At 61.1% G+C, this 56636-nt stretch carries 58 protein-coding genes and 1 pseudogene (2 of these 59 running past the window's edge); 38 read left to right on the top strand and 21 right to left on the bottom strand.

All coding sequences use genetic code 11. The annotated features are described in order from the left end of the window. Positions 1 to 372: the end of an MFS transporter gene (locus tag OIM99_RS15060; RefSeq protein ID WP_311851240.1), read on the top strand. Its footprint begins 906 nt before the window's first position; the window shows 372 of its 1278 coding nt (coding positions 907-1278); the start codon falls outside the window, past its left edge; it ends in the stop codon at positions 370 to 372. Between the two features lie 66 nt (positions 373 to 438). Here the strand turns inward: OIM99_RS15060 and OIM99_RS15065 are convergent, their stop codons facing one another. Together OIM99_RS15065 and OIM99_RS15070 are read right to left on the bottom strand one after the other, a co-directional pair. After that, the gene (locus OIM99_RS15065; protein WP_311851241.1) at positions 439 to 861 is read right to left on the bottom strand and encodes an NUDIX domain-containing protein; all 423 of its coding nucleotides are present in this window, start codon (positions 859 to 861) and stop codon (positions 439 to 441) included. 9 nt (positions 862 to 870) lie between these two features. Continuing rightward, complete coding sequence (locus OIM99_RS15070) at positions 871 to 1506, bottom strand: TetR/AcrR family transcriptional regulator (RefSeq protein ID WP_311851242.1); 636 nt, start codon at positions 1504 to 1506, stop codon at positions 871 to 873. A 74-nt stretch (positions 1507 to 1580) separates the two neighbouring features. Here OIM99_RS15070 and OIM99_RS15075 point away from each other — a divergent pair, with 74 nt between their 5' ends. From OIM99_RS15075 to OIM99_RS15095, 5 genes are all read left to right on the top strand, one after another. Continuing rightward, positions 1581 to 2201 carry an NAD(P)H-dependent oxidoreductase gene (locus OIM99_RS15075; RefSeq protein ID WP_311851243.1) on the top strand — a complete coding sequence of 207 codons (621 nt, stop codon included), beginning with the start codon at positions 1581 to 1583 and terminating at the stop codon, positions 2199 to 2201. Positions 2202 to 2355: 154 nt separating this feature from the next. Next, positions 2356 to 3897: a helix-turn-helix transcriptional regulator gene (locus OIM99_RS15080; RefSeq protein ID WP_311851244.1), complete on the top strand. Its 1542-nt coding sequence runs from the start codon at positions 2356 to 2358 to the stop codon at positions 3895 to 3897. A 130-nt stretch (positions 3898 to 4027) separates the two neighbouring features. After that, complete coding sequence (locus tag OIM99_RS15085) at positions 4028 to 4894, top strand: sensor histidine kinase (RefSeq protein WP_311851245.1); 867 nt, start codon at positions 4028 to 4030, stop codon at positions 4892 to 4894. Between the two features lie 83 nt (positions 4895 to 4977). Beyond that, a complete protein-coding gene (locus OIM99_RS15090) occupies positions 4978 to 5181 on the top strand; it encodes a CsbD family protein (protein WP_311851246.1) in 204 nt (67 codons plus the stop codon). 94 nt (positions 5182 to 5275) lie between these two features. Continuing rightward, the gene (locus OIM99_RS15095) at positions 5276 to 5530 is read left to right on the top strand and encodes a GlsB/YeaQ/YmgE family stress response membrane protein (protein ID WP_311851247.1); all 255 of its coding nucleotides are present in this window, start codon (positions 5276 to 5278) and stop codon (positions 5528 to 5530) included. 74 nt (positions 5531 to 5604) lie between these two features. Here OIM99_RS15095 and OIM99_RS15100 read toward each other — a convergent pair whose 3' ends face one another. Together OIM99_RS15100 and OIM99_RS15105 are read right to left on the bottom strand one after the other, a co-directional pair. After that, positions 5605 to 5997 (bottom strand): PRC-barrel domain-containing protein, encoded by a 393-nt coding sequence (locus OIM99_RS15100; RefSeq protein WP_311851248.1) that lies wholly within the window; start codon positions 5995 to 5997, stop codon positions 5605 to 5607. Between the two features lie 114 nt (positions 5998 to 6111). After that, the gene (locus tag OIM99_RS15105) at positions 6112 to 7023 is read right to left on the bottom strand and encodes an SDR family oxidoreductase (RefSeq protein ID WP_311851249.1); all 912 of its coding nucleotides are present in this window, start codon (positions 7021 to 7023) and stop codon (positions 6112 to 6114) included. Positions 7024 to 7136: 113 nt separating this feature from the next. Here OIM99_RS15105 and OIM99_RS15110 point away from each other — a divergent pair, with 113 nt between their 5' ends. After that, positions 7137 to 8108 carry an AraC family transcriptional regulator gene (locus tag OIM99_RS15110; RefSeq protein ID WP_311851250.1) on the top strand — a complete coding sequence of 324 codons (972 nt, stop codon included), beginning with the start codon at positions 7137 to 7139 and terminating at the stop codon, positions 8106 to 8108. A gap of 110 nt (positions 8109 to 8218) precedes the next feature. Further along, entirely contained in the window at positions 8219 to 8656 is a 438-nt protein-coding gene (locus OIM99_RS15115) for an organic hydroperoxide resistance protein (protein ID WP_311851251.1), read from the top strand. An 8-nt stretch (positions 8657 to 8664) separates the two neighbouring features. Here the strand turns inward: OIM99_RS15115 and OIM99_RS15120 are convergent, their stop codons facing one another. Both OIM99_RS15120 and OIM99_RS15125 read right to left on the bottom strand, forming a co-directional pair. Further along, on the bottom strand, positions 8665 to 8994 hold the full coding sequence (locus OIM99_RS15120; RefSeq protein ID WP_311851252.1) for a TfoX/Sxy family protein: 330 nt from the start codon (positions 8992 to 8994) through the stop codon (positions 8665 to 8667). A gap of 72 nt (positions 8995 to 9066) precedes the next feature. After that, a complete protein-coding gene (locus tag OIM99_RS15125; RefSeq protein WP_311851253.1) occupies positions 9067 to 9423 on the bottom strand; it encodes a dihydrofolate reductase family protein in 357 nt (118 codons plus the stop codon). 65 nt (positions 9424 to 9488) lie between these two features. Here OIM99_RS15125 and OIM99_RS15130 point away from each other — a divergent pair. Continuing rightward, positions 9489 to 9809 (top strand): annotated as a pseudogene (locus OIM99_RS15130) (LysR substrate-binding domain-containing protein); the annotation flags it as partial. Positions 9810 to 9858: 49 nt separating this feature from the next. Here OIM99_RS15130 and OIM99_RS15135 read toward each other — a convergent pair. Further along, positions 9859 to 10317, bottom strand: coding sequence for a carboxymuconolactone decarboxylase family protein (locus tag OIM99_RS15135; protein ID WP_311851254.1), 459 nt, complete (start codon positions 10315 to 10317; stop codon positions 9859 to 9861). 113 nt (positions 10318 to 10430) lie between these two features. Between OIM99_RS15135 and OIM99_RS15140 the strand changes: the two genes are divergently transcribed. Next, on the top strand, positions 10431 to 11297 hold the full coding sequence (locus OIM99_RS15140; RefSeq protein ID WP_311851255.1) for a sigma-70 family RNA polymerase sigma factor: 867 nt from the start codon (positions 10431 to 10433) through the stop codon (positions 11295 to 11297). Positions 11298 to 11300: 3 nt separating this feature from the next. Here OIM99_RS15140 and OIM99_RS15145 read toward each other — a convergent pair whose 3' ends face one another. After that, positions 11301 to 12455, bottom strand: coding sequence for a GGDEF domain-containing protein (locus tag OIM99_RS15145; protein WP_311851256.1), 1155 nt, complete (start codon positions 12453 to 12455; stop codon positions 11301 to 11303). A 747-nt stretch (positions 12456 to 13202) separates the two neighbouring features. Between OIM99_RS15145 and OIM99_RS15150 the strand changes: the two genes are divergently transcribed. From OIM99_RS15150 to OIM99_RS15200, 11 genes are all read left to right on the top strand, one after another. Then, entirely contained in the window at positions 13203 to 14222 is a 1020-nt protein-coding gene (locus OIM99_RS15150) for a septal ring lytic transglycosylase RlpA family protein (protein WP_311851257.1), read from the top strand. 84 nt (positions 14223 to 14306) lie between these two features. After that, positions 14307 to 15512 carry a D-alanyl-D-alanine carboxypeptidase family protein gene (locus OIM99_RS15155; RefSeq protein WP_311851258.1) on the top strand — a complete coding sequence of 402 codons (1206 nt, stop codon included), beginning with the start codon at positions 14307 to 14309 and terminating at the stop codon, positions 15510 to 15512. Beyond that, positions 15512 to 16267, top strand: a complete 756-nt coding sequence (tmk, locus tag OIM99_RS15160) for a dTMP kinase (protein WP_311851259.1) — start codon at positions 15512 to 15514, stop codon at positions 16265 to 16267. Before OIM99_RS15155 ends, tmk begins: the two co-directional genes overlap by 1 nt. Further along, positions 16264 to 17358: a DNA polymerase III subunit delta' gene (locus tag OIM99_RS15165; RefSeq protein WP_311851260.1), complete on the top strand. Its 1095-nt coding sequence runs from the start codon at positions 16264 to 16266 to the stop codon at positions 17356 to 17358. The genes tmk and OIM99_RS15165 overlap by 4 nt, the downstream gene beginning before the upstream one ends. A gap of 27 nt (positions 17359 to 17385) precedes the next feature. Beyond that, positions 17386 to 18942: a methionine--tRNA ligase gene (gene metG, locus OIM99_RS15170; RefSeq protein ID WP_311851261.1), complete on the top strand. Its 1557-nt coding sequence runs from the start codon at positions 17386 to 17388 to the stop codon at positions 18940 to 18942. A gap of 4 nt (positions 18943 to 18946) precedes the next feature. Then, positions 18947 to 19747, top strand: a complete 801-nt coding sequence (locus OIM99_RS15175) for a TatD family hydrolase (RefSeq protein WP_311851262.1) — start codon at positions 18947 to 18949, stop codon at positions 19745 to 19747. Continuing rightward, positions 19744 to 20559, top strand: a complete 816-nt coding sequence (locus OIM99_RS15180; RefSeq protein WP_311851263.1) for an MBL fold metallo-hydrolase — start codon at positions 19744 to 19746, stop codon at positions 20557 to 20559. The genes OIM99_RS15175 and OIM99_RS15180 overlap by 4 nt, the downstream gene beginning before the upstream one ends. A 24-nt stretch (positions 20560 to 20583) precedes the next feature. Then, positions 20584 to 21384 carry a helix-turn-helix domain-containing protein gene (locus OIM99_RS15185; protein ID WP_311851264.1) on the top strand — a complete coding sequence of 267 codons (801 nt, stop codon included), beginning with the start codon at positions 20584 to 20586 and terminating at the stop codon, positions 21382 to 21384. 120 nt (positions 21385 to 21504) lie between these two features. Then, positions 21505 to 22539, top strand: coding sequence for an LLM class flavin-dependent oxidoreductase (locus tag OIM99_RS15190; protein WP_311851265.1), 1035 nt, complete (start codon positions 21505 to 21507; stop codon positions 22537 to 22539). A 14-nt stretch (positions 22540 to 22553) separates the two neighbouring features. Next, positions 22554 to 23294: a class II aldolase/adducin family protein gene (locus OIM99_RS15195; protein ID WP_311851266.1), complete on the top strand. Its 741-nt coding sequence runs from the start codon at positions 22554 to 22556 to the stop codon at positions 23292 to 23294. Positions 23295 to 23387: 93 nt separating this feature from the next. Next, complete coding sequence (locus tag OIM99_RS15200) at positions 23388 to 24305, top strand: tripartite tricarboxylate transporter substrate binding protein (protein WP_311851267.1); 918 nt, start codon at positions 23388 to 23390, stop codon at positions 24303 to 24305. Between the two features lie 12 nt (positions 24306 to 24317). Here the strand turns inward: OIM99_RS15200 and OIM99_RS15205 are convergent, their stop codons facing one another. The 3 genes from OIM99_RS15205 to OIM99_RS15215 form a co-directional block, all read right to left on the bottom strand. Beyond that, the gene (locus tag OIM99_RS15205; protein WP_311851268.1) at positions 24318 to 25424 is read right to left on the bottom strand and encodes an alpha-hydroxy acid oxidase; all 1107 of its coding nucleotides are present in this window, start codon (positions 25422 to 25424) and stop codon (positions 24318 to 24320) included. Then, positions 25424 to 26104, bottom strand: coding sequence for a Fe2+-dependent dioxygenase (locus OIM99_RS15210; RefSeq protein ID WP_311851269.1), 681 nt, complete (start codon positions 26102 to 26104; stop codon positions 25424 to 25426). The genes OIM99_RS15205 and OIM99_RS15210 overlap by 1 nt, the downstream gene beginning before the upstream one ends. 68 nt (positions 26105 to 26172) lie before the next feature. After that, a complete protein-coding gene (locus OIM99_RS15215) occupies positions 26173 to 28659 on the bottom strand; it encodes a TonB-dependent siderophore receptor (protein WP_311851270.1) in 2487 nt (828 codons plus the stop codon). A 455-nt stretch (positions 28660 to 29114) separates the two neighbouring features. On the opposite strand from OIM99_RS15215, the gene OIM99_RS15220 reads away from it, so the two are divergent. Further along, positions 29115 to 30140: a tripartite tricarboxylate transporter substrate-binding protein gene (locus OIM99_RS15220; protein WP_311851271.1), complete on the top strand. Its 1026-nt coding sequence runs from the start codon at positions 29115 to 29117 to the stop codon at positions 30138 to 30140. Here OIM99_RS15220 and OIM99_RS15225 read toward each other — a convergent pair. From OIM99_RS15225 to OIM99_RS15265, 9 genes are all read right to left on the bottom strand, one after another. Next, positions 30127 to 30573 carry a hypothetical protein gene (locus tag OIM99_RS15225; protein WP_311851272.1) on the bottom strand — a complete coding sequence of 149 codons (447 nt, stop codon included), beginning with the start codon at positions 30571 to 30573 and terminating at the stop codon, positions 30127 to 30129. The genes OIM99_RS15220 and OIM99_RS15225 overlap by 14 nt on opposite strands. A gap of 12 nt (positions 30574 to 30585) precedes the next feature. Beyond that, positions 30586 to 31257 (bottom strand): alpha/beta fold hydrolase, encoded by a 672-nt coding sequence (locus tag OIM99_RS15230; RefSeq protein ID WP_311851273.1) that lies wholly within the window; start codon positions 31255 to 31257, stop codon positions 30586 to 30588. Next, on the bottom strand, positions 31251 to 32606 hold the full coding sequence (locus tag OIM99_RS15235; protein ID WP_311851274.1) for a CoA transferase: 1356 nt from the start codon (positions 32604 to 32606) through the stop codon (positions 31251 to 31253). The genes OIM99_RS15230 and OIM99_RS15235 overlap by 7 nt, the downstream gene beginning before the upstream one ends. Before the next feature lie 54 nt (positions 32607 to 32660). Next, positions 32661 to 33719 carry a mandelate racemase/muconate lactonizing enzyme family protein gene (locus OIM99_RS15240; protein WP_311851275.1) on the bottom strand — a complete coding sequence of 353 codons (1059 nt, stop codon included), beginning with the start codon at positions 33717 to 33719 and terminating at the stop codon, positions 32661 to 32663. A 137-nt stretch (positions 33720 to 33856) separates the two neighbouring features. Further along, complete coding sequence (locus tag OIM99_RS15245) at positions 33857 to 34360, bottom strand: hypothetical protein (RefSeq protein WP_311851276.1); 504 nt, start codon at positions 34358 to 34360, stop codon at positions 33857 to 33859. A 2-nt stretch (positions 34361 to 34362) separates the two neighbouring features. Beyond that, the gene (locus OIM99_RS15250) at positions 34363 to 35814 is read right to left on the bottom strand and encodes a hypothetical protein (protein WP_311851277.1); all 1452 of its coding nucleotides are present in this window, start codon (positions 35812 to 35814) and stop codon (positions 34363 to 34365) included. A gap of 240 nt (positions 35815 to 36054) precedes the next feature. After that, positions 36055 to 36744 (bottom strand): GntR family transcriptional regulator, encoded by a 690-nt coding sequence (locus OIM99_RS15255; protein WP_311851278.1) that lies wholly within the window; start codon positions 36742 to 36744, stop codon positions 36055 to 36057. A gap of 167 nt (positions 36745 to 36911) precedes the next feature. Beyond that, complete coding sequence (locus OIM99_RS15260; RefSeq protein WP_311851279.1) at positions 36912 to 38648, bottom strand: thiamine pyrophosphate-requiring protein; 1737 nt, start codon at positions 38646 to 38648, stop codon at positions 36912 to 36914. A gap of 209 nt (positions 38649 to 38857) precedes the next feature. Next, a complete protein-coding gene (locus OIM99_RS15265) occupies positions 38858 to 39772 on the bottom strand; it encodes a LysR substrate-binding domain-containing protein (protein ID WP_311851280.1) in 915 nt (304 codons plus the stop codon). A gap of 118 nt (positions 39773 to 39890) precedes the next feature. Here OIM99_RS15265 and OIM99_RS15270 point away from each other — a divergent pair, with 118 nt between their 5' ends. The 7 genes from OIM99_RS15270 (at position 39891) to OIM99_RS15300 (ending at position 46598) form a co-directional block, all read left to right on the top strand. After that, positions 39891 to 40682, top strand: a complete 792-nt coding sequence (locus OIM99_RS15270; RefSeq protein WP_311851281.1) for an SDR family NAD(P)-dependent oxidoreductase — start codon at positions 39891 to 39893, stop codon at positions 40680 to 40682. A gap of 11 nt (positions 40683 to 40693) precedes the next feature. Further along, positions 40694 to 42127 (top strand): allantoinase AllB, encoded by a 1434-nt coding sequence (gene allB, locus OIM99_RS15275; RefSeq protein ID WP_311851282.1) that lies wholly within the window; start codon positions 40694 to 40696, stop codon positions 42125 to 42127. After that, on the top strand, positions 42124 to 42951 hold the full coding sequence (locus OIM99_RS15280; RefSeq protein WP_311851283.1) for an ABC transporter ATP-binding protein: 828 nt from the start codon (positions 42124 to 42126) through the stop codon (positions 42949 to 42951). The genes allB and OIM99_RS15280 overlap by 4 nt, the downstream gene beginning before the upstream one ends. Then, positions 42948 to 43721 carry an ABC transporter permease gene (locus tag OIM99_RS15285; protein WP_311851284.1) on the top strand — a complete coding sequence of 258 codons (774 nt, stop codon included), beginning with the start codon at positions 42948 to 42950 and terminating at the stop codon, positions 43719 to 43721. The genes OIM99_RS15280 and OIM99_RS15285 overlap by 4 nt, the downstream gene beginning before the upstream one ends. Positions 43722 to 43745: 24 nt before the next feature. Then, positions 43746 to 44774, top strand: a complete 1029-nt coding sequence (locus tag OIM99_RS15290; protein ID WP_311851285.1) for an ABC transporter substrate-binding protein — start codon at positions 43746 to 43748, stop codon at positions 44772 to 44774. A 59-nt stretch (positions 44775 to 44833) separates the two neighbouring features. Then, complete coding sequence (locus OIM99_RS15295) at positions 44834 to 45247, top strand: DUF3830 family protein (protein WP_311851286.1); 414 nt, start codon at positions 44834 to 44836, stop codon at positions 45245 to 45247. A gap of 175 nt (positions 45248 to 45422) precedes the next feature. Beyond that, entirely contained in the window at positions 45423 to 46598 is a 1176-nt protein-coding gene (locus OIM99_RS15300) for an ABC transporter substrate-binding protein (protein ID WP_311851287.1), read from the top strand. Positions 46599 to 46658: 60 nt separating this feature from the next. Here OIM99_RS15300 and OIM99_RS15305 read toward each other — a convergent pair whose 3' ends face one another. Next, complete coding sequence (locus OIM99_RS15305) at positions 46659 to 48128, bottom strand: aldehyde dehydrogenase family protein (protein WP_311851288.1); 1470 nt, start codon at positions 48126 to 48128, stop codon at positions 46659 to 46661. Between the two features lie 216 nt (positions 48129 to 48344). Here OIM99_RS15305 and OIM99_RS15310 point away from each other — a divergent pair, with 216 nt between their 5' ends. The 9 genes from OIM99_RS15310 to OIM99_RS15350 form a co-directional block, all read left to right on the top strand. After that, on the top strand, positions 48345 to 48740 hold the full coding sequence (locus tag OIM99_RS15310) for a RidA family protein (protein WP_311851289.1): 396 nt from the start codon (positions 48345 to 48347) through the stop codon (positions 48738 to 48740). A gap of 120 nt (positions 48741 to 48860) precedes the next feature. Continuing rightward, positions 48861 to 49766 (top strand): LysR family transcriptional regulator, encoded by a 906-nt coding sequence (locus tag OIM99_RS15315; RefSeq protein WP_311851290.1) that lies wholly within the window; start codon positions 48861 to 48863, stop codon positions 49764 to 49766. Positions 49767 to 49880: 114 nt separating this feature from the next. Next, positions 49881 to 50726: a creatininase family protein gene (locus OIM99_RS15320; protein ID WP_311851291.1), complete on the top strand. Its 846-nt coding sequence runs from the start codon at positions 49881 to 49883 to the stop codon at positions 50724 to 50726. Beyond that, positions 50723 to 52090: an FAD-binding oxidoreductase gene (locus OIM99_RS15325; protein ID WP_311851292.1), complete on the top strand. Its 1368-nt coding sequence runs from the start codon at positions 50723 to 50725 to the stop codon at positions 52088 to 52090. Before OIM99_RS15320 ends, OIM99_RS15325 begins: the two co-directional genes overlap by 4 nt. A 35-nt stretch (positions 52091 to 52125) precedes the next feature. After that, a complete protein-coding gene (locus tag OIM99_RS15330; RefSeq protein ID WP_311851293.1) occupies positions 52126 to 53106 on the top strand; it encodes an ABC transporter substrate-binding protein in 981 nt (326 codons plus the stop codon). A gap of 5 nt (positions 53107 to 53111) precedes the next feature. Then, positions 53112 to 53960, top strand: coding sequence for an ABC transporter permease (locus OIM99_RS15335; RefSeq protein ID WP_311851294.1), 849 nt, complete (start codon positions 53112 to 53114; stop codon positions 53958 to 53960). Next, positions 53957 to 54784: an ABC transporter ATP-binding protein gene (locus tag OIM99_RS15340; RefSeq protein WP_311851295.1), complete on the top strand. Its 828-nt coding sequence runs from the start codon at positions 53957 to 53959 to the stop codon at positions 54782 to 54784. The genes OIM99_RS15335 and OIM99_RS15340 overlap by 4 nt, the downstream gene beginning before the upstream one ends. A 10-nt stretch (positions 54785 to 54794) precedes the next feature. Beyond that, positions 54795 to 55808, top strand: coding sequence for a 2-oxoglutarate and iron-dependent oxygenase domain-containing protein (locus OIM99_RS15345; protein ID WP_311851296.1), 1014 nt, complete (start codon positions 54795 to 54797; stop codon positions 55806 to 55808). Between the two features lie 368 nt (positions 55809 to 56176). Then, positions 56177 to 56636 carry the beginning of an NAD(P)/FAD-dependent oxidoreductase gene (locus OIM99_RS15350; protein ID WP_311851297.1) on the top strand. 980 nt of this gene lie beyond the right edge of the window, so the window shows 460 of its 1440 coding nt (coding positions 1-460); its start codon is at positions 56177 to 56179; the stop codon falls past the right edge of the window.

The following is a 56636-nucleotide window of genomic DNA, read 5'->3' on the forward strand; positions in this document are numbered from 1 at the left end:
GGCGTCTTGGCCGATCGTCTCGGCCATCGCCGCGTGCTGCCCATCGGCTTCGCCATCGCACTGACCGGGATCGCACTGACGGTTACCAGCAGCCTCTGGACCATCATCGCCGGCATCGTGTTGCTGACGATTGGTTTCTTTTTCGCCCATTCGGTGGCCAGTTCCTGGATCGGCCGATTGGCGGCAACGGCCAAGGGCCATGCCTCCTCGCTCTATCTGCTCGCCTACTACCTCGGCTCCAGCATCGGCGGCACGATCGGAGGCACCTTCCTGTCGGCGGGAGGATGGCCGGCGCTGGCAGGCTTCGCCGGCATTTGCCTGCTGCTCGGCACCGCCGCCAGCCTGCGCCTTGCCACGACCGTCAAAGCTTGAAGGACGGGGCCTGTATCCTGCGCCTTCGGCGTGCGATGCGCGCGATGACTTTGGAGCGTGAATTCTTCAGTGCTCGTTTGTCTGGCGCGGCAGCCGCAGAACATGGTCGCGCGTCAGCGGTGCGAGGATAGGGATCTCGGGTGCCGATGGACTGAGCCAGATCAGCTCCTCAATCTCGGCGGCGGGCGCCACCTGATCATCGAGAAACAGCTCGAACAAATCGGCCCGCACCTTATGTCCAGGTTCGTTCGCCGCGTCGGCCTCGAAGCACCCGAGAAATTTCGCTTCGCCGGCCTCGACTGCCAACCCAAGTTCTTCCAAGAGCTCCCGCTGCAACGCGGTAAGGGATGTTTCGCCGCTTTCGATCTTTCCGCCGGCTTGCATGAACGCGGTCGTTCCACGCTTACGCACCAACAGGAAACGGCCTTGCCCGTCGCGAATGACGGCGGCCGCGATCCGCACGATCAGGGGAGCAGAATCAGAAGACATAAGCCCAACCTAACACTCGGATGTTCTCGGAGACCTGCTTCTCATCGCCATCGCGACGATGGTTGCAAACAACTCGTCCTTTGCTTGCGTCGGCGTAACCTCTTTCAACGCAGCCGCATAAGAAAGAGCTTCGGCCGCACCCAGCATGGCCCAGAGCGCGGCGGATGCAATGCCGTTGGCGCCGGCAAACGGCGCCAGGATCGTGCGGCACTTCTCGATGAAAGCGATATGATAATCGCGCTTGATCTTTTCGAGATCCGGCGAGCCGGCAAGCGCCGCCAGCACACCGGGCATTTCGCGCCCTTGCAGGAGCACACAGTCGACATAAGATGATGCGATGACCCGCGCTTTATCTTTCAAGGTCGATTTGCTGGCCGCAAGCGCGCTGTCCATGACCGCGGTCTGACGCACATCATAATCCTGGTAGAGTGCCACCAGAAGGCCGTCGCGAGTGCCAAAGTGATCGTAGACGAGGGGTTTGGTCACTCCAGCCTGCTCCGCCAACCGGCCAAGTGTCAGCGCATCAGTGCCTTCCGTCCGGATCAACCGCCAAGACACCTCTAAAAGCTGATGATGCCGGTCGTCCCGCGCCAAACGACGGCGAGGAGAGGGTGGGGCGGATCGTTTGGTGGTGGGGCTTGACATTTAATATACCAATAGTAACTTACTAAAAGTATATAATCATCGTTTTCGCCAATCAACCCATCCCACGGCTAAACATGCACGCGCTTATCGTTGTTTCCCACCCTAAACCCAACTCGCTGACTCATGCCGTCGCCGCCGAAGTGGCCGCCGGCATATCCGCATCCGATCCCATCCATTCGTTCGAAATCGCCGATCTGGCGACTGAAGGGTTCAATCCGAGCTTCTCGGCAGCCGATATCGCCGCTCATCTCAGGGAAGCGGCACCGCCCGCTGACGTTCTTGCCGAACAAGCAAGGATCGCGCGCGCCGATGCACTCGTCCTGGTCTATCCCGTCTACTGGTGGTCGATGCCGGGACTGCTAAAAGGATGGATCGATCGCGTTTTCACCAATGGCTGGGCCTATGACGATAGTTCCAATCGCGATGTCGAAAAGAAGCTGAGCCATCTGCCGATTCATCTGGTCGCCATTGGAGGCGCCAGCCTGCGCACCTATGCCAGGCGCGGTTATTTCGGCGCGATGCGCACGCAGATTGATCACGGCATTTTCGACTATTGCGGTGCACCGGTCCGAACGTCCGAACTTCTTGTGCCAACAGACGCGTCGGGCGCTGCGCGCTCGCATCTCGACGTGGCTCACGCCATCGGGCGACGTCTGTTTGACGTGAACGGGCCTGCAGCCCGCAGCGCCGCCTAACTGCTCTGCGGAACAATGGATTGATTTATATCATTTATTTCCTTTTCCACGCATTCGCGCAGAAAAAGACGGAACTTCGCTCTGGGTCGCTTCATTGGTTTCGCATAACCCTCGTTTGTTGCAAGACTAGGGTAGGCACAAACGAGACGCGTCAATGACAAACCAGGTTCCGGATGAGGCTGTTTTGCAGCAACAGGTAGATCGTCGTCAGTTGCAGGAGATCATTTCGGGGCTTGGGGAAGGCATATTGCTGATTGACCCAAGCGACGGCCTCGTTTGGGCCAATGACAAGGCCCTTGCGCTTCACAATGTCGATGGCCTCGCCGATCTCGGCGAAACGCCGGCCGACTATCGCAAGCGCTTCCTGCTGAAATATCGCAACAACCACGTCGTCGCCGACAACCAGTATCCCATCGACAGATTGTTGGCGGGCGATGTCTTTCACGATGTCGTGGTCGAGGTCACCAGAAAGGACGCGCGCAAAGACGACGAGGGCTGGCGCAGCATCCAGCAATTGCGCGGCATCATGCTGGCGGATGGCAAGGGCAAGCCGGAATCCTATGTTCTGGTGATCGAGGACGTCACAGAGCGTTTCACGGCGGAAGAACGTTTCGAAAAAACGTTCGGAACCAACCCGGCTCCGGCCATCATCTGCCGTCTCGCCGATCTGCGCTACGTCAAGGTCAACCAGGGCTTCCTTGAGATGCTGGGCTATGCGCGCGACGATGTCATCGGTCGCTCAGTCTATGAGATCGACGTCCTGGAGAATGCCGCCACGAAGGATACGGCTATCGCCGCCCTGCGCGATGGGCGCACCATTCCGCAAACCGAAGCCAGCATTCGTCTGCCCGCAGGCGGATCGAAACTGGTCATCGTGGCCGGACAGCCCATCGAGATCGGCGAAGAAGCCTGCATGCTTTTCACCTTCATGGATCTGGAGCCTCGTCGCAAAGCCGAGGAAGCCCTTCGGCAAAGTGAGGAGCGTTTTGCCCGATCCTTCCGCCTGACACCGGTCCCGACCGTTCTGACCGCCCATGACGGTCTGCGCATTCTCGATGCGAACGATGCCTTCTTCTCCGTATTCGGTTTCGTCGAAGAAGAGGTGATCGGAAAAACTTTGCCTGAAGTGCCCTTATGGACATCCGAGACGTCCCGGCACAGCCTGGAACGGGATATCGACAAGAGCGGCAGCCTGCGTAATGTCGAAACCCAAACGCTCACCAAGCACGAGGAAATCCTGGATTGCCTGGTTTCGGCTGAAGCCGTGACCATACAGGGCCGAGAATGCGTATTGATCGTCTTTCAGGACATCACGGAGAGAAAGCAGACCGAGGTCGAGTTGATCGCCGCCCTCGAGGCTGTGATGAAGGACACCTCCTGGTTCAGCCGGACCGTCATCGAAAAACTCGCCAATCTGCGCCGTCCTGGCCGAGGGACCAAGGTCCAGTCCACGGAATTGGCATCCATGACCCCGCGTGAACTCGAGGTGCTCGGGCTGATGTGCCAGGGACTCAGCGATGCGGAAATCACCAGGAAACTGAAGCTGACGCGCAACACGGTACGCAACCACGTGGCGCGCATCTACAACAAGGCTGACGTCCATAGCCGAACGGCTGCGGTGGTGTGGGCGCGTGAACGTGGTTTTGTCGGCGCGCCAGAGAAAAATCCCGGCCGCTCAAAGCCTTCTAAATCCTGATGCAAATGTATCAGATGGACCTGATGCATCTGGCTCTGGTCCATTCCGCTCCGGTCGCCTAGGTTCCAGTCATCGGTACCTGCTGCAATCAGGGGTTCGATCTCCTCATGTCTGTTGAAGGAAATAGGCAATGGATCGGATCGCATCGCGGCTACAGCCGTCTCAAGAATTTGATGCCACGACGCCCATCGATACTGTCGGCAGTTCGCAGGTCGGCATCTTCGATCGGGCAGGTGGGATGGAGAAGAATCGAGACCTCAATTCGCGTAAGCAATCGCAGTACGAGGAGACCGAACGGAGTTTAAGAAAAGCCATCGAAGAGGAGCGGCAAGCCAGGCAAAATGCCGAGCGGCTTCTGGCGGAAAAGGAAGAGCTTCTGGCGCGCAACGACGTGTTCATGCGCGAGGTCGATCACCGAGTGAAGAATTCACTCCAGATCGTTGCCAGCATGCTCGGCTTTCAAGCGCGTCACGTCCAGGAACCCGCCGCCGCGACCGCACTTGAAGAAGCGCTTCAACGGGTTCTTGCGATTGCTTCCGTTCACGAGCAGCTCTTTCGTATCGGCAATCTTGAACAGATCGATATGAAGGTTTTCTTGACCGGTCTCTGCAATGCACTCGCGACCAATCGGCCCGATAATGTGGAAGTTCTGACAGCTGATGTGGCGACGATCAAGATTCCTTCCCATTACGCCACCAAGATCGGATTGATCGTAACGGAGCTTGTGGTCAATTCATACAAACATGCTTTTCCAAACGACAAGCATGGACGCATCACCGTTTCCCTGATCGCACGCGATCACAGCCTGGAGCTTATCGTTGCCGACGATGGCATCGGCCTACCTGACAATTTCGTCATCAGCAGGCGACGCGGATTGGGCATGCGATTGATCAATTCGGTTCTCAGTCAATTGGGCGGCAGGCTTTCGACGATCGGCGGTCATGGCACGCGTTTCGTTATCAATTTCCCGCATATGCCGCCGACATCCGAGGTCTAGACTTGGCGATAAGGACGCGACCGGCGGGAACTTTATCAGTACTACATCGTTGAACTGATACAGGTCACGAATGGAGATATCTCATGAACTGGGAACAGATCAAAGGTAATTGGAACCAGGTTCGCGGCAAGGCCCAACAGCAATGGGGCAAGCTCACCAACGACGATCTTGATGTCATTCAAGGCAAGCAGACCGAGTTTCTCGGCCGTTTGCAGGAGCGTTACGGATACACCAAGGAGCAGGCGGAGAAAGAGATCGAAACCTGGTACTCCAAGATCGGCAAATAAGCTGATCTGAGAAAACAAAAAGGACCTGCACTTCGCAGGTCCTTTTTTCATCGCACAAGAAACGTTTCGAACACTAGAGTTGGGGAGATTCACAATGAACGAAGTACAAGTCGGATGGATCGCTGCGATCATCATCGGCGGCGTTGCAGGGTGGCTGGCTGAAATGTTCATGAAGAGCAATCAGGGCGTCCTCATGAACATCATTCTCGGCATCGTGGGCGCGGCGCTCGCGAACGCTCTTCTAGGTTTGCTGGGCGTGATCCTGACAGGCTGGCTCGGCTATCTGATCGCCGGTTTCATCGGCGCCTGCATCCTCATCGCCCTGGGGCGCATGTTGCGACGCGCATGATGCAGGAAGGATCGTGACAAAAAGAGGGGCTGTGTCGCCAAACACAGCCCCTCTCTTATTTAGAAATGCCGCAATTAACGTTTCCAACGGCCTTCATATTTGAACTCGGGCGCTGATTTCAATTCTTCCTTCGTGGCATTCATCACTGCCTGCCATTTCTTGTCGTTCTCGATATAGGTCACCTGAATCGATGTGGGGCTGACGGCAACATAGCGTTCGCCAAGGCCAAGAAAGCCACCCACGGAAACGATGTAACCTCTCAATTGATGATCGGAGAGAATCAAATCCTTGATCTCACCGATCTTCTCTTTCTGTTGGTTGTTGATGTTGAGACCAATGAGATTGTTGCTGAGAACATCGGTCGGTTGCGCCGAGAAGAATTCCGATTTCACGACGGCCGTTTGCGCCAAAGCAGCGGATGCGACGGTAACAAAAGCAAGAGAAAGAACGGATGTGCGAAACGACATGACTGATCTCCCGTAACGATCCTATCCAAATGATCGGAGGACATCTGTTCAATTCGTTTGCACGATCCCAGTTCCAGATTCGCTTGCTTTCGGTGCGATAAGTTTAATCGCAGCTCATGCTTCGAAGTAGCGCGGTCGATCGACATCGGCGATCAAGCCCGCTTGCGTCGGCAACCATCCCGTGGCCTCGCGTGTCCGTTCGCTCGAAGCCTTGTTGTCGATCGCGGCGAAATGCGCGAACCGACTAAAATGCTCGGCAGCTTCTTCGCGCGTCCTACTGACAACCGGCACGTTCAGGCGCCGGCCGATGACTTCGGCAATGTCGCGAAAGGGCACGCCTTCCTCGGCCACCGCATGATAGCGGGCACCTGCCACGCTTTTCTCGAGGGCGAGCTTATAGAGACGCGCCGCATCCAGCCGATGCACCGCAGGCCAAACGTTGCCACCATCGCCAATGTAGGCTGAGACACCTTTCTGGCGGGCAATGCCAATGAGGATTGGAACGAAACCATGATCGCCATCGCCGTGGACGGATGGTGGCAGACGGAGGACCGAGACACGCACGCCGCGTGAGGCCAACGATGACGCAGCTTCTTCCGTCGCCACGCGCGGGCTGGCATCGGGGCCGGTCGGAAATCCATCATCCTCGGTAACCGTCCGGTTCGACGGCAGGACACCAATTCCCGATGTGACGATCAACGGACGATCCGATCCGAGGAGTGCCGACCCGAGAGCTTCGATGGCATGGCGCTCCGTCTCGCAATTCTCCTTGAACCTTGCGAAATCTCGCGCGAGGAAATCATGGTTGAAGGCGGTATGGATCACACCGTCCGATGCTGCTGCGCCCGCCCGCAGGCTGGCGGGATCGTAAAGATCACCGCGATGCACCTGAGCGCCAGCGGCTGTCAGAGAGCGGGCCGCCGCGTCCGTGCGGGCGAGCCCGACAACCTGGTGGCCTGCCGAGAGCAGCTCCTGGATGACGGCGGAACCGACGAAGCCGGTCGCGCCGGTGACGAATACACGCATGGGATAGTCCTTCGCTTGAGGCAATCGAGCCCGTTGCCCTCAAGCTAGGGAGGGGCGATAATACGTTCCATGCTGTAACGTCCGCGTTACTTTCGCGATCGTCCGAAATGACCATGGATCCTCTTTCAGATGTGCTGTCGCTGCTGAAGCCGCGCAGCTATCTTTCCGCCGGCTTCGACGCCGCCGGCCCCTGGTCGGTCCAATTTCCCGACCAGCAGCGCGCCATCAAATGCGGTGCCGTGGTTTCCGGCCGGTGCTGGCTGCGGGTCGATGGCGTGGCCGACACGGTGCTTCTCGAAACCGGAGACTGTTTCCTGCTGCCGAGCGGACGACCCTTCCGCTTGGCGACGGACCTCGACTTGCCTCCCATGGACGCCGTCGGGATTTTCTCCAATGCGCGCAGCGGCAGCATCGTCACCTACAATGGCGGCGGCGACTTCCTGCTCGTCAGCAGCCGTTTCGCTCTCACGGGCGATCATGCCGACATTCTGCTGCGCATGCTGCCGCCGATCGTGCATATCCGCAGCGCGGCGGAACAATCGGCTTTGCGCTGGTCCGTCGAACGGATGATGCAGGAGATGCATGACCGGCAGGCCGGCGGGTTCCTCGTCATCCAACACCTCGCCCATATGATCTTACTGCAGGCTTTGCGATTGCATCTGACGGAACACGGGCAGGGCGGGGTCGGCTGGCTCTTCGCCTTGGCGGACCGGCAGATGAGCGCGGTGATCACGGCGATGCACGCCGATCCGGCCCACCCCTGGACGTTGCAGGAACTGGCACCCCTAGCCGGCATGTCACGCTCGACCTTCGCCCAGAAATTCAAGCAAAAGGTCGGGACATCGCCGATGGACTATCTGACCCGCTGGCGCATGCTGCTGGCGGGAGACAGGTTGCTGCACTCCGGCGATCCCGTCGCCAAAATCGCCGTGTCTCTCGGTTATGAATCCGAAAGCGCTTTCTCGACCGCCTTCAAGAAAATCATGGGCTGCTCGCCGCGCCAATATGGCCGCGGCCAGAAATCGCCCCTCGCCGGGCGGGAGACCCAGGCCATCGACCTCAGTCGGCTCGAAACCATCGATTAAGTGCCAAAACTCGCTTTTGTCATCGAAATTCCATGGGATTGCGGACACATGGAGCGACGGGCACAATCGGGCCGATACGACCTGTTGGGGGCCTTCTCAAGGAGTAAGCAATGGACACGATCAAGCCTCTTTTCACGGCGGTGGCGACGGCGACCGGTGGACGCAACGGCCATACCGAAGCCTCTGATGGCACCGTCAGCGCCGATCTGTCCGTTCCCAAGGCCATGGGCGGGCCGGGCAAGCCCGGCACCACGACGCCTGAACATCTCTTTGCCGCCGGCTATGCGGCTTGCTTTGGTGGCGCGCTCGACTTCGTCGCCAAGCAGCACAAGAAGGATGCCACCAAGGCGAAGATCACCGCTGAGGTCTCGATCGGACCGCGCGACGGTGGCGGCTTCGGCATCGCGGTGAAACTGCATGTGGAAGACCCGTCGCTCCCGCAAGCCGAGCTGGTCGCGCTTGCCAACGAAGCGCATGAGAAAATCTGTCCCTATTCGCATGCCACGCGCGGCAACGTCGACGTCCAGCTCGACGTGAAAGGCGGCTAAAACGACAGCTATTTCTTCGGCAATGATGTGACAAAGGCGAGGGCTGCATCGAGCAGCCTTCGCCGCAACTTGTCATTGCCGAATGCGGCGGGGCCGGCGCGCACCCAGCCGTGCATCGTCTTGCCGCGCGAGATCATTGGTACGATGTCAGGCGTCGCCAGCGCCCAGCCGTCATTGTCCTTGCCGAGCCGGGCCAGCATGCCGTCATCGCGGGCGCCGCAGAGCAGGTTGCCATGAAGCAGCCATGCTCGTCCGCCGAACATGGCTTTTTCCGTCAAGCCTCGCACGCTTGCGAGATCCTCCCGCAACAGTTCAGCCAGGCCTTCGTCCTGCGCCACCGTCCGCACCTTTCCGGTATGTTGGCCCAATAGAATGCTACGTCAGCCCGCAGGCACAAACCCCGCCGAAGCTTAGACGACATCATATCGCAGATGAACCATATCGCCCGGCAACCGTTCGACCGATTGAAGACTTAACCGGCGCGGTGCGCCGGCCGCACGATCGAAAGTCGTCGGAACGTTCATCGTGCCATCGGCCAGCAGCATGATCAGCAGGCTGATTTCATCGATCAATCCGGCGGACAGGAAACTGCCATTGATCCCGCCGCCACCTTCGAGCAGCAGTCGCTCGATGCCGAACTCCTCCGCGAGCACGCTCAACGCCCGCGCCAGATCGATCTGCGTTCGTCCGGCGAAAATGTAGGAGATGCCATCACGGCGCAGCTCGGCCAGATGATCGTCCGACACGCTTTCGCTTAAGACGGCCACGAGATGATCGCCATTCACCGCACTGATGTTGAGATGCAGTTTGCCGCCGCCATCAATGGCGATACTGCATCAATCTGCGCCTGCCGACCTATGGCGGCATTTATGTCTGGGAATTCGAAAAAGACAGGCATGAACTGAAAGTGCGGGTCGACGGACAATTGATCTTCAACAACATCGGCTTGCGCGTGAATGCCGCGCTTGCCGGCCTAGGCCTGGCCTATCTGCCGGAAGATCATATCCACAATCTACTTGCGGCCGGACGGCTTATCACGGTGCTTGACGACTGGTGCCCGCCGTTTCCGGGCTATCACCTCTATTACCCAAGCCGCCGGCAATCCTCGCCGGCTTTCGCGCTACTGGTCGACAAACTGCGCTACAGGGGCTGATCCGCTCTCCGGAACGGGAGAGCGGATCAACATCCTTCAATATCCAACTTCAATGTCCAAGAGCGCCGGCTTCCTGTCGCACGGCAGCGTTGAGCCGGTTCCAGACATTGATCACGCCGATCGTCAGGATCAGCGCCGACAACGCCCTTTCGTCATAATGGCGCGTCGCATCGGCCCAGATGTCGTCAGGCACCGGATCGCCTTTGTCGGCAACGCGCGTGACGGCCTCGGTAAGATCGAGCGCCGCGCGTTCAGCATCGCTGAACCAGGGCGTGTCGCGCCAGGCGGCAACTGCGAAGATACGGTCTTCGTTCTGGCCGAGTTTTTTCAATTCGCGGGCGTGCATATGAACGCAAACGCTGCAACCGTTGATCTGGCTGGCCCGCAGATGGACGAGTTCGCGAGTCACCTCCGGCAAGCCTTCCTGATGGGTCGCCTTGCTGAGCGCGAGCATCGCCTGCATCGCATCGGGCAGCACGAAAACAGGATGGGTCATGCGTGCTTTCATGATAATTCTCCTCAAAAGTTCAATCTCTTGACGCCGGTGCCCAGCCTGTCTGTCACATCGGCCGGGTGTCGTTCGTCATGGTCTTGACGGAACCGGCAAGGGAAACGTGACCGATGACGGAAGAAAATTTTCTCGCCCAGCAATTCGACCAGAAGCGCGGCCATCTGCGCGCCGTCGCCTATCGCATGCTGGGTTCGCTGCCCGAGGCGGAAGACGCGGTGCAGGAGACCTGGCTGCGGCTGGCCCGCAGCGATACAGGCGACGTCGACAATCTCGGCGGCTGGCTGACCACCGCGGTGGCGCGGGTCTGTCTCGACATGCTGCGCCAGCGCAAGGCGCGCCGGGAAGAAGCCTTCGACGACGGCCCAGAGCCGGCCGCGTCCGGCGCCAGCGTCGATCCGGATCAGGAAATGGCCATGGCCGATGCGGTCGGGCTGGCCTTGATGGTGGTGCTGGAAAAGCTGGCGCCGGCCGAGCGCATCGCCTTCGTCTTGCACGACATGTTCGACATTTCCTTCGACGATATCGCGCCGATCGTGCAGCGCTCACCGGTCGCCGCGCGGCAATTGGCGAGTCGAGCCCGCCGCCGCGTCCAAGGCACCGAGGAATCTCGAACGACGGACCGGACGCGACAGCGCCAAGTCGTCGAAGCCTTTTTAGCCGCCTCGCGCGGCGGCGATTTTGCCGGCCTGCTCGCCGTGCTCGCTCCCGACGTCGCGTTTCATGCCGACCCTGTCGCGGCGCGCCTCGATGCAGTGGCCGAGCTGCGCGGCGCCCAACAGGTCGCCACCGCCTTCAAGGGCCGCGCCCGCAGCGCCTTTCCCGCGCTCATCAATGGCACCGTCGGCGCTCTGGTGGCGCCGAGGGGCAAGCTGCTGGTCGTTTTGGCGATTACCGTGGAGGAGGGACGTATCGTCGGCATCGAGGCGATCGCCGATCCGCAACGGCTCGCGACGCTCGACGTGCGCCTGCTGAAATGAGGCTCACGCCGCCAGTTCGACCCGGTTTCGGCCTTCCTGTTTGGCGCGATAGAGCGCCTTGTCGGCGCGGCGCATGATGTCGGCAAAGCTGCGGTCGTCGGACTGGCGCACGGCGACGCCAACGGAAACGGTGATTGGAACGGTCGTGGCCGCGAAATTGAACGGGTCGGCGGCGACAGACAGGCGCAAGCGCTCGGCTGCCATCTCCGCCTCACGCAGATCAAGATCGTTGAGGAGAACCACGAATTCCTCGCCACCGGAGCGTGCGACCAGATCGATCTTGCGGGTTCCCGCCTGCAAGCGACCGGCGACATGGACGAGTGCCTTATCGCCGAACTCGTGACCATAAGTGTCGTTGATCGTCTTGAAGGCGTCGATGTCCAGAACGGCGACCGCAAGCCTGCGGCTGCGTTCCGCAGCCAGCTTGAACTGTCCGGCGCCGGTTTCGGTGAGTGTGCGGCGATTGGCAAGGCCGGTCAGATAGTCGGTCGAGGCGGCACGCTCCCACTGGCGGCGGATCTGGTCGGAACACATCAAGACGAAGGCGGTGGCGCCGACCACCGGCAGGACGGTCATGAACAGAGGCGTCGCCAGATTCATCCAGCTCGAATTGTCGGTGATCCTGAAATCCGACTCCATCGGCAGGAAAATGTAGAAGAGCATCCGCGCGACGGTGAAGCCGACAGCGGCGATCAGAATGCCCGTCAGCATTCTCCGGCTCGAGGCCGTATCCCGATGGGCGAGCAAAACCCGAACCGCGGCCACCATGAGCCAGATCCAAGCCAGCGCGACGACGATGATCCGTATTTTGGTATTTGGGTGAATGGCCGAGAACCAGAACACCGTGAAGGTTCCGATGAACACGGGCACCAGATCGATGAGCTTTGGCTGCAACCCGTAGAACCGGCGCAGCGCCCACACATAGGCGACGAGGCCAAATAGGAACGCGCTGTTAGCGACCGTCACTGTTAGCGGCAGCGGCATCAGCCATTCGAAGGCGAAAAAAATGCAGCCGAAGGCGACGAGCAGAGTACCGGCCTGCCAGCTTAATGCGGCGGGACGCAGATTCACCGGCAGATCGCGATGAAGCAGGCCGAGAACGCTGCCGTTCGCGAGCATCATCACGGAGACAATGATGAAAGCCGTGGTTGAATCCATGTTGACCGGAAAGCCTTCGCCCTCGATCCCTTGAATGTCGTGGTCGCCGGTTAAGATTCCGGGCGCGTTGTGGAGTGTGAGGCTTAGTCGACGCGGGTCTGGTACAGCTTCCCTTTGGTCGTGTCACGCCATGGCCGGACTAAACGACCGCTTTGTCTGCGAAAATACGTTGGCGGGACCATTACTGCGGCATGTGCGAACGCATTTCGGGAATCAGCCGTCAGGACCGATCCGAACAGAGAGCAGGGCGACAACCTGGCTTTTCCCGTTCGAGACCAAGGCGCTTAGCCGGAAAAATACAATCGGCTATAAACAAGGTTAATATTATATTTTACATATGGTTATGAAGATAAATTGGAGTAAAACATCAACAATTGAGCGCTGCGACACCCCGTGAGCCGCAATTCCGTCCTATTTCACCGGACATTCGCGGGATATACATACTGAAGCTGAGATTTGGTTGAACAGCCCATCGGGCAGAGGACTGACGCAGGGGATTTAGGGGCATTGCGATTTAAATCTTCTGTAACCTCAACAGGCAATAAACCCACTCGGGTGTATTTGAACCAATGGCGCGATGGCGTTACCATCATCACCGGGACTATCCGGACTCGCTTCAATTGGTTTGCACGCCCGCTGTGGCTTTCGAGTGATGCGTACTGCCCGATGACAGATAAGCACCGCGTGAGCGGCGACGATTTCATTGTGCCTGCAGGCACCTCCGGCCGCCGTTCCGCCGGACGTTGTATGACAGGCCTTGCCTTGCTCCTGGCCGCTGCGACCATTGCCGGTTGCGCCCAGCAGCCGTCCGGCGGCGGCGTGCGCCGCAGTGCCACCAAGGAATATTTCCCCGAAGGCCGCTATGGTCGCGCCAGCGCCCGCGTGGTAGCCGACGGAGAAGCGGTGCCACGTGGCGGCGGACAGTATCTCGTTGGCCGCGCCTATACGATCGCCGGCCGTCGCTATGTGCCGCGCGAAATGGCGCCAGGCCAAAGCCAGGTCGGCATGGCCTCGTGGTATGGCGACGCTTTCCACGGCCGCAAGACCGCCAATGGCGAAGTCTATGATATGAGTTCGGTTTCGGCCGCTCATCCGACCATGCCGCTGCCGAGCTATGCCCGCGTCACCAATACGCGCAACGGCCGCTCCATCATCGTGCGCGTCAATGATCGCGGCCCGTTCCACGCCGGCCGCGTCATGGACGTGTCGAAACGGGTGGCCGACGCCCTCGATTTCCGCCGCGCCGGCACCGGCCAGGTCAAGGTGGACTATCTCGGTCCTGCCGGTCTTGGCGGTTCCGACGACCAAATCCTGATCGCGACGCTCACCGACGACGGTCGTCCGGCGAGCCTGCCGGGCATGCCGACGGCGGCACCGACGACGATGATTGCTCAGGCGGAACCGACTCCGACGCCGGTCGCCTATGCGCCGCCGCCCCGTCCGGCCCCCGCGCCAGTTCCCGAGGAAGCACCGCGCGCTGTCACCGTCGTGACCACGTCGTCACCCCGGTCCGAAGCGCCGCAGAACAGTACGCCCTTGCCATCGACGTCGCCCCTGCCGCCGTCACGGCCCTTCGATCTGGGCACGATCCCCGGCGCCGACGTGCCGATTGTCGCGACCAAACGGCTCCAGAGCGCCAGCAACGCGACCTTCTTCGCGCCGCCCTCGAAAGTTACCTCGACCCTGATCAAGCGGCACCCCTTTGACAATGTCGATACCCGTGGCTTGCAGTCTCTGATCAACCGCGAAACCCGCTCGGGTCGTTGATTTTCAAGGCCTGAGGGCGCACATTCCCGGGCAAGAGTCCGGGCGGATCAGCGGTCCGCCCGATGCCCCGGATGGCCCGATTTCATGTCCGCCCTGACAGCCTGTTTCACATCCAATCCGCTCGTGCGCCTGACCGCGCCACTGCTGGCGGTCGCCCTGGCTTTGGTACCTGCCGGGGCGCGGGCGCAAACCATCACGACATCGGCCACCTGGGCGATCCTGATGGATGCCGATACCCAGAGCGTCCTATTCGAGAAGAACGCCGATCAGCTCATGTCGCCGGCGTCGCTGGTCAAGATCATGACCGCGGAACTCGTGTTCAAGGAACTGAAGGAAGATCGGCACACCCTCGATGAAACCTTCGTCATGTCCGAGAACGCCTGGCGGCGTGGCGGTGCGCCATCTGGCGGCTCCAGCATGTTCGCGCCCGTCAACAGTCAGGTGCGCATCGAGGATCTGCTGCGCGGCTTGATCATCCAATCCGGCAATGATGCGGCGATCGCGCTCGCCGAAGGCATGGCCGGCAGCGAGGAAACCTTCGCCGCGCTGATGACCAAGCGAGCGCGGGAACTCGGCTTGCGCGATTCCACCTTCAAGAACGCCTGGGGCCGGTTCGATCCGGAACAGAAGGTGACGGCACGCGATCTCGCCCGTCTGTCTCTGCACATCATCAAGACCTATCCGGACTACTACAAATATTTTGGCGAGCCCGAATTCACCTGGAACAAGATCCGTCAGACCAACCGCAATCCACTGCTGACGATGAATATCGGCGCCGATGGCCTGAAGACCGGCAATATCGAGGATTCCGGCTTCGGCCTCGTCGGCTCGACGGTGGAGAACGGCCAGCGCCTCATCCTCGTGCTCAACGGTGCGAAGACCGCCCGCGAACGAGCCGAGGAAGCCCGCAAACTGCTGACCTGGGGCATGCGCGGCTTCGATCACAAGAATATCTACGCGGCTGGCGAGCCGGTCGGCGCCGCCAAGGTTTATGGCGGTGCGCAAGGCAGCGTCGATCTCGTCTCCGATCTGCCGATCCGAGTGATGGTGCCGCGCGGTTCGACCGACCGGCTCAGCGGGCGGATCGTCTACACCGGCCCGCTGATCCCACCCGTGCGGCAGGGCGACGAGGTGGCGCGGCTAAAAATCTACCGCGGTCAGGTTTTGGCTCTCGACACGCCGCTGAAAGCAGCCGAAACCGTCGACAAGGGTACCTTGCGCCAGCAGGCCCTCGACGCCGGGCTTGAATGGTTCTCAGGCCTCATCCGCAAATATGTGTTCAAGAGCTGATGGCCAAACGTACCAGGTTCGCAAAGCGGCAAGCGCCGCGCCGAGGTTTATTCATCACCTTTGAAGGCGGCGAGGGTGGGGGCAAGTCCACCCATGTGAAGCGGCTCCTGGCCCATTTGCAGGCGCTGGACCTACCGGCCATCGCGACGCGCGAGCCGGGCGGTTCGCCCAAGGCCGAGGAAATCCGCCAGGTCATCCTCTCCGGCGCGGCCGCGCCTTTGGGACCGGCGGCCGAGGCACTGCTCTTCGCGGCGGCGCGCATTGACCATCTCGACCAGACGATCCGGCCCGCGCTGGCCCGCGGCGACGTCGTCGTCTGCGATCGCTTCGCGGATTCGACCCGCGCCTATCAGGGCGCGCTCGGCAATCTCGACAAGCGGTTCATGGACGGGCTCGAGCGCATCACCATTGGTGATACGCGCCCCGATCTCACCTTGATCCTCGATCTGCCGGCCACAGAAGGGCTGGCGCGTGCCACGGCGCGGCGCGGCGATGCCGCCGTCGATCGGTTCGAAGGGGAGAACGAGGCTTTCCACACCGCCTTGCGCCAATGTTTTCTCGACATCGCGGCAGCGGAGCCGGGGCGCTGCGTCGTGATCGACGCGACGCGCACCCGCGATGAAGTCGAAGCGGCAATCTGGGACGCGGTGAAACCGCGTCTCGTCAAGGCGCGGCTGCTGCCGTCCGAACCGACAGTTCGCAAGAAAGCCGGTGCAGTCGATGGCGCCAAAACCGTTTCGAGGAGCGCCCCGTGAGCCGCCGCCCGAGCACCCGCGCCGGCGATGGTGAGGCAGCGCCGGAAAGCGATCGCTTTCACAACGCGCCGCATCCGCGCGATGCCACCACGCTTTTCGGCCATGGCGCCGCCGAACAGGAACTATTGTCGGCCTATCGCAGTGGCCGGCTGCCCTCCGCCTGGCTGATCGGCGGCAAGGAAGGGATCGGCAAGGCAACGCTGGCCTGGCGCTTCGCCAAATTCATCCTCGCCCATGGCGATCCACGCCTGCCGGCCGTAACGCGCGCCACGGATCTCTCCGTCGATCCGAACAATCCGGCCGTGCATCGCATCCAGTCGCAATCCCATACCGACGTGACCGTGCTGCGCCGCGCCTACGATCCCAAGGGCAAGCGCCACTACACCGAAATCCGCATCGACGACGTGCGTCGCGTCATCGACATGTTTCACCATGCATCCGGGGAGGGCGGCTGGCGTGTCGCCATCGTTGACAGCGCCGAGGATCTCAACGGATCGAGCGCCAATGCGCTCTTGAAGTTGATTGAGGAACCGCCGCCGCGCTCGCTCTTTCTCATCGTATCCCATCGTCCAGCGCAGGTGCTCACCACGATCCGTTCGCGCACGCGCAAATTGAATCTCGGCGAACTGACGCCTGAAGCCATCATCGAGACGGTGAATTCGCTCGGTGGCACCTTCGCGGAAACGGACCAGCGCCGGCTCACCGAGGCGGCACGTCGTAGCGGCGGTTCGGTTCGCGATACCCTGCGGCTGCTCTCCGGCGACAGCCTCACCCTGATCGAGGCCGTCGATGGGCTGTTGGGTCACCTGCCCACGGTCGATTGGCGGCGCGTGCATGGGCTCGCTGACAAACTCACCGGCCGCGAGGCGACGGAGGAGTTTGAGGCCATGATTTCAGCGATTTTCGACTGGATCGACGCGCGCGTGCGCCAAGGCGCCCCAGAAGGCGCCCGCCTTGCGCCGCTGGCGGAGGTATGGGACAAGATCGCGCTCTCGGCGCGCGAGACGATGGCCCTGAATCTCGACCGCCGGACCTTCATCTTGAACGCCTTTACCGATCTGTCCACGGCCGTGCAGGCCGCGCGAACGTGACTCGCGAAATGAGTTTGTGAAACGAAAATGACGGCGAAATTCTGCATTACCACCGCCATCCCCTATGCCAATGGCAAGCCGCACATCGGCCATGCCTATGAGCGCATCGCCACCGATGCGATCGCCCGGTTTCACCGGATCGCCGGCGAAGACGTGTTCTTCGTCACCGGCATGGACGAGCATGGCCTGAAGATGCAGCAGACGGCCGCCCGCGATGGGCTGAAGCCGCAGGAACTCGCCGACCGCACCGCCGCCCAGTTCGACGAAATGGGCACCGTGCTGAACGCACGCGCCGATCATGTCATCCGCACCACCGAACCGCGCCACTATCGTGCCTCGCGCGCCATCTGGGAGGCGATGCAGAAGAAGGGCGACATCTACCTGTCGAAATATGCCGGCTGGTATTCGGTGCGCGAGGAAGCCTATTTCGACGAGGGCGAGATCACGTCCAATGCCGAAGGCCAGAAGTTCTCGCCCAACGGTACGCCGGTCGAATGGGTGGAAGAGGAAAGCTATTTCTTCAAGCTCTCCAAATACGCCGACAAACTGCTCGCGCATTACGAAGCGCATCCCGACTTCATCGTGCCGGAGAAATACCGCAACGAGATCGTCGCCTTCGTGAAGCGCGGCCTGCAGGATCTGTCGATCAGCCGCACCACATTCAATTGGGGCGTGCCGGTGCCGGGCGACGACAAGCACGTCATGTATGTGTGGGTCGACGCGCTGACCAACTATCTCACCGCTTGCGGCTATCCCGACACATTCGCGGCGAACTGGCACTATTGGCCCGCCGACGCGCATGTGATCGGCAAGGATATCACGCGCTTTCATGCCATCTATTGGCCGGCCTTTCTGATGTCGGCGGAGATCGCTCTGCCGAAGCAGATCGTCGTGCACGGCTTTCTGTTCAGCCGCGGCGAAAAAATGTCGAAGTCGGTCGGCAACGTGGTCGATCCCATCACCATGGCCGAGCATTACGGCGTCGACCAGATCCGCTATTTCTTCCTGCGCGAAGTGCCGTTCGGACAGGACGGCAATTATTCGCACGAAGCGCTGGTCAACCGCATCAATGCCGATCTCGCCAACGATCTCGGCAATCTGGCGCAGCGCTCGCTGTCGATGGTGGCGAAGAATTGCGACGGCAAGGCGCCGGTTCCAGGCGAACTGACCGCCAATGACGAAGCCATTCTCGCCGCCGCCTGGGCGCTCGCCGAGCGCACCAGCGAAGCGATGAAGGAATTCGCGCTTCACACATCGCTGGCGGAAATCTGGAAGGTCGTCGCCGACGCCAACCGCTATTTCGCCGGCGAGGAGCCTTGGGCGCGTCGTAAGGACAACCCGGAACGCATGGGCACGATCCTGTGGGTAACGGCGGAAGTGCTGCGCAACATCGCCATCGCCGCGCAGCCCGTCATTCCGACCGCTGCCGGCAAATTGCTCGACAGCCTCGCCGTCGCCCCCGACGCGCGCATGCTGCGCCATATCGGCAAGAGCTATGCGCTTGCCGGCGGCACGGTTCTGCCGGCGCCGACGCCGATCTTCCCGCGTTATGTAGAAACGGAGGCGGGCGCGACGCCCGCGTAAAACCTTGCTGATCGATAGCCACTGCCATCTCGATTTCCCTGACTTCGCCCAGGACATGCCTGGCACGATGGAACGGGCGCGCGAGGCTGGCGTTGCCCGCATGATCACGATCGCGACCTCGGTGGCCAAGCACGATACCTATCGTGCCATCGCCGAGGGTTTCGACAATGTCTGGTTCACCGTCGGCACCCATCCGCATCACGCCCATGCGGAGCCGAATACGACGGTCGAGGAGATTGTCGATCTCGCCAGCCATCCGAAATGTATCGGCATTGGCGAGGCCGGGCTCGACTATCACTACGACAAGAGCCCGCGCGATGTCGCCGCCGCCGTATTCCGTACCCATATCGACGCGGCGCGACACACCGGCCTGCCGCTCGTCATCCATGCGCGCGATGCCGACGAAGACGTGGCCGCCATCCTGCGCGATGAAATGAGCAAGGGTGCCTTCAAAGCGCTGCTGCACTGTTTCACCTCGTCACGCGCCTTGGCCGAAACCGGGCTCGAACTCGGGCTTTATGTGTCCTTCTCGGGCGTGCTCACCTTCAAGACTTCGGACGAACTGCGCGCCATCGCCAAGGATGTGCCGCTCGATCGGCTGCTGGTGGAAACCGATGCGCCTTATCTCGCCCCCGTGCCGCATCGCGGCAAGCGCAACCAGCCCGCTTGGGTGACGGACACGGCGCGGGTGCTAGCCGAGGTGAAGGGTGTCTCCTTCGACGAGATCGCCGACCAGACGACGCAGAACGTGCTGCGTCTGTTCTCGAAAATGCCGCCGCTCGATGCGGCACCTTCCGCCGCATGAGCAGCCAGGCGCCTAAGGCGCGGATCACGATCCTCGGCTGCGGCTCCTCCGGCGGCGTGCCTCGCGTCGGCATCGGCTGGGGCAATTGCGACGGGTCCAATCCGCGTAACCGGCGCCGGCGCTGTTCCATTCTGGTGGAGCAGGAAGGGCCGGACGGCGTCACCACCGTTCTCATCGACACCTCGCCGGATCTGCGCGAGCAATTGCTCAGCGCCGACGTGCAGCATCTCGACGGCGTGCTGATCACCCACGCCCATGCCGACCACATCCACGGCATCGACGATGTCAGACCGCTGATCCTCAAGATGCGCCACCGTATCGACATCCACATGGATGCACCGACCGCCGATGCGGTGCTGCTGCGCTTCGACTATATTTTCCAGACGCCGCCGGGCAGCCAATATCCGCCGCTGCTCGACTTCAAGCCGATCGAGGATGGGCGCGCCTGCGTAATCAATGGCGCCGGAGGGCCGGTTTCCGGCATTCCGTTCCGCCTGCGCCACGGCGATATCGATGCGCTGGGTTTCCGCTTCGGCAATGTCGCCTATACGCCTGATGTGGTCGACATTCCCGATGAGAGCCTGCCTTATCTCGAGGATCTCGACGTCTGGATCATCGACGCGCTGCAATACCGGCCGCACCCGAGCCATTTCAGCCTGGGCGAAGCTTTGGAATGGATCGACCGCATGAAACCGCGCCGCGCCATTCTCACCAATCTCAACACCGATCTCGATTTCGAGCGGCTGAAAAGCGAAATCCCGGCCGGCGTCGAACCAGCCTGGGACGGCATGACCATCGCTTTCGACATGTAGGATCGATCGGGCGAGGGAGGGCTCTTGCGCGACAACGGAAGAGGGACACTGCGCGCACTGGCGGTGCTGCGCGCGCTCAATGTCGAAAACGACACGACGGTTCTACGCCTCAGCGCCATGACCGGCATTTCCCGGCAGGCGCTCTATCGCATTCTCGAAACCTTGGCCTCGGAAGGCTATGTCGCCCGTCATGCCGAAAGCGGCCGCTATCGCTTGACGAGCCTCGTGCGCGCCTTGAGCGAAGGTTTTAAGGACGAGCAGTGGATCGGCGAGATCGCCGCGCCCGAATTGGAAAAGCTGCAACGCAAAGTCGTCTGGCCGACGGAAATGGCCATCTGCCAGAATTTCACCATGCAGCTCATTCTGTCGACGCGGCGGCACAGCCCATTCGTCATCGACTATGGCAATATCGGCGCCGTGCTGCCGATCCTGAGAACTGCCCTCGGCATTGCCTATCTCGCCCATTGCCCGAGGCCTGAGCGCGATCTCATTCTGCGGTTCTATCGCGAGCAGGGGCCTTCCCTTGATGGCGATCTCGCCCGCAATCGCACGCGCATCGCCCGCATCCTTTCGGCCACGCGCACACGCGGCTTCGCCACGCGCCACCGCAACGTCTTTTCCGGCATCGCCTATCCCGACATTTTCGACACCAACGCCACCATCGCCGTGCCGGTGACGGTCGGCAACGAGGCCGTGGCCTCCATCGGCGTCACCTATATCGCCGCAGCCATGACGACGGCCGATGCCGTCGAACGCTATCTGCGCGCCCTGAAAGCAACAGCCCGGACGATCTCCCGGCTCGCCACGGAAAAGCGCCGGAAATAACAAGGCTCTGTCGCAGACCATGTCCGGCTATCGGACATTTTCAAAATCGCCATTGCTCCATCCCGTTCGCTTCCTATCCTGCATCTATCTGTCGGCCAGGAACGACAATGGGAGCGAAACGTGAAATTTGGCATTTTCGATCATGTCGACCGCAGCGGCCTGCCGCTCGACGAATTCTACGAGCAGCGGCTGCGGATCACCGAACTCTACGATCGTTCGGGCTTCCACGCCTATCATGTGGCTGAACATCACTTCACGCCGCTGGGCCTCGCCGCTTCGCCTAGCGTCTATCTGTCCTCCGTCATCCAACGAACGAAGCGCCTGCGTATCGGCAGCCTCGTCTACACGCTACCGCTCTATCACCCACTGCGTCTCGCCGAAGAAATCTGCATGCTCGATCACCTGAGCCGTGGCCGCCTGCAAGTCGGCCTCGGTCGCGGCATTTCGCCGATCGAAAGCCATTACTACGGCGAGTCCTCGGACAAGGAGACCTCGCGGCAGGTTTATCAGGAAACCCTCGACATCCTGCTCGCGGCTCTGACGCAAAAGCAGGTGAATTATCAGGGACAATATCGCCAGGCCGACAACGTGCCCATCGAGTTGCTGCCGGCGCAGCGTCCTTATCCGCCGCTGTGGATGGGCGTTCAATCGTTCGAGAACGCCGACTTCGCCGCCAAATATAAAATGAACATGGTCTGCATTCTCGAGCCCGAGGAAATGCGTTCGCGCATCGACCGCTATCGGGCAACCTGGCGCAAACTGCACGGCGAGGAACCGTCGCAGGATATGCTCACCGGCCTCTCGGTCTTCATCGTCGTCGCCGAGACCGATGCCAAGGCCGCTGAAATTGCCGACAGATGCTACAAGGCGTGGTTTCATAATTTCAACTATCTCTACCGGCTGCATGGCCGCTCTCCCATGCTTGGCGAGCGCGCCAACAATTTCGCCGACCTGCAGAAACTGGGGCGCGGCATTGCCGGTTCGCCGGAGACGGTGACGCAATTCCTCGCCAATAAGATCGATAAAGCTGGGATCAATTATCTCGTTGGCCAGTTCGTCTTCGGCGACATGTCCTTCGAGGAATCCTCGCACTCGATCGAACTGTTCTCCTGCCACGTCATGCCGGCCCTTGGCGCCGTCGCGCAACCGGCTTGAGCCAGGAGGAAAACATGATCGACAATCAACTCGCGACGCAATTGAACGAAATCGCCGTCGGTTGCCGCGTCCTGGCCCTTTATGGTCACGAGGACAAGAGCCTCGGTCATCTGTCGCTGCGCGATCCGCAAGGCCGCGGCCTCTGGCTCAAACGTGCCGGCGTCGGTCTCGCAGAGATCGAGGGACCGGACGATTTTACCTTGATCGATTTCGAAGGCCGCAAGCTGCATGGAACCGGCACCGTGCATATGGAATGGCCCATCCATACTGAGATCATGATCGCGCGCCCGCAGATCAATGTCGTCGGCCACACGCATCCTTTCTACGGCTGCCTGTTCGCCGCCACCGACGAAAACCTCGTCGGGCTCGGTCACGAAGGCTGCTATTTCGGCCACGATCTGCCGCGCTATCGCGGCACGTCCTATCTCATCGATACCCAATCGCTCGGCCGCGATCTGGTGGCAGCGCTCGGAACGCGTAAAGCGGTGCTGATGAACAACCACGGCGTTGTTTTCTGCGGCGAATCCATGGGCGTCGCCGGCACGCTTGGCATCACGCTTGAAAAAGCCTGCCGCCAGCAGATCACGCTCGCGGCCACTGGCTACCCGCTGATCCTGCCGGCGGAAGACGAAGTCAAAATGAAGGAAGAAAAGCTCGCCAGCCGCGCCACCCTGGAACGGTTCTGGCCCTATTACGTGCGCATGCTCGCCCGCTACGAAAGCGGTCACGGCAAGATCGTGCCGCTTCAAGGCTGACGATCAGGGGAGGGAGAAATGAAAAGGATTCACTTAAGTTGCAGGGCCCTCGTCCTGGCGGCCTTAGCACTGGGCGCTCTGAATGCGCCCGCCATGGCCCAGACTTATCCCAACAAGCCCATCAACGTGGTCGTGCCATTTCCCGCCGGCGGCTATGTCGATAGCTTCGCCAGGGTCGTCACCGCGAAACTCGGCGCCTTGCTTGGCCAGACCATGCCCGTGCTCAACCGGCCGGGTGCCGGCGGAACCGTGGGCGCCGAAAGCGTCGTTCGCGCGCCGCCCGATGGTTACACCATTCTTGTCTCCGGCGTCTCGTCGCTAGCGATCTTCGAGGCCATGCGGTCCAAGACCGGCGAGGCTGAACTGCCGAAGCTGAGCTACATTTCGCTGATCGCCTCGACGCCCGGCGTGATGACCACGTCCACTCAGTCCGGCGTCGCCACGTTCAAGGATCTTATCGAAAAGGTGCACAAGGAACCGGGCCAATACTCCTATGGCTCCGCCGGCCCCGGCACGCCATCGCATCTGTGGAGCGCCGAGATCGTTCGCGCCTTGAAGCTTGATATCCGGCATGCCGCCTACAAAGGCGGGGCACCGGCCTTGCAGGAATTGGCCAACAATCAAATCCTCTGGATGATCGATACACCGGTGGGCTCATTGCCGTTGGCACGGGCCGGCAAGGTGACGCCATTGGCTGTCATCGCGCCGAGCCGGATCAAGCAATTGCCGGATACGCCCGCCATTGGCGAACTGGGTGTGCCGCAACTGGCCGACAAGGCATCGACCCTTTATCTCGCCGCGCCAGCCGGCACACCCAAGGCCATTCTGGATCGCTTGAACGAGGTCTATGCCCAGGCGATCAAAGATGCCGAATTCACCGCCCGCATCGACACGTTCGATTCCGTTCTGCCCGACCCGGAAATGAAAGCCGACAAGGTGCGCGAAGCCGCCGAAGCGGAATATCTGAGCTGGTTCAAAATCGTGCGGGACACGGGCATCAAAGTGGATTGAACCCGCGAGCGCTCAGTTAGAGAGATGGGCGCGGGTGATATTGGCGAGGTCGCGACAGCCCATCAACGCCATCGTGACCTCAAGCTCCATGCGCAGGAGCTTTGCCACATGGGACACCCCAACCGCACCCGCCGCCGCCAATCCCCACGCAAAGGGCCGACCGACCAAGACCGCCTGGGCACCCAAGGCCATGGCCTTGAAGATGTCGCTGCCCCGGCGGATGCCGCCGTCCATCAACACCGGTACGCGCCCGCCAACGACGGCAGCAATGCTTTCAAGAACGTCGATGGTGGCTGGCAGACCATCAAGGACGCGGCCACCATGATTGGACACGACAATGCCGTCAGCGCCATGGCCGAGGGCGCGTTCCGCATCTGCCGCCGTCAGAATACCTTTGAGAAGCACGGGCAGGGACGTCCGTTCCTTGATCCAGGCGATATCGTTCCATCGTGCGGCGGTGTCGAGCAAAGGGCTGCCGAAGACGAGAGGGCCGGATGGATCGACTAAATGCATCGAGGGCAGTCTCATGCCGTGCAGGTTGACCGCCGAAACGCCAAGCGGCAGCGAAAAGCCGCTGCGCTGTTCGCGATTGCGAAGACCCGACAAAGGCGCATCGACCGTTAGGACAATTGCCTTGTAGCCAGCGTTTTCCGCACGCTGAATGAGCTGGGCGGTGAAGTCACGGTCAGCCTGCAGATAAAGCTGAAACCAAAGCGGTGTCGCGGCTTGCGCGGCAATCTCCTCCAGCGTCACGCTCGCCTGCGTGCTGACGACCATTCCCACCTGCATGGCGGAAGCGCCGAGAACGGCCTCCAGTTCGCCATGCTCATGCGCCAGCTTCTGGTAGGCGACAGGTGCCAGAAAAAGGGGTGAAGGATAGGTCTGGCCGAACAATGACACCTGCGTGTGGCCGCCGCGCAAATCCTGCAGAACCTGCGGCTGCAATTTGATGCGCGCGAATGCCGCTTCATTGTCCCGCATGGTCACTTCGTCAGCGGCGCCGCCGCTGAGATAAGCCAAGGCCGCAGCCGTCATCCGTTCGCGCGCCAGCGGTTCGTAATCGCGAACGCTGGCGACCAAATGCGGGATCTGCTGAAGTTTCGGCAGCGGCACGCTCATCAGGTCGCCGACCAGTCACGCAGCAGATTGTGATAGAGGCCGGTCAGGCGCGTCACCGCTTCCTGCTCCGGATCGACTGCGCTGAGCGCCTGGATCGTCTCGTCGAGATCGAGCAACATGCGGCGACGATAGTCTTCCTTGACGAGGCTCTGCAACCAGAAGAACGAGGCAAATCGGGCGCCGCGCGTCACCGACGTGACCTGATGAATGGTGTTCGCCGGGTAAAGGATCATCTGGCCGGCCGGCAGTTTGACCCTGTGTTTCTCCATCTCGCCCTGGATGAGCAGTTCGCCGCCGTCGTAATCCTCAGGTTCACTGATGAACAAGGTGGCCGAGAGATCGCCGCGAATTCTGACGCCGCTCTGCGGCACGCCGAATATCGATGCATCGATATGATCGCCGTAACTGCCGGAGCCTGCATAGCGATTGAAGCGCGGCGGCAGGACTTTCAGGGGCAGGGCCACGGCCGTGAAGCGCGGGTTGGCGGCCAGCCGTTCGAGAATGAAGTTGCCCACCTGTTCGGCGAGCGGATCATCCTGCGCCAGTTGATCGTTATGCTTGACCCGCGCCGCCACATGGCCCGCCGTATGGCGGCCATCGGTCCAGTTCGCCTTGGCGAACAGATCATGGATCTGCCGCGCCTCGGCCTTGCTCAGAACGTCGGGAATGATGGTCATCATGGCCGTTGCACTTCAAAAGCAAATCCCGGCTGCCACGGCAGCCGGGGTTCACGTCTCTTATAGGGGCTTCAGAAGCGGAAGGCGAGGCTCGCCCGGAATGTGCGCGGAACGCCAAGCGCTGCGCGTGTTCCGTTCCAGTTCGAAGACACCGCATATTTCTCGTCGAAAATATTGTCGACGTTCAGACGCAGCGTAATGTCCTTGGTGATCTCGTAGGCCGCCATCGCATGAACCACAGTATAGGCTGGCAGGCGTCCGAAATTGCCGTTCGGAATGATACGCAGCGCATCATCCGGCCGACCCAGATAGGACGAGCCAACATATTGGAAACCCCCGCCGACGGTCAGACCGATGGGAAAGCGGTACGTGGTCCACAGATTGGCGGTGACATTCGGCGTGAACGCCAATTCGTCACCGGACGTGCTGATGCGCGTACCGTAGTCGCCCGGATCGGCACGACGGCGCACGCCGTCGAGATAGGCGCTGTGCAGGCGTTCCGAATTGATGATCGCCAGTCCACCGAACACGTTCCACGCATCGGTGATCTTGCCCGCGACGCTGAATTCGGCACCTTGGACGACCTGACGGCCATAGCCCTTCAAGGTCGTCGTCGTTTCGCCGATGTCGCGACCGGTGATCGCGGCATTATGCTTTTCGATCCGGAACAAGGCGGCCGTGGCACTCAGGCGCTTGTCGAAGAAATCCCATTTGACGCCGACTTCATAGTTTAAAGCTTGCACCGGCTTGGCACCCGCGACCAGGCCTGGGAAGGCATTGTCGCCAGTCCGCGAGATATCCGGATTGGACATGAAGGCACCGGGCGGCAAGGTGGCGAGGCCCACGGAGGCATAGAACGTGCCGTCAGGCGTCGGCTTATAGACGACACCCAGCTTGCCGTTGAGCAGGAAGTGCGAGTCGCTGTAGCCGTCGAAGGCCCCAGCCGGCAGCCCGTTCATGCCCTTGCTGGAAATTTTGGCGTTGTATTGTTCAGCCCGCAGGCCGCCGGTGATCGACCAGCGCGGTCCGAATTCGATCGTGTTGTAGGCATAGCCCGCAACACTGTTGATTTCGACCTTGTTGCGTTCGGTCGGCGCCGAGACCGGCGCGAAAGCGCGATCCGGGTTGGGGAAGAAGACGCTGGTGGCTGGAACCGCACCGGTGCCATAGCGCAGAGCCTCCGATTCCTCGCGCGTGAGATCGATACCGACCGAGAAATTGTGGGTCAGCCAGCCGGTGTTGAAACGCCCCGACAGATTGGTGTTGTTGCTGAGAGTCGTCACCGTGCGATCGTAGAACTGGGTCTGTGCCGTCACGGTTTGAGTGCCCGGCACATAGGCCGTCGGCACGGTGTAACGGGCGAAGCGATCGACCCTCGACCAGCGCAACTGATTGCTCAGCGTCATGCGGTTGCCGAGATCATATTCGACCCGCGCCGTGATGGCGTCGCTCTGCACTTTGTCGACATCGGAGCGCAGGCCATAGAAATTGCTGCGCCGGGCGCTGCTCGCCACCGGATTGTAGTTCACCATGCCCTTGATGCTGGCCCCCGGCACGCCCCAATCCGGCACGTCATCGCGGGTCACGTGTTCGTAGGACAAGGTCGCCCGGAGATCGGTGCCCAGGCCCCAAGTGATCGACGGCGCGATACCCCAGGCCTTGTTTTCGGCGATTGAGCGGCCCGGCACACCACTGTCCTCGACGAAGCCGTTCAAACGCAGCGCCGTGGTCGGCGCGATCACATAATTGGCATCGACGGAGGCACGCTTGCGGGCTTTCGAATTGTACTGATCGAAGCCAAGGCCGATTTCACCAGACGAGAAGTTCGCCAACTGCGGCGTCTTGGTGACGATGTTGACATAGCCGGAGAGACCACCCCGGCCATTGTCGGCAGCCGAGCCCTTGAACACTTCGACGCGCTCGACGTTGAACGTATCGCGCGTATAGCTGCCGTTGTCGCGGGCGCCGTCCACATAGATGCTGCCGCTGCTGTCGAAGCCGCGCAGCTTGAAATTGTTGGTGGAGGTCGAGAAGCCGTTTTCGCCGGCATCGAAACTGATGCCCGGCGTGTTGCGCAAGACCTCGGTCAAGGTGCGCGCGCCCTGTTCCCGGATCACGGCATTCGGGATGACACTGACCGTCTGCGGCGTATTGAGCAGCGGCGCCGTCTGCCGGGGCGAAGAAGCGGATTGCGTGTTGTAGGGGCCGGAGCCGATCGCCCCTTGCACGAATGTCGGCAATTGTGCGCTAGGACCTGCGGCGGCAACTGGGCGCGGCGCGGCGACCGTCGCGCGTTGAGCCCGGCGTGGCTGAGAGGCCGTGTTGCGCGTCGCGCGCGGTGTCGGACGGGCCGCCGCTGGGCGGGCGCGCTGTTGCGGCGCATCGACCGTCACCGGCGGCAGATCGGCGGCCGGTTGCGCCATTGCCACCTCGAAAGGCGCGACCGCGAGGAAAACGGCAGTCGTCATGGCACAGGTCGAAAGATCGAGGGGCTTAGCGAGTTTGATACCGTCCTTCGCCGCAAATGCCCCCGAAGCAGCCCGCTGTATATCGCTCATTTTCTTCTGTTCCCCGCAGATTTACCGAAGTAAATCTTGATTTGTTTGTGGTTCTGCGGAGCAACGACTGGGATACGGGCGGCTATTGAGTCAATAATGTGCCGGAATAAGATATTTAGAATAAAAACAATTTAGTAGCTGTGATTCTACCCAAGCAGGACAGGTATTTGTACGACATTTTAGATGTAATCTAATCTTGAGCTGAGGTCTTAAAGGTCTCGTATTCATTCATTTTTGGATTTCGAACGAGCTTTTCAATACTTTGCATATGCTGGTTTTGCTCAAGAAAAGCACCGTCGTGACCTTAGTCGATTTGAAGTGAATGTTGTTTTTCTGCTACAGCTTCGTTGTCCGATTGTTCTCCCAAAATGAAGAACACGGGCGTGATGGAGGCGCCGAGGGAAGGAATCGCAGAGCGATTCTCGTTTCCGCCGGCTGAGCACGCGGGAGGAAATATGACCTTGCAGGCACGGGCCCTGAAAGCGCTGACGATCGTCTTTACAGCTGCTCTGGGCAGCGTCACAGCCCAGGCGCAGACCGGCGACTTTTACAAAGGCAAGACCATCAAGATCGTTCTGCCGACGGCACCCGGCGGTTCGACCTCGCTCTATGGACTGCTGATCGCCGAACATCTGCAGCGCCACATTCCCGGCAATCCGGTGGTGACCACCGAATATCGTGTCGGGGCCGGGGGCATCGTTGCTGCCAACTATGTCTATAACGCCGCCCCCAAAGACGGCACCGTCATCACCATGTTGATTTCCGGTCTGCTGGCCGAGGACACCCAGCCCGAGGCGGTGAAATTCAAGGCCGCGAAATTCCGCTACATCGGCCGGGCTGCCGATCTGCCCCGAGCCTTCGTCGCCTGGCACAGCGCCGGCATCAACACGATCGACGATGCGCGCAAGCGCGAGGTGGCGTTGGGCTCCTCAGGCAAGGGCGCTCTGACATCCATCCATCCGCTCCTCGTCAACGATATCTACGGCACCAAATTCAAGATCGTGAACGGTTATGCCGGTGCCGGCACGACCTATCTGGCGCTCGAACGTGGCGAGATCGACGCGACGACCGTCGCCTGGGAAGGATTGGTCGCCCAGCATGCCGACTGGCTGCGCGACGGCAAGATCAAGGTGCTCGCCACCATGGGCAGCCGCAAGTTCACCGGCTATGAGACCGTGCCGAAGGTCGAAAGCCTGGCGAAAACCGCCGACGATCGCGAACTGCTCTCCTATTCGGTTCATTACGCCGACGTCGGTCAGGCGCTGGCCGCACCGGCGGAAATTCCCGACGACCGGCTGCAAATCCTGCGCCGTGCCTTTGACGCGATGGTCGCCGATCCGGCCTTCATCGCCTCGACGAAGAGCAAGAATGTCGAGATCGAACCGATGACTGGCGAAGAGCTGCAAGCCTTCGTCGAGAAAGCGGCGCAGCGTTCGCCGAAGATCAGCGAGCGTATGCGCGCCCTGGTCAGCGCTGAATAAGGTTGGGCCTGGTCAGGCGCCATATGGTGGCGCCGACCAGCAGGCCCAGGATACAGGCCGACAGCGGTACGCGGGGGCGAGACAACAAGGTGTCGACCACTTCTCGAAGGGTGAAGTCGAGTTCCTTGGTTACGATAAGCCCCATGCAAAGGGAGCCAAGGAACCAGAACACGAAACCGATCAGGAGCCAGATCAGCACATAGGCCAGAAAGCCCGACTGCCGCGCGCGAAGAAACAGATGCGCAGGCAACCCGAACAGAAAGGCCGGAACATAGCCGACGATCAATCCGACGATCACCGACCTGACGACCCACATGAACTGGTCCGGTTCGCCAAAGAAGTCGGGCGGCTTCGAGAAGAAGGCCGCGTAGATCGCAAAGATAAAAGGTATCCACAGCGGAGCCGCGAGGAATGCAATGATCGTTCGTGCCATGAGTTCCGCTGTCTATCGGTTGAAAGAGCCTGTTTCCAGGAAAGCGAGCACCTGCGTGATCACCCGTCGGTCATAAACCATCAAGGTGTGCGACACAGGCAAGACGATATGATCGCGCATGTTGCGCAGGCGTGTCGAGGTAACCGACACCTTGCCATCATTGGGCCGCGGCAGCAGAAAGCGCGGAAAGATCGGGTCAAGCGGGCGATCGCCGGCGATGATGCCGAGTTCATAGTCGACGCGGCCGAGCATATCTTGATCGATCCGGGCGCGTCCCGTCCGCAATTGCGGCCCAACGGGTCCAAGCACCAGATGATCGAGGCGGAGCCGAAACAGAAGATCGGCCAATTCACTGCCGCGATTGGGCGGCGCCAGCATCACCACGCGTCCCAATTTTTCCGGCCGATGCGAAGCAATCAACGCACGCACCACCAGGCCGCCGAGAGAGTGGCTCACAAAGTGCAGAGGGCCATCGATCTCCCGGGCGAACTGATCGATACGCGGCTTCAGGTGATCGACGATGTGAGCCAGCGATCGCCAGGGGCTGTTATAGCTCGGCGCCAAGGTGGAATAGCCGTCGCGCTTCAAGGCCGCCGCGATCGAGGCCATCGAACGGCCGGTGCGGCCGTGCCCATGCAAAAGAACGACTCCGCCTTTCGATCCGACCACGGCTCGCGTCACCACGCCGGCTTCGAGGAACCAAGCCGCTGCGCACCGCGTTCCCAGCGCATCGGTGCACCGACGATATTAGCCGGTGGATGATAGCGCCGGGCCTCGCCCCAAGGCGTCGTTTCGATGAAAGGCGCCACGTCGGCTATGCCGCCTTCGCTCCAATGTGCCTCGCTCGCCAGTTCACGCAGACTGACCAAAAGCGCCGCCGTGCGCGCCAGCGACAGCCGCGCCGAGGCGAGCTTTTCGCCATTCTGACGCGCGATGATCTGGCGGATCACCGCCGCCGCCATCAAATAGCCGGTGGCGTGATCGAGCGCCTGAACGGGCAGGGACACCGGATGATCCGTTCCTTTCCAGGCCATGCCGGCTTCGGCGATGCCACTGCTGAACTGCACCAGGCTGTCAAAGCCGCGGCGGCCTTTCCAGGGGCCCGTCCAGCCATAGGCATCGAGCGACACTTCGATGAGATCGCGATTGAGTTTGCGGCGCTCGGCCGGGCCAAACCCGAGCCCTTCAAGCGCGCCGGGCCGATAGCCGTGAACGAAAACATTGGCGCGGGCCAACAGCCGCTCGAACAGGCGGCGGTCCATATCGCTGCGCAGATCGAGGCGCGCGCATCTTTTGCCCAGCGTCACTTCGGGAATAGTGCCAGGCTCGTCCCAATCGGGCGGATCGACGCGCAAAACGTCGGCGCCATAGCCGGCGAGAAATCGCGTTGCGACCGGTCCCGCCAGCACACGTGTCAGGTCCAAGACCTTGAGGCCGGCAAGCGGCCGTCCCGGCTCGGGCGACCAACGCAATCCGCCGACATCCGCTGAGGAGAAGGAGATCAGCGGTTCGGCCGCCACGGCCGCGCCTTGCGGATGTTTCTCCCATTCCGTGCGCAAGCGTAATGCCGCGGCACATCCTCCAGCGTCCACCACTGCCGCTTCGAGTTCGCCCGCTCCCCAGGTTTTGACGGCTTCCGCGACAGCGCCACGTTCCGCCGCACAATCGAGAACTTTGAGCGCGGCGGCGCGATGATGCGGCGCGTTGGTGTGCAGTTTGATCCAACGGTCACGGGCCAGATAATCGCCGGCCAGCGGATCCCAGATTGCGGGCAGGGGCCATTCGATCGGCTGGATCGACAGGCCGAACCAGAGCGAGGACAGGCGCCGGTCGACCGCCACGCGCGGCGCCTCGTACATCGTGCCGATCAGTTCCGACATGGCGAGGCAGGCCGCGCCGATGGAACTCGCCGCCAGTTTCGTTACTGGAAAGGCCGAAGGCAGATTGGCGAGCCCGGTGAAGGCGATCCGGTCTAGCGCAGACTCCGGCAGATCAAGGGCTTTCCAAATGATCGGCAACGGACCTAACGCCATCGAATCTACTCCATATTCGGGGGCAGGCTACTTTCCCGAAAAATGAGGCGGCCGTTAGACCTCCTTGATCAGGCTATCGCGCATCAGGTCGCGATTGAGGTCCAGGCCGATACCCGGCCCATCGGGCACGGCAAGGAAGCCATTTTCCGGTTCCGGCGCATTGGTGAACAGCGCCCGTTCCAGCCGCGCGTTGCCAAGATGCATTTCCAGCATCGTGCCGTTACGGAAGCCTGCGACATGGTGGAGCGAAAACAGGCCGCCACCGCCGGCATCCGACAGCGGCAGATTGTAGATCTGCGACAGCGCGGCCACCCGCCGGGTCTCGGTGAAGCCGCCGTTGTACATGCTGTTGGCCATGACGATGTCGATGGCGCCTGCCTCGATCCATTCGCGGAAGCGGCTCGCATAGCCGTCGAACTGACCGATCGCCACGGGAATACGGCCCATGCGGCGCAGATCGGCGAGTTCGCGCGCATCATTGCCGCGAACCGGATCCTCGAAGAAAGCAATATCCGTATCGTCGAGCATCTTGCACAGGCGCACCGCCTGATCGAAGGACAGGCTCTCGTTGGCGTCGAGCGCGATAGAGACGCGATCACCGACCGCATCGCGCACGATCTTCACCCGCCGTGCATCTTCCGCCACGCCACCCTTGGCCACACCAACGAGCACTTTCAGGCAGCCAAAGCCTTGATCGGCGAGCTCACGCGCCAACTGGACGAGCTGATCTTCGTTGTAAACGCCGAAACCGAAGGTGACATAGACGGGCACTTTCTTGCGCGCGCCGCCAAACATCTGCGCGACTGTGCGGCCAGTGGCACGGCCCACCGCGTCCCAGATCGCCATGTCGAGGCAGGAAAGGGCGGTCATGCCGGCACCGGCGCGAATGCCGCGCGGCGTAATCTCCGGCCACAACCGGCCGTGGATCGCCTCGATATCGCGGATGTCCATGTCCTTGATGACAGGCAGCAGATCATTCTTGATCGCGGCGGCGACACCATGGGCCATCCAGCGCCCGCTCATGCCAAAGCCACGATGACCATCGGTGGTCTCGATTTCGCAGATCACCCGCAAGCCATCGCCAGCCGGTTTCTCGACGAGCGGCAAGATCATCGGCAGGTGATGCAGGCTGACGGTGGCTTTCGCGATCCGCGACTGTTGTGTGGGTCAACTGTCTCACGGAAAATCGCGCGCAATGGCGCACCAATTGCCGGAAAAGCAAAGGGTTGAAGGCTTCTCGGAAGAATGGATTAAGGCAGGTTTTGCAGCAGACGCGTGAAATCGCCGGCCCAATCCCGGCGATGCCGGTCCGACGTGACGAGGCTCGCGGCGACCACGTCGCAGCCCCGGCTCAAGACCACGCCGACCAACCGCTTTTTTGTGCCGTCGACGACGGCCTCATATTCGCGCATGCGCCCTCTCAGGGCACCCACTTGAAAGAGCGTCCCTGGCGCCAGCGGAACGAAGGTCGAGCTGACTAAATCGACGTCCGACAAGCCATCGACTTCTAGATCATCACGCACGCCGGTATCGCAATTGCACATACCGAGTTTGACCCGCAGTGTAAGAATGGCTGGCGCATCGCAGGATGACGGCGCGCAGCGGAAAGCACGACCGGCCGGCCAACCATCGCGCGGGAAGGGCCAGTCGATCGCGGTCCACGTGTGCGCTTCGACTGGCTCTTGATGGGACATGGACGCGGCCGGCAGCAGCATGGCGAGAAACATCGCGCCGACGAGCTTGACCGGCCGCATGGCTATTGCCCGATGGACTTCAGCGTTTCATCGCTGAGTTTGAGAATGTGGACGCCGGTATTGGCGCGATCGACCACATAGACATAGCCGCGATCGTCGATCTCCACATTGTTACTCTGGATCGCCGTCTTGCAACGATCCGCGCCATTGATCTTGACGCAGCGCGGTGTCGTCGCCTGGGTGATCGCCGGAATGAAATAGCCGATCTCCTTCGGCCGGAACGGATCGCGGATATCGATCGCGCGGACGCCCGCATTGAAGAAGGTGACGAACACCACTTTCTTGTTGAAGATGGCGAACGCAGCCTCGTTGGAGGAATGCGAACCGAAGCGCCCACCGCGCTGACAGAAGTCGCCCGAAGCCTCGTCAACCGTGAAGTTGGACACAACCATCGGCCGCGTCTCGACCGTGATATCGGCGAACCACACCATCTGCCGCGCCTCGGCGCATTCATTGACGAGGCTTTCATCGACGATCATCACCATGTCGCGGGTCTGACCATCCTTGTCGTTCTTGAATTCAGGGATCGGCATTTTCAACAGCGGCAGCACCGTATGCGCGCCGATGAGCGGCGAAAGCGCGAGCTGGCTGATCTCCGGCGCCTTCAGATTTTCCGGTGTCGGTTCGCCTGGGCCTTCGAGCAGCTTCTTGCGATCGACAATCTGAATGATGCCACCTTTATTGGTACCGTAACCAAAATAGACGCGGTTGGAGTCAGGCCCAGCCGAGATCGGTCCATGCAGCTCCGTGGGCACGGAACCAGATGATCCAGGCTGCTGGCCCGGCAAGCCGAAGTCGCGAATTTTCACCGGATGGGCAGGATCGCTGAGATCGTAGACCTGCGTCATGCGTCGCGTCCGCCAGCCCGGCGCACCGGAGACGAGATAGGCGATTCCCGTATCGCACTCCCACCAGCTCTTATGGGTATCCTTCAACTGGCCTTCGATACGGCTGACCAGTTTCGGCGCGGCCGGATCGGTCACGTTCCAGATTTCATGCGCGATATTGCCGAAAGTACGCAGCAGATAAATCGTGCTCTTGTCGCCTTTCGGCAATTGCGCGCCGCTGCACACACGCGTCATCTGCGCCGCGCCGCTCTCTCCCAGGCCTTCCTGACCGGGCAGGTGATAGAGATAGATCGGCTTCTTCGGATCGGTGACATCGACGATAGAGGTGCCGTTGAATTCGGCTTGACCCGTCAGCGGATTGACTGGACGCGGCACGGCCTCTGTGCCGCCATGATGGCCGATATAGGCGATCCAGCGATTGCCTTGATGAAAGACCGTCGGCTGATAAGCGGAGCGTTGCTGCAAATCATTCCAGCCTACAAGCTCCATATTCTTCGCTTCAGGCGGATCGCCGATCGCTTGTTCCTTGGCATGGACGGCATTCGACAACAGAACGCACGCAGCAATCGACAGCACACTCGTCCATTTCGTGCATGGCAAGCTCATCGCTTCCTCCCGATGTTCGTCTCCGTGATTTCTTGTTCTTCTTGGCGAAGCTGCAGGATGGCACGCTTCGCGAGACATTCAGCGACCGGATGATCTTCATCCGACGCGATGCGACGTGAAGCCTCCAACCTCCGCGCATGTCTGTAGCGTCTGGCGCTGCCTTGACGTTGTCAAGAGGATGATACGCGACTGCGCACGCGCAAATTTTTGCAGCGTGTCGCGATGACCCTATCGCACTGATTACTTGGTCGGAGCCGCTGTCGCCTTGCGCGACAGTTGACGCAACACGTCGGAGCTCAAACGCGCATTGTGCTTGCGCATCGCCTCATAGGCGGCTTCCGGCTGTCCCGCGAGAATCGCTTGCACGATCGCTTCGTGATCTTCGTTCGAGCGTTCCATGCGTTCTTTCAACGTGCTCGATTGCGACTGTCGAAAGGCGGCGAGGCGTTCGCGCAATTCGCGCGCGGTCGACGCCACAGTTTGATTGCGCGCGCCTTCGCAGATGAGATCATGGAACTCATTGTTGAGCCGGCGATAGGTCGCTTCCGATCGCGCGTTCCCAAGCTGCATCGCCTGGCGATGGATTTCCAACAGGTTGCCTTTGTCGAGCGCGGTCATGCGCTGCGCCGCCAGCCGGGCGCACAGCCCCTCGATCTCGCATTCGGCTTCCAGCATGTCGGCCAATTGCGGAATGCCGATCGTCGCCACGACGCCGCCACGGCGCGGTGTGAAGTCGACCAGTCCGCGCGCGCCGAGTTCCCGCAGCGCCTCGCGCACCGGCGTGCGCGACACGCCGAATTGTTCGGCCAGCACCTTTTCTTCAAGCTTGTGACCTGGCGGCAGCGTGCCGCTCAGGATCTGCTGTGCCAGTTCCTGATAGACGCGCAAAGAGTTCGTGCTCGATGAGGTATCGCTTGATGTGCCGCTCATGGCCAAAATAACGCCGCTATCCCGTCCCGGTCGGGGAATAGCCGGGAGGAAGCACGTATAGGGCGCCGTTGCAAGTTCGGGCGCAGCGTAGCCGCCGCGCCCGTTCAAAGGTTGATTTCACATGATCAGCGACCCGCGCGGATACCGACACGGGCCGTGGTTCAGGCTCAGCGCGTACCCGGCTGGGTGTGAACGTTGAGGACGACCGGGGTCCCCGAGCGCACCTTCTCCAGGGCCCGCCGCAAGGCATCTTCCAGCTTGCTCGGATCCTTGACGCTCTCGCCGTAGCCGCCGCAGGACTCGACCACTTTCTCGAAGTCGGGCGAGGGGTTCAGATCCTGCACCGGCATGACATTGGCCTTGGCGGCCGCGCCATCCGGATAGACCGCCAGGGTCGACATGCGCACCGCCAGCCACTGGTGATTGTTGGCGACGATCGTCAGGGTCGCCAACTTCTCAGAGCGGCCGACGAAATGCGTCGGCAGCGGATTGCCGAACATATAGGAGCCGTCGCCGACCGTGGCGATGACTTCGCGCTCCGGCGCGGCAAGCTTGAGGCCGAGCGCCGAACCGATGCCCGAGCCCAGGCCGCCGGCCAAGCCGACGGAAAAGAAGGTCTGCGGCGCCTCGAAATCGAGCCGGCCTGGGGTGGTGCCGAGCTCGTTCATGACGATGGCGTCCTTGGCCTTGGTCTTGTTGATGCAATAGGCCAGCCAGGCCGGATGGATCGGCGTGTGGTCCTTCATGGACAGAGCGAAGGCTTCGCGCTTGGCGACGGCTTCCTTGCGCGCGGCGATCACAGCCTTGCGACGCGCTTCCGCGGCCGCTTTGTCCGCACCGATCTTCTCGACCGCCTGGACCAGCATACGCAGGCCTGCGGTCGGATCGCCGGCGACCAACAGGTCGGTCTCGAACTCACGGAACGGATGACGGCTGACCAACGGATCGACCGACATGTGAATGACCTTGGCATGCGCCGCCGGCTGGATGTTCTTGGGGATCCACGGCACGCCGGAGTCGATGACAATAAGCAGATCGGCTTCCTTGAAGGACGCCGGCAGATCGAAGCCAGCGAACATCGGATGGTCGGTCTGCAAGTTGAGGTCGATCGGCGAGGGCTGCGCCACCGGAACCGAGAGCTTGTCGGCGAAATCGCTCAGCGCCGCCAGGGCTTCCGGGGTGCGCACGAACGCCGAGGTTATTACCATCGGGTTCTTCGCCTTGGCGATGAGCTGGGCCGCCTGGTCGATAGCCTCCTGAGCGGGGGCCGCGGCAATCGCGCCGAGCGGCCGGACGTTGTCGCGGCGCATCGGCACCGCTTCATCGGCCAGCACTTCGCGCGGCAGGCACATATAGACCGGGCCGCGCGGCTCGGTCATGGCGATGTCGAGGGCACGATCGACCAATGCGCCGACCGGCTGGCCGGCACGCAGTTCATATTCCCATTTGACGAATTCGCGGACCATGCCGCCCTGGTCGAAGGATTCCTGGCCCCAATGGATCACGCCATTGCGCGAGGCCTCATGGCCGGTCTCGGTAATCGGCGTGCGGCCAGCGCACAGCAGCACCGGAACGTTGTCGCGCGCCATGTTCATCAGGCCGCAGATCGTATTGGCGGTGCCGACGGTGACATGGACCATGACGGCGGCCGGCTTGCCGGCGAGGCGGTAGTAGCCATTGGCCATGGCCATGGCGACGTTTTCGTGCGGCACGGTGACGAAACGCGGGAATTTCTTGTTCTTGCGGGCGAGCGCTTCGATGATCGGCGCGAAATCCGTACCCGCATTGGCGAACACATATTCGATGCCGCGTTCGGCGAGGCGCGACAGGAAGGCTTCGGCGGTCATCTCGGCGGTGGCGGGAGCGGCGGCCGCGGCTGTCGGTTTGGTGAGGGTTTGGGTCACTGTTTCTTCCCGTGTTTGATTTGCCATGTTGGCAGAGTTGGTTGCCAGGATCTGCCCGTAAATCCTGCCGTGCTTGTTATTCGATATGGCGGGGGAATGTAAGCGCATGAGCTTTGGCAAAAAAGCAAAACGCCCGTACCGCCGATCTCATGAAAAACATGAGGCGATATATAAACACATCTGATTTTACTCGATAATGGATTTTTCGCCTAAATCGTCGGCAATGTCCGAAGCTGATCCATGCGGTGGGCGATCTGATCGGCGAACTTGGCGACCGCAACGGGCAGGGTGCGGCCTTTCAATTGGCCCAGCACCAAGGAGCCATGGGCCAAATCCCGATCGTCTATGGGCCGCGCGATAAGGCCTGAATCCGGCAAATCCTCCAGCGCACCCAATTCGATCTGCAACATCACGGCCTGGGTTCGCCGCACGTAATTGCGCAACAGCTCGAAGGAATTGGATTCCAATTGCACGTCGAACCGCGTCGAGACCGAGGCCAGGATGCTCTCCATGATCCGGCGGCCGGAAAAGCTCCGGTCGGCCAGGGCCAGCGGATAGGCGGTGCAGTCGCGCAGCCGGATCGTTTCCTTCTGCGCCAGCGGATGGCCGCTGGCGAAAATGGCCATCAGACGTTGACCGACAGACATCAACGGCTGGAAATCGTTGTGGCGCTCGGGCTGAAAGACCAAAGCCAGATCGGCTTCATAGTCGCGCAGCGCGGTGATGGCCCCGCCGTGATCGTTCACCACGGCCGAAAACCGAACCAGCGGATAGACGGCATTAAACTTTTCGATCTCGGCCGGCAGAAACGACACCGCCAGCGCCTGGCTACAGGCAATGCGGACCGAGCCACGCCGCAATCCCGATAGGTCCTCGATCTGGGAACGGGCGTGCTGGAGCGCCGCCGACTGCGAACGGATCCAATGGATGAGCATTTCACCCGCTGCGGTCAGCTTCACGCCGCTAGGCAGACGCTCGAACACTTCCGCACCCAGATCTTCCTCGACGTCCTGAATTCGGCGCTGCAAAGCGGAAGGGGTGATGTTCAACCGTTCGGCGGCCCGCCGGATCGAACCGCAACGCGCAGCCTCATCGACATATTGCCAGATCCGTACGTGGCGCATCGCAAGCCCGCTCCGCTGGAGGTGTGTACTTTTTCGTATCCAGCTTACACAAAATTGGCGTTCGATTGCATCAGCCATCTCGGGCACGTTCCGCCTTGCCAACGCAAGGAAGACTGCCATGGACCTCGGACTAGAGAATAAAGTCGTCGTGATCACCGGCCCAGCCAAAGGCATGGGCGCCGCGATCACACGGGCTTTCGGAGCGGAAGGCTGCCAGCTTTCCCTGCTTGGCCGGGACACGCAAGCCATTGAACCGGTTGCCGAAGAGGTTCGCGAAACCGGTCGTGAGGCGATCGTTCTGCCGTGCGATCTGACCGATGCGGCAAGCTGCGATGCCGCCGTCGAGGCCACCACGAAGGCTTTCGGCCGGATCGATATTCTGGTCAATGTCGCCGGCGGCTCGGGCCCGATCGGCAAGACCGGCGCGCAGACCACGCCCGACGAATTCGACGAAATCGTCACCCTCAACATGAACGGCTGCTTCCACACCATCCGGGCGGTCGCGCCGATCATGATGGAGCAGGGCGCCGGCAAGATCGTCAATGTCGGCGGCACGTTCGGCATGCGCGGCCGGGCCGGGCGGCTGGCCTATTCGGCCTCGAAATGGGGCCTGCGCGGCATCACCAAGAGCTTTGCCCTGGAACTCGGCCCGCACGGCATCAACGTCAATTGCGTCGCGCCCGGCATGGTCGACGGCGAACGGTTTCGCAGCAAAGTCGTCCCGGAAATGGCGCGCCGCCTCGGCATTTCCGACGAACAGGCGATCGAGCGTCACGCCGCCGATTACGCGCTGAAGCGCATCACCTTCGATAGCGACGTCGCCAACGCCTGCCTGTTCCTGGCGAGCGACGTCTCCCGCCAAGTCACCGGTCTCGACCTCCCGGTCGACGGTGGCTGGGCCATGCTTTGAGGAGGAAGACCATGAAAAAAGCTGATCTCGTCATCCACGGAGGCCGCGTCGTCTCCCCGGACTCTATCATTGAAGCCAGCATCGCCATCCGTGACGGCAAGATCCTGACGGTGGGCACCGCCGACGCGATGCCGGAGGCAACGGAAACCTTCGATGCCACCGGCCTGCACGTCCTGCCGGGCGCCATCGACGTCCACGTCCATTTCCGAGATCCCGGCTATCCGACCAAGGAAGATTGGGGCACCGGCACCGCCGGCGCGGCCTTCGGCGGCGTCACCACCGTTTTCGACATGCCCAACACCTTGCCGACGACGGCAACGCCTGATGCTCTCGCGCAGAAACATACGATCGCCAGTTCGCGCGCCCACATCGACTATGGCCTCTACGGCTTCCTCGGCGAAGACACGATCGGCAATGTCCAGGACATGGTCGAGGCCGGCGTCATCGGCTTCAAACTCTATATGGGGGAAACCTTCGGCCGCCTGCCGTCGCCCTCGACCGGCGCTATGCTGGAAGCCTTCGAGGTTGTCGCGGAAACCGGCAAGCGGATTTCCCTGCACGCCGAAACGGCCTCGATCATGTCACGGCGCGAGAGCCGTATGCGCGACACCGGCCGTTGCGATCCGATGGCCCACATTGCCGCGCGCCCGGCCATCGTCGCCGTCGAAGCGGTAAGCCGCGCCGCCGCGCTGGCCGAATGGACGGGCGCCCGCATTCACATCCTGCATATCTCCTCGGCCGAGGAACTGCGGCCGCTGGCCGAAGCGAAGGCACGCGGCGTCGACATCACCGGCGAAACCTGCCCGCATTATCTCTTCCTGTCGACCGACGACTATCGGCGCGTCGGCGGCGTCATCCGCATCAATCCGCCGGTGCGCGAGCCGCGCAATCAGGAACCGATTTGGTCGGCCCTGCAAAGCGGCCTAATCGACATGATCGCCACCGATCATTCGCCGCACACGCCCGAACAAAAAACCAGGAACGACATCTGGACCGTCGACTGCGGCTTCCCCGGCGTCGAAACCCAGATGCCGCTGATGCTGACCCAGGTCGCCCAGGGCCGCGCTTCGATCTGCGACTATGTTCGCTGGAGCGCCGCCAATCCGGCAAAACATTGGGGGCTCTATCCCCGTAAAGGCGTCATCCAAGCCGGCGCCGATGCCGACCTCGCCTTGGTCGATCTGAACCGCACCATGACGATCGACGATCAGGCGCTGCAGACCCGCTCCAAGATCACGCCGTGGAACGGCCGCACGATCACCGGTCTGCCGATCCACACCATCGTTCGCGGCCGGTTCGTCATGCGCGATCGTCAATTGATCGCCGACACCGCCGGATGGGGGCGATCGGTCCATTCCATCCAGAAGATGCCGCCGGCCAAGCCGCGCAACACGGAACTCACCATGCGCAACATCGTCAAACACGTGGAAGCACGACCGACATGAGCGACACGATCCGCCCATCGACTCCCCTGGTGTCCCTGCAAAATGTCATGCTGGCTTATGGCACTGCGCAACAGCGCCAGGTCATTCTCGACGAGACGGATTTGACGATCAACCAAGGCGACTTCGTTGCCTTGGTCGGCCCTTCGGGCTGCGGCAAGTCGACGATCCTGAAGCTGGTCAGCGGCCTGGTCCGCGCTACCTCAGGCGTCGTTCTTGTCAAGAACCGCGAGGTCGGCGCCACGCCCATTCGCATCGGTATGGCCTTCCAGAACCCGACCTTGCTGCCCTGGCTCACTATCCGCGACAACGTGATGATGCCGCTGAAGATCGTGCCGCCGTTCCGGCAGCAATTCAAAACGGAGCGGCATCGCGACTTTCGCCACCGGGTCGAGGCACTGTTGGCTCAGGTCGGCCTGGCCGGGCAGGGCGACAAACATCCCTGGCAACTTTCGGGCGGCATGTTGCAACGCGCCTCGCTGTGCCGCGCGCTCATTCACGAGCCCGAATTGCTGATGCTCGACGAACCTTTCGGCGCGCTCGATCAATTCACCCGCGAGGAACTCTGGTCGATCATGCAGGACCTGTGGATGACGCGCCGGCCGACGGTGCTGCTCGTCACCCACGATCTCAAAGAGGCAGGCTTTCTGGCCAACCGCATCTGCGTCATGCGGGCCAAACCGGGCCGTATCGTCGCGGAGCGCGACATCGATTTCCAGCGCCCGCGTTCGGTCGAAACGACCTTCACCCCCGAATTCACCACGCTCACCCATGACCTGCGCGCCGCGATCGTCGCCGTGCGCAACGCCACCAAGGAGGCTGCATGATGACCGCGTTACGCAGGCGATTTCTTTCCGGCGCCCTGATCGTCGGCTTCTTCCTGGCGTGGCAGGTGACATGTGCGGCCTTGAATGTCAGCGACATCGTTCTGCCTATGCCGAGCACGATCCTGGCGACCTTGATCCGGGATTTTCCGGCGATCTGGCCGCACGCCTTTCAGACCCTTTATACGACATTGCTCGGCTTCGCCCTCGCCATCGTTCTGGGCGTGCTGCTCGGCATTGTCGTCGGCTCATCCCGCGTCGCTTATGACGTGGCCAACCCACTCCTGGTCGGCTTCGCATCGGTTCCAAAGGTCGCCGTCGTGCCGATCTTCGTTTTGTGGTTCGGTGCCGGCACCGTGCCGGCGGTTTTGACCGCCATGGTGACGAGCGTCTTTCCCATCGTCGTTAATGTCGCCACGGGTCTGGCGACCACCGAGCCCGAACTCGAAGATTTCATGAGGACGCTGCACGCCACCAAGCTCGACCGCCTGCGCAATGTCGGCCTGCCGCGCACCATGCCGTATTTCTTCGCTTCGCTGAAAGTCGCCGTCACTTTGGCCTTCGTCGGCACCGTCATTTCGGAAACCGTCGCCTCGAACCGTGGCATCGGCAACGTCATGATGATCGCCAGTTCCAACTTCGACGTGCCGCTGGTCTTTGCCGGGCTTTTGATCCTCGCCGTTCTGGGCGTCGCCCTCTACGCCGTCTTTTCCATCGTCGAAGCGCGCACCACCGGCTGGGCCACGCGCGGCGTCGATCTCGCTTCTCTCTAAATGTCAAACAGAAGGAACATCGTTATGAAAAAGACGTTGTATGGTGCTGCCTGCGCATTCGCCTTGCTCGCCCCGTTGGTCACGACGGCCGCGCGCGCGGAAACAAAGATCAAAGTGGTCCTGAACTGGAAATATGAGGGGCCGCAGGGCATGTTCTTCCTGGCCGCCGATCGCGGCTATTTCAAAGCCGCCGGCCTCGACGTCACCTTCGATCAGGGGAACGGATCAGGCGCCGCCGTGCCGCTGGTCGCCAATGGCTCGTATGACATCGGCTTTGGCGACATTAACGCTCTGGTCGCCTTCGTCGCATCTAGGCCCGAAGCCGCCCCGGTCGCGGTGGCGGCGCTTTACAATCAGCCGCCCTTCGTCATCGCCATCAAGTCCGACAGTTCTTTCCGTGACCTCAAGGATCTGCAAGGCAAGACCATCGGAGGACCGACGAACGACGGCGCGTTGAAACTCTTTCCCGCTCTTTGCAAGGTCGCCAAGATCGATTGCGGGACGTTCAAGATCAGCAATATGCAGCCCAACCTGCGTGAACCCATGCTGATGCAGAACCAGATCGACGGTGCCTTCGGATATGTCAATACGATCCGTTTCGCCGCCAAGAACATGGGTGTCGATGCGGAAAAGCAACTGCGCTTCATCCGCTATGCCGATTACGGCATGAATCTCTATTCGAATTCGATCATCGTTTCGCGCAAATTGGTCACCGAAAATCCGGAAGCGGTCCGCGGCTTTTTGAACGCCCTGTTCAAGGGGATCAACGACGCGATCAAGGACCCGGATGCGGCGGTCCAATCGGTCGCCAAGCGCGAACCCCTGATCAAAGTGCCGCTCGAAAAGGAAAAGCTGCTGGCGACCATGGGGCAGGAGATGAGCGACCCGGAAATCGCCACTCTTGGCCTGGGCGCGGTCGATCCGCAGCGGCTGGCGAAATCCATCGACATCCTGGTCGAGGCGCAACAATTGCCGGCAACGCCCAAGGCTGATCAAATCTTCGACGCGTCGTTCTTGCCGCCGCTCGCCGAGCGACCGAAAGCGATGCGCTGACAATCATGCCACCAGCGATGCCCTCGCTGGTGGCGATACCTACCGAGAAGGAACTTCCCATGTCCGACGTTGTGATCTCCGCCGGCCCCTTCGTCTTCAACGCACGCTTTGAAACGGCGGCGGCGCCAAGGACGGTGGAGATTTTCAAACGCCTCATGCCCTACAAACAGGAGGTCATTCATGTCCGCTGGAGCGGCGAGGCGGTCTGGATTCCTCTCGGCGACACCGATCTCGGGCTCACTCCGGAAAATCAGACGAGCTATCCGGCACCCGGCCAGATTCTGGTCTATCCGGGCGGTATCAGCGAAACGGAAATCCTGTTGGGCTATGGCGGTGTTCGCTTTGCCAGCAAGGTCGGCCAGCTCGCCGGCAATCATTTCCTGACCATCACATCGCCGCTCGACGATCTCCCCAAGCTGGGAAAGCTCGTCCTGTGGAAAGGCGCTCAGCCCATACATTTCACCGCGGCCTGAAGGGCGGGGCTTAGTGAAGTCGCGCCGCTTGACATCCGACGACTGCCGCTATTTATTTTCGAAAATAATATAATCTTACGTTAGAGATGGCCTTTTTCTTTAAAAGGCCAGCGCGGCATGGCCAACTGGCCGGCGGAAGGGAATCTTGCGAAGCCAATGACTTAGGGAGGGTGTCATGAAGAAATCTGCTGTTCTCGGCATGATGTTGGGAAGTGTACTGTGGGTCGGCGGCGTTCAGGCACAAACACCCGTCAAAATCGGTTTCATCACAACGCTGTCCGGCCCCATCGGCTATGTCGGGGAAGACATGCGGGATGCCTTCCAACTGGCGATCGACTTGGAAGGGGGCAAGTTGGGCGGCGTGCCCGTTCAACTGGTGGTGGAAGACGACGCCCTGAAACCCGGGCAAGGCCACCAGATTGCCGATCGGCTGCTGAAATCCCAAAAAATCAAATTGTTTTCCGGCATCATCTTCTCGAACGTGGCGGTCGCCACCGTTCCCGACATTTTGGACGCCGGCGCCGTCTACGTCAGCCCCAATGCCGCGCCATCGAATTTCGCCGGCAAGGAGTGTCACAGGAACTATTTCGTGACGTCCTGGCAGAACGATTCACTGCACGAAAGTGCCGGGAGGAACGCGTCAAACCTCGGTTACAAGCGCGCTTTCATCCTGGCACCCAACTATCAGGCCGGCAAGGACGCGCTCGCTGGCTTCAAGCGCATGTTCAAAGGCGAAATCATCGGCGAGATCTACACGCGCCTCGATCAAACCGACTATGCCGCCGAACTGGCGCAAATTCGCGCCGCCAAGCCGGACGTCGTCTTTCATTTCCATCCAGGCGGCCTCGGCATCACCTTTACCCGCCAATATCAGCAGGCCGGATTGCTCCAGACCATCCCCATGGTCGTGCCTTCGCCCTCGATCGACGCGGTCATCCTGAAATCAATCGGTGAAGCCGCGGTCGGCGTCAACGCCACAACCCATTGGAATACGGATTTCGACAATCCCGCCAACAAACGCTTCATGGCGGAATGGATCAAGAAATTCGGCCCGGATCGCGTTCCCACTTATTACGCAGGCCAGTCGTTCGATACGGCGCTGGCAATCGGCGCGGCGCTGCGTGGGGTCAACGGCGATCTAAGCGACACGGAGAAGTTCCGGCAGGCCATGCTGAAAGCCGATTTCCAATCCATTCGTGGCCCTTTCAAATTTGGACCGAACCAGCATCCGGTTCAGGATTGGTACGCCACCAAGGTCGAGAAAGCAGCGGATGGGAAGCTGATCATTCAGACCAAGGAAAAAATCCTCAGCGACTACGGCGACGTCTACGCGAAAGACTGCAAGCTCTGACAGCTCTGAAAATGAATGTCGTGTCCAACTGGATGGACACGACATTCGTCCATCGCGATTTTATACGTGGCGGAGATGGCCATTGCAGAGATTGATCACCTTCTCCTCGGTGTAACTGAGAATCTCGCTCAGGCCTTCCTCCCGGCCGACACCTGAATTCTTAAAGCCGCCATAGGGCACGCCCCGGAAATGGGTGCCGACGCCATTGACCCAGATATAGCCGGCCTCAATGGCCTGGGAGACGCACAGCGCGCGGCCGATATCCTGCGTCCACACGGCGCCAGTCAGCCCTAGATCGACGGCATTGGCCATGGCGATAGCTTCAGCCTCGGTCTTGAACTTCAGAATCGACATGACCGGTCCGAAAATCTCTTCCTTGGCGATGCGCATGGACATGTTCACGTCACCAAAGACGGTCGGCTCGACCCAGTAACCGCGCTTGTACAGATCGCCCTTCGGCCGGCCGCCGCCGAGTAGGAGCTTGGCGCCTTCGCTTTTGCCGATGTCGATGTAGGATAGGACTTTCTTATATTGGCCTTGGTTGTTGATTGGCCCCATATTGGTATCCGCATCAAGCGGATGACCGATCTTGATGGCTTTGACACGCGCCAGGATTTTCTCCAGCACGGCGTCATAGATATCCTCGTGCAGGAGGATACGGCTCATCGAGCCGCAAGACTGGCCCTGCCAGCCAAAGTTCATGCCGCCGACCGAAGCCGCTGCGACCTGATCCATATCCGCATCAGGAAAGGCGATCAGCGGATTCTTGCCGCCCAGTTCGAGCGTGACATGTTTCACCGCCGTTTCCGCAGCGGCCTTCTGGATCGCCATACCTGAAGCCGCCGAACCGAGGAAAGCGATACGCTTCACCTTGGGGTGGCGCACCAGCGCTTCGCCGGTTTCGCGGCCACCGGTAACGATGTTGACGACGCCCGGCGGCAGGATCGCCGCGCAGAGTTCCGCCAGGATGGCGGCCGACAAGGGGCTTTGTTCCGATGGCTTGATGACCATCGTATTCCCCGTGACGATGGCTGGCGCGATGCGCGAGGCGGCAAAGCCAATCGGATGGTTGAAGGGAATGATCCGCCCAACGACGCCATAGGGCACGCGCAAGGTGAGGTGGATATTGCCCGGTGTGGCGGGAATGGTTTCGCCTTTGATCTCGTAAGCGAGACCGGCGGCAAAACGCATGCGCTCGACGGCCGTGAACACGTCCTGCCGCATCGGCCCGATCGTATTGCCGGTGTCGAGGGATTCGATACGGGCAAAATCTTCCGCCCTGGCGAGAATGGCGTCGGCCAATTGATTGACGTAGCTGGCGCGCTTTTCCATCGATAGAGCGGCCCAGGCCGGAAAAGCTTCCGCAGCGGCGGCCACCGCCGCGTCGATGTCCCGCTGGCTACCCAACGGTACGCGGCCGAGCTGTGTCTCATCGGCGGGATTGATCGATTCCAGCCAGCTGCCGTCCAGGCTGTCGACAAGCTTGCCACCAATCAGCATTTTGCCGGTAATGTCCTTCATGCCGTGCATGGGTGTCCTCCTGTGGTGTGGATTTCTGCATTATTTTTCCGAATTTATCGGCTTTAAAACCTATTTTCGCGCAGAAACGTAGATCGCTATATTATTTTGAATATAGAGATTCAAATAACCATCCATCATGAGTCCGATAGCCCTCCAAACCGGGTCGGCTGCCCGTCCTCCGAACTGGCGCGGTTCTCGCAATGGCGCGCGCTCCTGGAGGATTTCATGACAAGACTGGGCATCAATCCGCAGACCATCGCCAAACCGCTTGCCCGTTATAGCCACGGCGCCTTGCAAGGCCCCTGGCTTTTCTCCTCGGGGCAGCTCGGCGCGCATCCCGACGGCAGCATACCCGAGGATGTCGAGGCGCAATGCGTGCTCTGCTTCGAGAATCTGAAAGCCATCCTCGCGGACGCCGGCATGACCTTCGCCAACGTCATGCGCTTCAACGCCTATGTCATCGATCGGGCGTTTTTCCCCATCTATGGCAAGGTCAGGGACCAATATGTCGAAGGCAGCGACTTTGCCTCGACCCTGGTGATCGTCTCGGGCTTCACCCGGCCGGAGTTCAAGGTCGAAGTGGAGATCACCGCCTTCAAGGGCGATGTGCCTGAGGCCTAGGCCATCTGCTCAAAACTTAGCCACATCCGCTTGCGCTCCCATGCCCAAGGATTGGCCTGACGATTGCTTGAAAAGCAGGCGGCTCCCGGCCGCCTTTCACCCCGGGAGCAGGGGCCTTCGATGCTGCACGCACGCATGCTTTCCTATCTGGACGAAGTCGCGCGCTGCGGCTCGATCCGCAAAGCAGCCGCCAATCTCAACGTCGCCTCGACGGCGATCAATCGACAGATCATCGCGCTGGAACAGGAACTGGGCGAGCCGCTGTTCGAGCGCATGCCCCGGCGATTGAGATTGACGGCCGCCGGGGAAGTGCTGATCGAGCATGTCCGCGAAACGTTGAAGAGCTACGACCGTACACGCGGCCGGCTCGATGCGCTCAAAGGCACCAAGCAGGGCCATGTCTCCATCGCCACGACGCTGGGTCTCGCCGCCGGCCCGATCGCCAAGATCATTCACGAATATACGCAAGAGCACCCGCATGTTCGCATTGTCCTGCAAGGGCTCTTCGCCGACGGCATTCCCAATGCGGTGATCTCGGGCGATGTCGATCTCGGCCTCGGGTTCAATTTGCAGCGTAACGCAAAGCTGAAGACTCTGTTCGGTCTCGATGTGCCATTCGGCGCCGTCGTGGCGCCAAGCCATCCTTTGGCACAACGGGAAAAGGTGCGGCTGTCGGAAGCCGCCACCTATCCACTCGTTCTCGCCGAACAACGCATGAGCCTGCGTGCCCTGGTCGATCTCGCCCTGGCGCGCGTCTCCGTCACACCGCGGCCGATCGTCGAGACCAATTCGATCGAGCTGATGAAACAGTATGTGCACCTTGGCCAAGCGGTGACCTTTCTCAATCCGCTCGACGTGGCCGAGGATCGTCTTGCCGGCCGTCTTCGTTATCTGCCGATCGGCGAAACGCTGACGCAATCGATGACGTTGATTGCCCGTCATCGCGGCACGATCGATCCCGCGACCAGCCGTTTTGTTGAGCATTTGAAACGCTCGCTGACGCAGCTCACGGAGTCATATGCGTGAACTTGTGCCTGAGCCAGTGAGATCTTTTTGGCACCACACCGCGATCAATTCGATGCTTTTCAGGACCAGGAGACGCGATCAATCTTTGAGTCAGAAGCAGTTTGGAGAATGACATTGGCCGACCAATTCTATTGGGATGAACTGACGACGCGGGACTTCGCCACGCTCGATCCCGAAACGATCGCCGTTCTGCCGATCGCCGCGACCGAACAACATGGACCGCATCTGCCTGTTGCGACCGATAGCGCGATTGCCGACGGCATGCTTGGCGTGCTGCGCCAGATGCTGCCCGCCGATCTCTCCATATTGGTTCTGCCCCGCCAGGCCATCGGCAAGTCCAACGAACATTCCTTCGCCCTCGGCACGCTGACTTTGACGCCCGACGTTCTGATCAAGGCCTGGACCGACATCGGCCTGTGCGTAAACAAGACCGGCATCCGCAAGCTGCTCATTATCAATTCGCATGGCGGCAACAATCAGATCATGGACATTGTCGCACGCGAGCTGCGCGTCCGCGCCGCCATGCTGGCCGTGACCACCCAATGGAACCGCTTTGGCATCCCGCCCGGGCTGGTGAATGAGACCGAGCGCCGCATCGGCGTCCACGCAGGCATGGTCGAGACGTCGCTCATGCTGCGGTTCCGTCCCGATCTCGTGCGCATGCAAAACGCGCAGGATTTCAAATCCTCGACGCTGTGGCTCGAGGAGAATTTCAAATACCTGCGGCACAACGGCGGCCACAACATGGGTTGGATGATCCACGATCTCAATCCCGAGGGTGCCGTCGGCAATGCTTTGGCGGGAACGGAAGAGATCGGCCAGACGATCGCCGAACATCAGGTCGCGGGCGTTATCGAACTGCTGCGCGACATGAAACGCTTCAGCCTCAAGACGCTGGCGACCGAGGCTGGTGTCAGCACCGCACCCAACATTTCTCCCATCAAGCGAGCCATCGCATGACCTATCCTGGCCTCAAGGATCTGGAAACGGACCTCGCCGACATTCCCAAGGCCAATCCTAGCCTGCTGCGCGCCAAAAGCCGGGACTATTACTGGTTCTCGCCGATCCTCAAGCGCGAGCTCGACGGCAAAAACGCCGATCTGGTGCTGATCCCGGAAACCCGCGAGCAGTTGGTGCGCATCGCCAGCGCCTGCGCCCGCCATAAAGTGCCGGTCACCGTGCGCGGCGGCGGCACCGGCAATTACGGGCAGGCGGTTCCGGTGCAGGGTGGGGTGGTCCTCGACATGACGCGCTTCGACCGCGTGGTTCATGCGGCGCCCGGCGTCGGCCGTTTCGAAGCCGGCGCGCGTCTCCTGGAGATTGACCGTGCCTTACGCGATCAAGGATGGGAGTTGCGCTTTTTCCCCTCGACGCGGCGGCATGCGACAATAGCCGGTTTCATCGCCGGCGGAGCCGGGGGGATCGGTTCTTGCACCTGGGGCCAGCTCGCCGATCCCGGCGCCGTGATCGCCATTCAGGTTCTGACGGTCGAGGAAAACCCGCGCCTCATTGAGCTGCGCAACCGTGATGCGCTGAAAGTTCTGCACGCCTACGGCATGAACGGCATCATCACCGAGGTGGAAATGCCGCTGGCGCCCTGCCAGCCGTGGATCGACACGATCGTCACCTTTCCCGATCTGATGTCGGCGAGCGAGTTCGGCTATGCGCTGGCGGCGGCCGAAGGCATCGCCAAGAAGCTCATCTCGATCCATGACGAGCGCATCCCGCCGATGATGGATCAACTCGCCGCGCATGTTCCATCCGGCCAGGCCATGGCCATCGTCATGGTGGCGGAACCGCAATTCGAAGCCATGGCCGCCTTGGCGGGTGACTTCGGCGGCACGATTTCTTTCCGGCGCACGGTCGCCGAAACCGACGATGCCGCCTTCGGCACGAACGCCGAGGTCACGCCGCTCTACGAATACACCTGGAACCACACGACCCTGCGCGCCATGCGCGTCGACCGCGGCTTCACCTATCTGCAGGTGCGCTATCCGGCCCACGAGGAACTGCGCATCATCAAGAGCCTGAAGGACAAATATCCCGACGAACTCATTCTGCATCTCGAATTCCAACGCCGCTTCGGCCGGGTCTTCGTCTCGAGCCTGCCGCTGGTGCGCTATCGCGATCCCGCCCGTCTGCAAGCCCTCATGGACGAAATCGAAGCCATGGGCGGGCAGATCTCGAACCCCCATACCTATCGGCTGGACGGCGCGGGCTGGAAACGGACCGACGCGCCGCAGCCCGAATTCAAACGCGTCGCCGATCCTCACAACCTGATGAACCCCGGCAAGATGCTCGAAGCCACAACGGCACTGGCATGAAAAACGTGAACGACAAGAAAGAAGGAAAGCACTCCATGACGACAGCTTTCACCCGTGCTCTCGCGATTGCCGGCATCGCCGTGATCGGCTTCACCACCTCGGCTTCGGCGGGCGAAACGTTCAAAGTGCGCTTCTCCTGGAAGCTAAAGGGCGAATATGCGCCGCTCTACATGGCCAAGGACATCGGTGCCTTCGAGAAGGCGGGCCTCGATGTCGCCATGGGGGAGGGCGCTGGAGCCCCAGCAGCGCTGACGGCGATGCTGCAAGGCCAGGAGGATGCCGTGATCATGCCGGCAGCCTTCGCCCTCACCGCGATTTCGAAGGGCATGCCCATCAAGATCGCCGCGCTCTATCACCCCAAAGCGCCGCTCGGTTTCGTCAGCCAGGCGCATAGCGCCGTGCGCGAACCGAAGGATCTGGAAGGCAAGAAATTCGCGGTTTCGGTCGGCGATACGCTGGCCTCCTATCTGCCGGTGTTCTGCAAGAAGACTAATATCGATTGCGAGAAGATCACCAAGGTCACGGTCAATCCGCAGGTGCGCAACACCCAGTTCGTCGCCAAGCAGATTGATGTCATCGGCACGTATCTGAACGTCGATCTGCCGCTGTTGGAGCCGATCGTCAAAGAGAAACTGGTGGTGCTCGACGTCACCAAATACGGGCTGGCACTTCCCGGCCTTTCGGTCGTCGTCTCCGATGCCGGCATTCAACAGAAGCCGGAAGCGATCGCGCGCTTCATCAATGCGATCGCCGCCGGTGTCGAGGCCACCCGCAAGGATCCGGAGAAAGCAGCGGCCGTGCTGAAGAAGGAATGGTCCGGCTCGCCGCCGGTCGAGGTCATCAACCGGCAGGTGACCGAAACCTTGAACGCCATTCCCGTCGTCGCCGGCCACAAAGCGGGATGGATGGAACCTGCCTGGATCAGCGAAGCGCTCGAAATCCTGAAAGAAGGCGGGGAACTCGATGAGATCAAGCCCCTGCCGACCTATTACACCAATGCCCTGGTCGAGAAATGAAGGTCATGAGCGAAGTTCAGGCGGTGAGCGCCATTCACGTCCCGGCCCCGATGTCTGATGCGGACCTGCGCAAGCGCGAACGCATCCGCCGCAAACGGTTGCGCTCCACCATCGAAAATCTGGCAGCGCCAGCGCTGGCCCTGGCCTTGCTTCTGGCGTGGCAGATCGCCGTGCCACTGTTCAACGTCAGCGAATTCGTTCTGCCGACGCCCTTCGACATCCTGAAACGCACCGTCACCGACTACAGGCTTTTGCTGTCCCATTGCTGGGTCACCGCTGCCGAAGTGGTGGCCGGCTTTCTCTGCGCCGCCACGGTCGGCATTCTGACGGCGCTGGCCGTGTTCTATTCACGCATCGTCGAACGCGCCGTCTATCCTCTACTGGTGGCGATGCAGACCGTCCCCAAAGTGGCTTTGGCACCGCTGGTCATTCTCTATCTGGGCTACGACTGGGGCCCCAAACTGTTCCTGTCGTTCCTGATTTCCTTCTTTCCAATCGTCGTCGCCACCGTCGTCGGCCTAAAGAGCCTCGATCGCGGCTATGCCAATCTGGTCAAGTCGATGGGCGCGAGCGAGGCGCAGGTCTTTCTGAAAGTGCGCCTGCCGGCCGCTCTGCCCAGCATTTTCGGCAGTTTCAAAGTGGCCTTGTCCCTGGCCGTCATCGGCGCCGTTCTTGGCGAATATGTCGCCGCGGAGAGGGGGCTTGGCTATCTCCAGCTCCAGGCCAATGCCAATTTCGACGTGACGTTGAACTTCGCCGCCGTCTTCGTCATCGCGCTGCTCGGTGTCAGCCTCTACTCCATCATCCTGTTCGTCGAAAAGAAGATTAACACCCAGCACGGAGCCCGCCCATGAACGCGCCCGTCATGCAGGCCGGCCTATTGTCCGCACGGGGCAGTGGTGTTGGCGTGCGCATCGACCAGGTCCAGAAAATTTTCGAGACCCGCGATGAGGACGAAGTCATCGCACTTCAGGGCACGAGCATGACGATCGCACCTGGCGAGTTCGTCGCCGTCGTCGGCCCGAGCGGCTGCGGCAAGAGCACGCTCCTCTCCATGGTTGCCGGGATCGAGAAACCGACCCAGGGCACCATCCTAATCGATGACAAGCCGCTGAATGGTCCTAACCCGCGCACCAGCGTGGTCTTCCAGAGCGATTATCTGCTGCCCTGGCGCACGGTGATCGACAACGTTCTGCTGCCTCTCGAGATCAAGCGTCTCAATGTCGAGAGCTATCGCGAACGCGCCGAGAGCCTGCTCGCCCAGGTCGGCCTCGCCGGCTTCGGACAACGTTTCCCGGCAGAGCTCTCCGGCGGCATGCGCCAGCGCGTCGCCATCTGCCGGGCCGTCATCCAGGAGCCTGGTCTGTTGTTGATGGACGAACCTTTCGGCGCCCTCGACGCCTTGACCCGCGAGCAGATGATCATGGATCTGCAAAGCCTGTGGCTGCGGCTGAAGAACACCGTGCTCTTCATCACCCATGGCATCGACGAAGCGGTCTTTCTGGCCGATCGGGTTGTCGTGATGTCGCCGCGTCCCGGTCGCATCGATCTCGAAATCAAGATCGACCTGCCGCGCCCACGCAGATGGAATGAAATCCACCAGGACGATCGTTTCGCCGAAGCGGTGGCACGCGTGCGCCGCCGATTTGAGGAACGGGGCGTTCTCAGCGCCAGCTAACGAGGGAAACATGCTGCTCTATACCCCGCCGAAAGCCGCCGAATTCATTCCGATCATCGATCTCAGCACTGACGCGCTGACGGCCTCCGAGGCCATTCATCGCGCCTGCCGCGGCACGGGTTTTTTCTATGTCAGCCACCATGGCGTCGCCGGCGAGCTGGTCGCGGCGCAATTCGCCATGGCGCAGCGCTTCTTCGATCTGCCCTTGCCGGCGAAAATGGCGCTCGACATGCGCAATGCCCCCTCCACGGCGGGCTATGAGCCGATCGGCGCGCAAAAGCTCGACAGCCAGGATGCAAAGGCCGCAGTGGCGCCGCCCGATCTCAAGGAAAGTTTCTATTGCATGGTCGATCTCCCGGACGACCATCCGATGTCGCAGCGGCGCATTCGTGGTTTCGGTCACAATCAATGGCCGGTGGAACTGCCGGATATGCGGCCCATGCTGCTCGATTATCAAAAGGCCATGCAGCAGCTCGGCAACCGCATCCTCTCCTTGCTGGCCTTGTCGCTCTCCCTGGAGGAAAGCTGGTTCGAGAAGCATTATCAAATGCCGGTCAGCACGGTGCGGCTGATCAAATATCCGCCGCAACCCGGCGATGCGCAGTTCAACCAGATCGGTGCCGGCGCTCATACGGACTGGGGCGGCATTACGATTTTGGCTCAAGATGACGTCGGCGGACTGGAGGTGCGCAACACTGACGGCGAATGGCTGATCGCCAAGCCGATCCCGGGAACATTCGTCGTCAACCTCGGCGACCTCATGGCCCGCTGGAGCAACGGCATCTACAATTCCAACCTGCATCGCGTGAACAACAATATGAGCGGGCGAGATCGCTATTCGATCGCGACATTCTATTCGCCCAATCCGGATGCGCTGATCGAGCCGATGCCGACTTGCATCAGCGACGACAATCCGCAGCGCTTCGCCGTCTGCACGGCCGCGGAACACATTTCGGAAATGTTCAAGCGATCATACGGCTATGCTGCGGGCCAGACCAAGGACGATCGCGTGCCGGCTGCATAACCGAGCGCCAACGGTAGTGCCTTATGCATGCTTTCCTGGCAGAAACTGCTCATTCTGTCCGCAGCAGCGACGGAGTATGCCTTGGATAGGGCTCCGTGCCGTTTCATCTCCGCCGGATTTGTCTGCTCGCACCGGATGGCACGCGAGTTGCTTTTAAATATCCGTTCAAATGGCGAGATGATGTCAGGACTTTCTAACAGCACGCCTTGTCTACGCCGCGCGGGTCGTCCCCCGCGTGCGCATGGACTTGCGCGCGCGCGTGGGCGGTGGCGACGAACGGCTTGACTGAAACAAGGCTGCGCCCCGACGGGCAGCGGCCTTTTCTCGTTCGCCCAAATTTACGTTCATAAGCCGTCTGAAAGACCTTCATGACATTTCATAGCTCGTCCGCACTCGACGTGCGGCTGAATGACGACCTCGTTGCGACCTCCTATCCCGATATAGATTGGGTCCGCCCCGTCGCCGGCCCCGATGGCCAGCCCGCTCTCGACTGCGCGGTGATTGGCGCGGGACAAATGGGATTGACCATCGCCGCCGGCCTCAAGCGGGAATGCGTCGGCCGCGTCGCATTGTTCGATCGCGCCACCGCCGGGTTCGAAGGCCCCTGGCTCACCTTCGCGCGCATGCAAACGCTGCGCACACCCAAATTCGTCACCGGAACCGAACTCGGCCTGCCGTCCCTTGGTTTCCGCGCCTGGTGGATCGCGCGCCACGGGCAGGAGGGCTGGGACTCTCTTGGCCGCATCCCACGCACCGCCTGGATGGACTATCTCGTCTGGTATCGGCAGGCGATGGGCCTGGATGTCCGCAATGGCCACGACCTGCAAG

The sequence above is a fragment of the Methylocella sp. CPCC 101449 genome (assembly GCF_031921685.1).
Taxonomy (GTDB): Bacteria; Pseudomonadota; Alphaproteobacteria; order Rhizobiales; family Beijerinckiaceae; genus Terripilifer.

Excerpts from the sequence above, each read along its gene's own strand:
- OIM99_RS15100 (WP_311851248.1), bottom strand. The coding sequence starts at position 5,997 with ATGTCGTTTCGCACATCCGTTCTTTCTCTTGCTTTTGTTACCGTCGCA.
- OIM99_RS15220 (WP_311851271.1), top strand. The coding sequence starts at position 29,115 with ATGACCTTGCAGGCACGGGCCCTGAAAGCGCTGACGATCGTCTTTACA.
- OIM99_RS15225 (WP_311851272.1), bottom strand. The coding sequence starts at position 30,573 with ATGGCACGAACGATCATTGCATTCCTCGCGGCTCCGCTGTGGATACCT.
- OIM99_RS15105 (WP_311851249.1), bottom strand. The coding sequence starts at position 7,023 with ATGCGTGTATTCGTCACCGGCGCGACCGGCTTCGTCGGTTCCGCCGTC.
- OIM99_RS15240 (WP_311851275.1), bottom strand. The coding sequence starts at position 33,719 with ATGATCTTGCCGCTCGTCGAGAAACCGGCTGGCGATGGCTTGCGGGTG.
- OIM99_RS15095 (WP_311851247.1), top strand. The coding sequence starts at position 5,276 with ATGAACGAAGTACAAGTCGGATGGATCGCTGCGATCATCATCGGCGGC.
- OIM99_RS15090 (WP_311851246.1), top strand. The coding sequence starts at position 4,978 with ATGAACTGGGAACAGATCAAAGGTAATTGGAACCAGGTTCGCGGCAAG.
- OIM99_RS15265 (WP_311851280.1), bottom strand. The coding sequence starts at position 39,772 with ATGCGCCACGTACGGATCTGGCAATATGTCGATGAGGCTGCGCGTTGC.
- OIM99_RS15195 (WP_311851266.1), top strand. The coding sequence starts at position 22,554 with ATGATCGACAATCAACTCGCGACGCAATTGAACGAAATCGCCGTCGGT.
- OIM99_RS15285 (WP_311851284.1), top strand. The coding sequence starts at position 42,948 with ATGATGACCGCGTTACGCAGGCGATTTCTTTCCGGCGCCCTGATCGTC.
- OIM99_RS15145 (WP_311851256.1), bottom strand. The coding sequence starts at position 12,455 with ATGGATTCAACCACGGCTTTCATCATTGTCTCCGTGATGATGCTCGCG.
- OIM99_RS15180 (WP_311851263.1), top strand. The coding sequence starts at position 19,744 with ATGAGCAGCCAGGCGCCTAAGGCGCGGATCACGATCCTCGGCTGCGGC.
- OIM99_RS15075 (WP_311851243.1), top strand. The coding sequence starts at position 1,581 with ATGCACGCGCTTATCGTTGTTTCCCACCCTAAACCCAACTCGCTGACT.
- allB (WP_311851282.1), top strand. The coding sequence starts at position 40,694 with ATGAAAAAAGCTGATCTCGTCATCCACGGAGGCCGCGTCGTCTCCCCG.
- OIM99_RS15135 (WP_311851254.1), bottom strand. The coding sequence starts at position 10,317 with ATGAAAGCACGCATGACCCATCCTGTTTTCGTGCTGCCCGATGCGATG.
- OIM99_RS15340 (WP_311851295.1), top strand. The coding sequence starts at position 53,957 with ATGAACGCGCCCGTCATGCAGGCCGGCCTATTGTCCGCACGGGGCAGT.
- OIM99_RS15300 (WP_311851287.1), top strand. The coding sequence starts at position 45,423 with ATGAAGAAATCTGCTGTTCTCGGCATGATGTTGGGAAGTGTACTGTGG.
- OIM99_RS15250 (WP_311851277.1), bottom strand. The coding sequence starts at position 35,814 with ATGAGCTTGCCATGCACGAAATGGACGAGTGTGCTGTCGATTGCTGCG.
- OIM99_RS15200 (WP_311851267.1), top strand. The coding sequence starts at position 23,388 with ATGGCCCAGACTTATCCCAACAAGCCCATCAACGTGGTCGTGCCATTT.
- metG (WP_311851261.1), top strand. The coding sequence starts at position 17,386 with ATGACGGCGAAATTCTGCATTACCACCGCCATCCCCTATGCCAATGGC.
- OIM99_RS15140 (WP_311851255.1), top strand. The coding sequence starts at position 10,431 with ATGACGGAAGAAAATTTTCTCGCCCAGCAATTCGACCAGAAGCGCGGC.
- OIM99_RS15255 (WP_311851278.1), bottom strand. The coding sequence starts at position 36,744 with ATGAGCGGCACATCAAGCGATACCTCATCGAGCACGAACTCTTTGCGC.
- OIM99_RS15205 (WP_311851268.1), bottom strand. The coding sequence starts at position 25,424 with ATGAGCGTGCCGCTGCCGAAACTTCAGCAGATCCCGCATTTGGTCGCC.
- OIM99_RS15345 (WP_311851296.1), top strand. The coding sequence starts at position 54,795 with ATGCTGCTCTATACCCCGCCGAAAGCCGCCGAATTCATTCCGATCATC.
- OIM99_RS15305 (WP_311851288.1), bottom strand. The coding sequence starts at position 48,128 with ATGCACGGCATGAAGGACATTACCGGCAAAATGCTGATTGGTGGCAAG.
- OIM99_RS15290 (WP_311851285.1), top strand. The coding sequence starts at position 43,746 with ATGAAAAAGACGTTGTATGGTGCTGCCTGCGCATTCGCCTTGCTCGCC.
- OIM99_RS15085 (WP_311851245.1), top strand. The coding sequence starts at position 4,028 with ATGGATCGGATCGCATCGCGGCTACAGCCGTCTCAAGAATTTGATGCC.
- OIM99_RS15080 (WP_311851244.1), top strand. The coding sequence starts at position 2,356 with ATGACAAACCAGGTTCCGGATGAGGCTGTTTTGCAGCAACAGGTAGAT.
- OIM99_RS15155 (WP_311851258.1), top strand. The coding sequence starts at position 14,307 with ATGTCCGCCCTGACAGCCTGTTTCACATCCAATCCGCTCGTGCGCCTG.
- OIM99_RS15235 (WP_311851274.1), bottom strand. The coding sequence starts at position 32,606 with ATGGCGTTAGGTCCGTTGCCGATCATTTGGAAAGCCCTTGATCTGCCG.
- OIM99_RS15215 (WP_311851270.1), bottom strand. The coding sequence starts at position 28,659 with ATGAGCGATATACAGCGGGCTGCTTCGGGGGCATTTGCGGCGAAGGAC.
- OIM99_RS15335 (WP_311851294.1), top strand. The coding sequence starts at position 53,112 with ATGAGCGAAGTTCAGGCGGTGAGCGCCATTCACGTCCCGGCCCCGATG.
- OIM99_RS15280 (WP_311851283.1), top strand. The coding sequence starts at position 42,124 with ATGAGCGACACGATCCGCCCATCGACTCCCCTGGTGTCCCTGCAAAAT.
- OIM99_RS15210 (WP_311851269.1), bottom strand. The coding sequence starts at position 26,104 with ATGATGACCATCATTCCCGACGTTCTGAGCAAGGCCGAGGCGCGGCAG.
- OIM99_RS15150 (WP_311851257.1), top strand. The coding sequence starts at position 13,203 with ATGACAGGCCTTGCCTTGCTCCTGGCCGCTGCGACCATTGCCGGTTGC.
- OIM99_RS15270 (WP_311851281.1), top strand. The coding sequence starts at position 39,891 with ATGGACCTCGGACTAGAGAATAAAGTCGTCGTGATCACCGGCCCAGCC.
- OIM99_RS15325 (WP_311851292.1), top strand. The coding sequence starts at position 50,723 with ATGACCTATCCTGGCCTCAAGGATCTGGAAACGGACCTCGCCGACATT.
- OIM99_RS15315 (WP_311851290.1), top strand. The coding sequence starts at position 48,861 with ATGCTGCACGCACGCATGCTTTCCTATCTGGACGAAGTCGCGCGCTGC.
- OIM99_RS15065 (WP_311851241.1), bottom strand. The coding sequence starts at position 861 with ATGTCTTCTGATTCTGCTCCCCTGATCGTGCGGATCGCGGCCGCCGTC.
- OIM99_RS15310 (WP_311851289.1), top strand. The coding sequence starts at position 48,345 with ATGACAAGACTGGGCATCAATCCGCAGACCATCGCCAAACCGCTTGCC.
- OIM99_RS15330 (WP_311851293.1), top strand. The coding sequence starts at position 52,126 with ATGACGACAGCTTTCACCCGTGCTCTCGCGATTGCCGGCATCGCCGTG.
- OIM99_RS15115 (WP_311851251.1), top strand. The coding sequence starts at position 8,219 with ATGGACACGATCAAGCCTCTTTTCACGGCGGTGGCGACGGCGACCGGT.
- tmk (WP_311851259.1), top strand. The coding sequence starts at position 15,512 with ATGGCCAAACGTACCAGGTTCGCAAAGCGGCAAGCGCCGCGCCGAGGT.
- OIM99_RS15070 (WP_311851242.1), bottom strand. The coding sequence starts at position 1,506 with ATGTCAAGCCCCACCACCAAACGATCCGCCCCACCCTCTCCTCGCCGT.
- OIM99_RS15110 (WP_311851250.1), top strand. The coding sequence starts at position 7,137 with ATGGATCCTCTTTCAGATGTGCTGTCGCTGCTGAAGCCGCGCAGCTAT.
- OIM99_RS15295 (WP_311851286.1), top strand. The coding sequence starts at position 44,834 with ATGTCCGACGTTGTGATCTCCGCCGGCCCCTTCGTCTTCAACGCACGC.
- OIM99_RS15245 (WP_311851276.1), bottom strand. The coding sequence starts at position 34,360 with ATGCGGCCGGTCAAGCTCGTCGGCGCGATGTTTCTCGCCATGCTGCTG.